Origin of the sequence: Providencia sp. wls1916 (genome assembly GCF_009706585.1) — a bacterium.
In the GTDB taxonomy this organism is placed as follows: Bacteria; Pseudomonadota; Gammaproteobacteria; order Enterobacterales; family Enterobacteriaceae; genus Providencia; species Providencia lanzhouensis.
Genome location: NZ_WLUL01000014.1, coordinates 1 through 57671 on the forward strand (window position 1 = coordinate 1; position 57671 = coordinate 57671).

The 57671-nt window shown below is 44.5% G+C and carries 56 protein-coding genes and 1 pseudogene (1 of these 57 running past the window's edge); 26 read left to right on the top strand and 31 right to left on the bottom strand.

What is annotated here, in order from left to right:
• The 9 genes and pseudogenes from GKR61_RS09300 to aspA form a co-directional block, all read right to left on the bottom strand.
• The coding region (locus GKR61_RS09300) for a fimbrial biogenesis chaperone (RefSeq protein WP_230083140.1) at nt 1–644 on the bottom strand (644 nt) is incomplete at its 3' end.
• A gap of 13 nt (nt 645–657) precedes the next feature.
• The gene (locus GKR61_RS17955; protein WP_108479723.1) at nt 658–1236 is read right to left on the bottom strand and encodes a fimbrial protein; all 579 of its coding nucleotides are present in this window, start codon (nt 1234–1236) and stop codon (nt 658–660) included.
• 21 nt (nt 1237–1257) lie between these two features.
• Complete coding sequence (locus GKR61_RS17960; protein WP_154599752.1) at nt 1258–1836, bottom strand: fimbrial protein; 579 nt, start codon at nt 1834–1836, stop codon at nt 1258–1260.
• A 22-nt stretch (nt 1837–1858) separates the two neighbouring features.
• Complete coding sequence (locus GKR61_RS09315; RefSeq protein ID WP_230083141.1) at nt 1859–2350, bottom strand: fimbrial protein; 492 nt, start codon at nt 2348–2350, stop codon at nt 1859–1861.
• Nucleotides 2351–2393: 43 nt separating this feature from the next.
• Nucleotides 2394–3119: a fimbrial biogenesis chaperone gene (locus GKR61_RS09320; protein WP_154639720.1), complete on the bottom strand. Its 726-nt coding sequence runs from the start codon at nt 3117–3119 to the stop codon at nt 2394–2396.
• Nucleotides 3120–3203: 84 nt separating this feature from the next.
• The gene (locus GKR61_RS09325; RefSeq protein WP_036983844.1) at nt 3204–3749 is read right to left on the bottom strand and encodes a fimbrial protein; all 546 of its coding nucleotides are present in this window, start codon (nt 3747–3749) and stop codon (nt 3204–3206) included.
• Between the two features lie 628 nt (nt 3750–4377).
• Nucleotides 4378–4716, bottom strand: a complete 339-nt coding sequence (locus GKR61_RS09330) for a helix-turn-helix domain-containing protein (RefSeq protein WP_036955937.1) — start codon at nt 4714–4716, stop codon at nt 4378–4380.
• Nucleotides 4717–5426: 710 nt separating this feature from the next.
• Nucleotides 5427–6705 (bottom strand): annotated as a pseudogene (locus GKR61_RS09335) (anaerobic C4-dicarboxylate transporter).
• 140 nt (nt 6706–6845) lie between these two features.
• On the bottom strand, nt 6846–8270 hold the full coding sequence (gene aspA / locus GKR61_RS09340; RefSeq protein ID WP_036955941.1) for an aspartate ammonia-lyase: 1425 nt from the start codon (nt 8268–8270) through the stop codon (nt 6846–6848).
• A 402-nt stretch (nt 8271–8672) separates the two neighbouring features.
• Between aspA and GKR61_RS09345 the strand changes: the two genes are divergently transcribed.
• The 4 genes from GKR61_RS09345 (at nt 8673) to GKR61_RS09360 (ending at nt 12103) form a co-directional block, all read left to right on the top strand.
• Nucleotides 8673–9215, top strand: coding sequence for an FxsA family protein (locus tag GKR61_RS09345; protein ID WP_036955943.1), 543 nt, complete (start codon nt 8673–8675; stop codon nt 9213–9215).
• A 159-nt stretch (nt 9216–9374) separates the two neighbouring features.
• On the top strand, nt 9375–9665 hold the full coding sequence (locus GKR61_RS09350) for a co-chaperone GroES (protein ID WP_108478399.1): 291 nt from the start codon (nt 9375–9377) through the stop codon (nt 9663–9665).
• A gap of 53 nt (nt 9666–9718) precedes the next feature.
• Complete coding sequence (gene groL, locus GKR61_RS09355; protein ID WP_036955948.1) at nt 9719–11362, top strand: chaperonin GroEL; 1644 nt, start codon at nt 9719–9721, stop codon at nt 11360–11362.
• Between the two features lie 396 nt (nt 11363–11758).
• Nucleotides 11759–12103, top strand: coding sequence for a DUF4156 domain-containing protein (locus GKR61_RS09360; RefSeq protein ID WP_036955950.1), 345 nt, complete (start codon nt 11759–11761; stop codon nt 12101–12103).
• Between the two features lie 78 nt (nt 12104–12181).
• On the opposite strand, the gene epmB is transcribed toward GKR61_RS09360, so the two are convergent.
• Nucleotides 12182–13210 (bottom strand): EF-P beta-lysylation protein EpmB, encoded by a 1029-nt coding sequence (epmB, locus tag GKR61_RS09365; RefSeq protein WP_036955952.1) that lies wholly within the window; start codon nt 13208–13210, stop codon nt 12182–12184.
• A 42-nt stretch (nt 13211–13252) separates the two neighbouring features.
• Between epmB and efp the strand changes: the two genes are divergently transcribed.
• Nucleotides 13253–13819, top strand: coding sequence for an elongation factor P (gene efp, locus GKR61_RS09370; RefSeq protein ID WP_006658996.1), 567 nt, complete (start codon nt 13253–13255; stop codon nt 13817–13819).
• Nucleotides 13820–13936: 117 nt separating this feature from the next.
• Here the strand turns inward: efp and GKR61_RS09375 are convergent, their stop codons facing one another.
• The 3 genes from GKR61_RS09375 to GKR61_RS09385 form a co-directional block, all read right to left on the bottom strand.
• Nucleotides 13937–14140 (bottom strand): YbdD/YjiX family protein, encoded by a 204-nt coding sequence (locus tag GKR61_RS09375; protein ID WP_154599755.1) that lies wholly within the window; start codon nt 14138–14140, stop codon nt 13937–13939.
• A 265-nt stretch (nt 14141–14405) separates the two neighbouring features.
• Nucleotides 14406–16499 (bottom strand): pyruvate/proton symporter CstA, encoded by a 2094-nt coding sequence (cstA, locus tag GKR61_RS09380; protein WP_036955955.1) that lies wholly within the window; start codon nt 16497–16499, stop codon nt 14406–14408.
• A 348-nt stretch (nt 16500–16847) separates the two neighbouring features.
• Nucleotides 16848–17753, bottom strand: a complete 906-nt coding sequence (locus tag GKR61_RS09385) for an EamA family transporter (RefSeq protein WP_036955957.1) — start codon at nt 17751–17753, stop codon at nt 16848–16850.
• Between the two features lie 268 nt (nt 17754–18021).
• Between GKR61_RS09385 and sugE the strand changes: the two genes are divergently transcribed.
• Entirely contained in the window at nt 18022–18336 is a 315-nt protein-coding gene (gene sugE, locus GKR61_RS09390) for a quaternary ammonium compound efflux SMR transporter SugE (RefSeq protein WP_036955959.1), read from the top strand.
• A gap of 55 nt (nt 18337–18391) precedes the next feature.
• On the opposite strand, the gene GKR61_RS09395 is transcribed toward sugE, so the two are convergent.
• Nucleotides 18392–19609 carry an MFS transporter gene (locus GKR61_RS09395; RefSeq protein ID WP_154599756.1) on the bottom strand — a complete coding sequence of 406 codons (1218 nt, stop codon included), beginning with the start codon at nt 19607–19609 and terminating at the stop codon, nt 18392–18394.
• 131 nt (nt 19610–19740) lie between these two features.
• Between GKR61_RS09395 and GKR61_RS09400 the strand changes: the two genes are divergently transcribed.
• A complete protein-coding gene (locus GKR61_RS09400) occupies nt 19741–20190 on the top strand; it encodes a winged helix-turn-helix transcriptional regulator (RefSeq protein WP_108478401.1) in 450 nt (149 codons plus the stop codon).
• Nucleotides 20191–20224: 34 nt separating this feature from the next.
• On the opposite strand, the gene GKR61_RS09405 is transcribed toward GKR61_RS09400, so the two are convergent.
• The gene (locus GKR61_RS09405) at nt 20225–20809 is read right to left on the bottom strand and encodes a TetR/AcrR family transcriptional regulator (protein ID WP_154639746.1); all 585 of its coding nucleotides are present in this window, start codon (nt 20807–20809) and stop codon (nt 20225–20227) included.
• Nucleotides 20810–20845: 36 nt separating this feature from the next.
• Nucleotides 20846–22057, bottom strand: a complete 1212-nt coding sequence (gene tet, locus GKR61_RS09410) for a Tet(A)/Tet(B)/Tet(C) family tetracycline efflux MFS transporter (RefSeq protein WP_154599757.1) — start codon at nt 22055–22057, stop codon at nt 20846–20848.
• A gap of 83 nt (nt 22058–22140) precedes the next feature.
• On the opposite strand from tet, the gene tetR reads away from it, so the two are divergent.
• Nucleotides 22141–22746 (top strand): tetracycline resistance transcriptional repressor TetR, encoded by a 606-nt coding sequence (gene tetR / locus GKR61_RS09415; protein ID WP_036955966.1) that lies wholly within the window; start codon nt 22141–22143, stop codon nt 22744–22746.
• A gap of 71 nt (nt 22747–22817) precedes the next feature.
• On the opposite strand, the gene frdD is transcribed toward tetR, so the two are convergent.
• Genes frdD through frdA form a run of 4 tightly spaced genes read right to left on the bottom strand, consistent with a single transcriptional unit; the run spans nt 22818 to nt 26120 of the window.
• On the bottom strand, nt 22818–23171 hold the full coding sequence (frdD, locus tag GKR61_RS09420) for a fumarate reductase subunit FrdD (protein ID WP_006659009.1): 354 nt from the start codon (nt 23169–23171) through the stop codon (nt 22818–22820).
• A 15-nt stretch (nt 23172–23186) separates the two neighbouring features.
• Nucleotides 23187–23582 carry a fumarate reductase subunit FrdC gene (gene frdC / locus GKR61_RS09425; protein ID WP_006659010.1) on the bottom strand — a complete coding sequence of 132 codons (396 nt, stop codon included), beginning with the start codon at nt 23580–23582 and terminating at the stop codon, nt 23187–23189.
• A gap of 14 nt (nt 23583–23596) precedes the next feature.
• Nucleotides 23597–24331: a succinate dehydrogenase/fumarate reductase iron-sulfur subunit gene (locus GKR61_RS09430; protein WP_036955969.1), complete on the bottom strand. Its 735-nt coding sequence runs from the start codon at nt 24329–24331 to the stop codon at nt 23597–23599.
• Nucleotides 24324–26120, bottom strand: coding sequence for a fumarate reductase (quinol) flavoprotein subunit (frdA, locus tag GKR61_RS09435; protein WP_336426619.1), 1797 nt, complete (start codon nt 26118–26120; stop codon nt 24324–24326). Before frdA ends, GKR61_RS09430 begins: the two co-directional genes overlap by 8 nt.
• Before the next feature lie 786 nt (nt 26121–26906).
• Here frdA and epmA point away from each other — a divergent pair.
• The gene (epmA, locus tag GKR61_RS09440) at nt 26907–27884 is read left to right on the top strand and encodes an elongation factor P--(R)-beta-lysine ligase (RefSeq protein ID WP_036955971.1); all 978 of its coding nucleotides are present in this window, start codon (nt 26907–26909) and stop codon (nt 27882–27884) included.
• A gap of 73 nt (nt 27885–27957) precedes the next feature.
• Here the strand turns inward: epmA and glpQ are convergent, their stop codons facing one another.
• Together glpQ and glpT are read right to left on the bottom strand one after the other, a co-directional pair.
• The gene (gene glpQ, locus GKR61_RS09445) at nt 27958–29031 is read right to left on the bottom strand and encodes a glycerophosphodiester phosphodiesterase (RefSeq protein ID WP_006659015.1); all 1074 of its coding nucleotides are present in this window, start codon (nt 29029–29031) and stop codon (nt 27958–27960) included.
• 199 nt (nt 29032–29230) lie between these two features.
• Nucleotides 29231–30580 carry a glycerol-3-phosphate transporter gene (glpT, locus tag GKR61_RS09450; protein WP_154599758.1) on the bottom strand — a complete coding sequence of 450 codons (1350 nt, stop codon included), beginning with the start codon at nt 30578–30580 and terminating at the stop codon, nt 29231–29233.
• Between the two features lie 434 nt (nt 30581–31014).
• On the opposite strand from glpT, the gene glpA reads away from it, so the two are divergent.
• The 3 genes from glpA to glpC are packed head-to-tail and all read left to right on the top strand — an operon-like array spanning nt 31015 to nt 35148.
• Nucleotides 31015–32670, top strand: coding sequence for an anaerobic glycerol-3-phosphate dehydrogenase subunit A (gene glpA, locus GKR61_RS09455; protein ID WP_006662871.1), 1656 nt, complete (start codon nt 31015–31017; stop codon nt 32668–32670).
• Nucleotides 32660–33955 (top strand): glycerol-3-phosphate dehydrogenase subunit GlpB, encoded by a 1296-nt coding sequence (gene glpB / locus GKR61_RS09460; RefSeq protein WP_154599759.1) that lies wholly within the window; start codon nt 32660–32662, stop codon nt 33953–33955. The genes glpA and glpB overlap by 11 nt, the downstream gene beginning before the upstream one ends.
• Nucleotides 33952–35148 (top strand): anaerobic glycerol-3-phosphate dehydrogenase subunit GlpC, encoded by a 1197-nt coding sequence (gene glpC, locus GKR61_RS09465; RefSeq protein WP_006659019.1) that lies wholly within the window; start codon nt 33952–33954, stop codon nt 35146–35148. Before glpB ends, glpC begins: the two co-directional genes overlap by 4 nt.
• 93 nt (nt 35149–35241) lie before the next feature.
• Here glpC and GKR61_RS09470 read toward each other — a convergent pair whose 3' ends face one another.
• A complete protein-coding gene (locus tag GKR61_RS09470; RefSeq protein ID WP_036955987.1) occupies nt 35242–35910 on the bottom strand; it encodes a 7-cyano-7-deazaguanine/7-aminomethyl-7-deazaguanine transporter in 669 nt (222 codons plus the stop codon).
• 161 nt (nt 35911–36071) lie between these two features.
• Between GKR61_RS09470 and tusA the strand changes: the two genes are divergently transcribed.
• Nucleotides 36072–36326, top strand: coding sequence for a sulfurtransferase TusA (gene tusA / locus GKR61_RS09475; RefSeq protein ID WP_036955989.1), 255 nt, complete (start codon nt 36072–36074; stop codon nt 36324–36326).
• A gap of 3 nt (nt 36327–36329) precedes the next feature.
• Here tusA and GKR61_RS09480 read toward each other — a convergent pair whose 3' ends face one another.
• The 4 genes from GKR61_RS09480 to GKR61_RS09495 all read right to left on the bottom strand — a co-directional run bounded on the left by GKR61_RS09480 (nt 36330) and on the right by GKR61_RS09495 (nt 40855).
• Nucleotides 36330–36623, bottom strand: a complete 294-nt coding sequence (locus tag GKR61_RS09480; protein WP_036955992.1) for a hypothetical protein — start codon at nt 36621–36623, stop codon at nt 36330–36332.
• 34 nt (nt 36624–36657) lie between these two features.
• Entirely contained in the window at nt 36658–37536 is an 879-nt protein-coding gene (locus GKR61_RS09485; protein WP_036955995.1) for an Rpn family recombination-promoting nuclease/putative transposase, read from the bottom strand.
• Nucleotides 37537–37734: 198 nt separating this feature from the next.
• The gene (locus GKR61_RS09490; protein ID WP_036955998.1) at nt 37735–40077 is read right to left on the bottom strand and encodes a zinc/cadmium/mercury/lead-transporting ATPase; all 2343 of its coding nucleotides are present in this window, start codon (nt 40075–40077) and stop codon (nt 37735–37737) included.
• Between the two features lie 148 nt (nt 40078–40225).
• Nucleotides 40226–40855 (bottom strand): lysoplasmalogenase, encoded by a 630-nt coding sequence (locus tag GKR61_RS09495; RefSeq protein WP_036956000.1) that lies wholly within the window; start codon nt 40853–40855, stop codon nt 40226–40228.
• A 158-nt stretch (nt 40856–41013) separates the two neighbouring features.
• Here GKR61_RS09495 and GKR61_RS09500 point away from each other — a divergent pair, with 158 nt between their 5' ends.
• Nucleotides 41014–41367: a DUF2500 family protein gene (locus tag GKR61_RS09500; protein ID WP_036956001.1), complete on the top strand. Its 354-nt coding sequence runs from the start codon at nt 41014–41016 to the stop codon at nt 41365–41367.
• A gap of 4 nt (nt 41368–41371) precedes the next feature.
• Here GKR61_RS09500 and GKR61_RS09505 read toward each other — a convergent pair whose 3' ends face one another.
• Both GKR61_RS09505 and rsmD read right to left on the bottom strand, forming a co-directional pair.
• The gene (locus tag GKR61_RS09505) at nt 41372–41656 is read right to left on the bottom strand and encodes a DUF1145 family protein (RefSeq protein ID WP_036956002.1); all 285 of its coding nucleotides are present in this window, start codon (nt 41654–41656) and stop codon (nt 41372–41374) included.
• Nucleotides 41646–42263 carry a 16S rRNA (guanine(966)-N(2))-methyltransferase gene (rsmD, locus tag GKR61_RS09510; RefSeq protein WP_036956004.1) on the bottom strand — a complete coding sequence of 206 codons (618 nt, stop codon included), beginning with the start codon at nt 42261–42263 and terminating at the stop codon, nt 41646–41648. Before rsmD ends, GKR61_RS09505 begins: the two co-directional genes overlap by 11 nt.
• A 217-nt stretch (nt 42264–42480) precedes the next feature.
• Between rsmD and ftsY the strand changes: the two genes are divergently transcribed.
• The 4 genes from ftsY to rpoH all read left to right on the top strand — a co-directional run bounded on the left by ftsY (nt 42481) and on the right by rpoH (nt 47195).
• Nucleotides 42481–44475 (top strand): signal recognition particle-docking protein FtsY, encoded by a 1995-nt coding sequence (ftsY, locus tag GKR61_RS09515; protein ID WP_154599760.1) that lies wholly within the window; start codon nt 42481–42483, stop codon nt 44473–44475.
• A gap of 6 nt (nt 44476–44481) precedes the next feature.
• Complete coding sequence (ftsE, locus tag GKR61_RS09520; protein ID WP_036956008.1) at nt 44482–45147, top strand: cell division ATP-binding protein FtsE; 666 nt, start codon at nt 44482–44484, stop codon at nt 45145–45147.
• Nucleotides 45140–46117: a permease-like cell division protein FtsX gene (gene ftsX / locus GKR61_RS09525; protein ID WP_154639747.1), complete on the top strand. Its 978-nt coding sequence runs from the start codon at nt 45140–45142 to the stop codon at nt 46115–46117. Before ftsE ends, ftsX begins: the two co-directional genes overlap by 8 nt.
• A gap of 202 nt (nt 46118–46319) precedes the next feature.
• Nucleotides 46320–47195, top strand: a complete 876-nt coding sequence (rpoH, locus tag GKR61_RS09530; RefSeq protein ID WP_036956011.1) for an RNA polymerase sigma factor RpoH — start codon at nt 46320–46322, stop codon at nt 47193–47195.
• A 100-nt stretch (nt 47196–47295) separates the two neighbouring features.
• On the opposite strand, the gene gloA2 is transcribed toward rpoH, so the two are convergent.
• Together gloA2 and panM are read right to left on the bottom strand one after the other, a co-directional pair.
• Complete coding sequence (gene gloA2 / locus GKR61_RS09535) at nt 47296–47682, bottom strand: SMU1112c/YaeR family gloxylase I-like metalloprotein (RefSeq protein ID WP_154599762.1); 387 nt, start codon at nt 47680–47682, stop codon at nt 47296–47298.
• Nucleotides 47679–48095, bottom strand: a complete 417-nt coding sequence (gene panM, locus GKR61_RS09540) for an aspartate 1-decarboxylase autocleavage activator PanM (RefSeq protein WP_108478508.1) — start codon at nt 48093–48095, stop codon at nt 47679–47681. The genes gloA2 and panM overlap by 4 nt, the downstream gene beginning before the upstream one ends.
• Nucleotides 48096–48485: 390 nt before the next feature.
• On the opposite strand from panM, the gene GKR61_RS09545 reads away from it, so the two are divergent.
• The 8 genes from GKR61_RS09545 to GKR61_RS09580 form a co-directional block, all read left to right on the top strand.
• Nucleotides 48486–49595 carry a branched-chain amino acid ABC transporter substrate-binding protein gene (locus GKR61_RS09545; RefSeq protein WP_036956015.1) on the top strand — a complete coding sequence of 370 codons (1110 nt, stop codon included), beginning with the start codon at nt 48486–48488 and terminating at the stop codon, nt 49593–49595.
• 107 nt (nt 49596–49702) lie between these two features.
• Nucleotides 49703–50629 carry a high-affinity branched-chain amino acid ABC transporter permease LivH gene (gene livH / locus GKR61_RS09550; protein ID WP_036956017.1) on the top strand — a complete coding sequence of 309 codons (927 nt, stop codon included), beginning with the start codon at nt 49703–49705 and terminating at the stop codon, nt 50627–50629.
• On the top strand, nt 50626–51894 hold the full coding sequence (locus GKR61_RS09555; protein ID WP_036956019.1) for a high-affinity branched-chain amino acid ABC transporter permease LivM: 1269 nt from the start codon (nt 50626–50628) through the stop codon (nt 51892–51894). The genes livH and GKR61_RS09555 overlap by 4 nt, the downstream gene beginning before the upstream one ends.
• Nucleotides 51891–52682 (top strand): high-affinity branched-chain amino acid ABC transporter ATP-binding protein LivG, encoded by a 792-nt coding sequence (gene livG / locus GKR61_RS09560; protein WP_036956021.1) that lies wholly within the window; start codon nt 51891–51893, stop codon nt 52680–52682. The genes GKR61_RS09555 and livG overlap by 4 nt, the downstream gene beginning before the upstream one ends.
• Nucleotides 52682–53383 (top strand): high-affinity branched-chain amino acid ABC transporter ATP-binding protein LivF, encoded by a 702-nt coding sequence (livF, locus tag GKR61_RS09565; RefSeq protein ID WP_036956023.1) that lies wholly within the window; start codon nt 52682–52684, stop codon nt 53381–53383. The genes livG and livF overlap by 1 nt, the downstream gene beginning before the upstream one ends.
• Nucleotides 53384–53914: 531 nt before the next feature.
• The gene (gene hutU, locus GKR61_RS09570) at nt 53915–55582 is read left to right on the top strand and encodes a urocanate hydratase (protein WP_154599763.1); all 1668 of its coding nucleotides are present in this window, start codon (nt 53915–53917) and stop codon (nt 55580–55582) included.
• A gap of 57 nt (nt 55583–55639) precedes the next feature.
• On the top strand, nt 55640–56836 hold the full coding sequence (locus GKR61_RS09575) for a CaiB/BaiF CoA transferase family protein (protein WP_036956026.1): 1197 nt from the start codon (nt 55640–55642) through the stop codon (nt 56834–56836).
• Nucleotides 56833–57671, top strand: partial view of an acyl-CoA dehydrogenase family protein gene (locus tag GKR61_RS09580; RefSeq protein WP_154639748.1) — the 5' portion only. 298 nt of this gene lie beyond the right edge of the window; the window shows 839 of its 1137 coding nt (coding positions 1–839); the start codon lies at nt 56833–56835; its stop codon lies off the right edge, out of view. The genes GKR61_RS09575 and GKR61_RS09580 overlap by 4 nt, the downstream gene beginning before the upstream one ends.

Sequence of the window (57671 nt, forward strand, 5' to 3'; positions counted from 1 at the left end):
TGGGTGGAGAAGGGGGCAATCATAGGGTCCAGTTCTCGTACATCAATGGGGTGCTGATCCACACTCAATTGTGCCAAGGTTATGTAATACGGCGTTGGGTTACTGACTTCGAGCTGTTGACCTTGCTGGCGAAAAACCAGTTGGCTTGAGGCGGTTTCGACGCTCATGGGTAACCCTTTCGGGCGATAAAACAGTTTGATAACGTTGCGGATCCCCACCGAAACTTGCGCACTGGTCATCTCACCTTCGGGGGCATTCGCTTTTGTGGTGGAAGGGATCGCTAATAAGCTTAAATAAAACACGGATTCTCGGTCTGTCGGCAGCTCTGCGGTACCATTACGCACAATGAGCAGCGTATTTTGGCTCTCTTTTTCTAAGCGAGACATGGGTGGTGTCACAATAAACGGGGGCGCGGGTTTGTGGGCATTCCCCTCTGGCGTATTGAGGACGTCAGCTTTGATTAAGTAGACCTGCGGGCTGCTGTTTTTAATAGCAATTCTGGCATTTGGGTTTGCCGCATCGAACACGACACGCGTTTGAGCCAAGCGTAAACCGCCTTCAGTAGCGGAAGCCAAGGCTGAAAAAACACCCCATATCAATACAATAATAAGCGTGTGAGAGTAAGAAAAACGATTCGAAAACATACTGATTACCCAATTAGTCATATACGAAGCTAAACGTGACGGTTGCGATAAGTTCACCGTTTTGCAAATTGTCACTGGCCGTGCAGGTGCCGCAGGCAAGCACAGCAGTAAAATCAAGCGAGCTGTTTAATCTTGCGACATCGCTGGTTCCATCCGATGGCCATGTCTTGATGGTGATCACCTCATTGCCGGGTTTCGCAGTATTGTCATTGGCATTAAAAAGCGTATTTCCGGGGGTGGATAGCCTGACGCCATAGCCTTTTGCGGTGCTGGATGCATCGGCATACAGCGATTCATTGTTATCTGCGGTGAACGTGTTCCCTTTGACCGCAATTCTGGGTGTTAAAAAATAGCCCTGGCACCCTGAGAGGGTTAACGTGAATCCGCTACGTTGCGGATTTTTCAGAATTTCATCGTAGGGCAGTGGTGCGCCATTGTTATACGTGACGGTATTTGGCACCGTCACATCGCAGCTACCACCATAAAAAAAGGCGGAAAAGGAGAGGGTGGTTGAGGCACTGCCTGCCTGTAATTCACTGGCTGGTAATAGCAACCCTACAATCACGCTAAAGAAAGACAGTTTTCGTATCATTGTTATTAACGGCCTTCAAAATCAGTGATAGAAAAAATTAAATGTTAATGAGGCGGTTAACTCGCCGCCTTGTAAGTTATTGGCAGTACAGGTTCCACAACTGACGGTTGCCTTCAGTGGGATGGTTCCATTCAATGTGCTGGCAAAGGTTTTATTCCATTCTTTGGTGGTGAGAGCCGTGATTTTTTTATCCGTTGCCAGGTTGTCACTACCTTCGAAGTTAGTATTGCCAGCCGTCGACAATAAAATGCCATAGCCTGTACTGGTGCTGCCGGGACTCACAAACAGCGCTTCACCGGAGGCACTATCGGTGTCCCCTTCGAGGGTTATCGAGGGGGTTAACCCGTAACCTTTACAGCCAAGAATGGTGAGGTCAAAGGTTTCGCTGATATCACTGGTGGTGATCTCTTCAGCAGGAATAAGATCCCCGTTACGAATCGAAACAGTTGAGGGCGCGGTAATTTGGCAGCCACCACCGACAATGCTGGCACTGATTTTAGTGGTGGCCGAGGTTGCCGCTATCGCGGATTGCCCCAGACTTGCCGCATACAATGCAGTGGGGATGAGCAGGGAATAGAGTGACTTTTGAGTCAGTGTCATGATGATTTCCTATTTTTAGGTCTTACTGAAAAATAAGGTTAAACGTCAATGAGGCTGAGAATTCACCAGGAATGGCTTCCCCATCCACGGGCCCCACTAAACCCACGAGAAAAGTCTCTTCAGTTTGGTGATGGTTCTCTTTGGTCAGTGGCGTTAAGGCAATCTGTTCACCGCGTTTAAAGGCTTTGCTTGTGTCATAAAAATCACTCAGGGAGAGCGGCGTGCCATCACTGAGGCGTAACATAAACCCTGTGCTATTTGGGGTTCCATCCAAGAAAATGGTGCTTTCGTTATAGGGGGTATTTCCCTGTAACGTAATCTTGGGGGTGAGATTTCCCGTTTTATCCACACAGATAAATTGCGCTTTCAAGGGCTTAATTTGATGTGTGGTTATCGCGCCTTGAAAATCGGATGTGCGCATCGGGGTAAATTGCAATGAGTTGGGAATGCGAATTTCGCACCCAACATCATCGGTAATGAGCGCTCTAATCTCGGTATTCTCCGCCTGTGCCATGTGCCATCCGTTAAGCAATATGACAAAAGAAGCAATAAGTAATTTATTGAATTTGCGCATGAAACTCGTCCTTTCCGCCATAGTCATTAATGGCTTTCCATTCAACCGAGCCTTGTCGTTGAACATGGGAATAGGTGATGCTGCTAAACGGCGCAATCATGTTATTTCCCTTTTTGGTACTCAGAGAAACGGGCTTATTGGCAATTTTTACGCTGTCTAAGGTGATGTAGTACGGGGACGGATTGGACACTTGAACCCCATTATTTACACTCGAAAATTTCAGCGATTTCATGGCTTGTGGCTGGGTCATGCCTAACTGATTCGGGCGATAAAACAGCTTAATGATGTTTCCCGTCGACACTTGTACGGCACCATCAATATGATTTTGTGGGGCATTCAATCCTTTTTCGCTGGTCGGCATGGCGATGGTACGAAAATAAAAAACAGATTCTTTATCTTGCGGGAGCGCCACACTGTTTTTCATTATACGGACTTGATTGGTCGACCCTTTTTCTAAGCGGAATAAGGAGGGCGTCACCACAAAAGGGGTTTCTCCTTGATCGCCATAGGGGTCACGCAACATTTGTGTTTTGACCAGATAAGGCGTGAGTGACTGGCTTGAACTGGTAATCCCTACGCTTTTTCCGGTGGTGTTATCACTTTCTGAAAAGATAATTCGAGTGGTATCGATAGCGATCCCGGCTATCGATGAACCTGATAGCAATAGCAAGCCACCGCAGATCCCTTGCATTAGTCGGTTATTTCGCATTTGTCTATCCTCATAGTTTTCGTGGCAGAATATAGGTAAGACGGAGCCCGCCTTACCTCAATCGACTGAGTTAATTAAATCGAATTAGTCAACGATATAAGCCACTAAGATGGGTGCGCTGTAGGAATCTGCTTTCGGAGTGGTCGTGGTTGTTGCCATGCCAACTTTGAATGTGTATTGGGCTGCTGTTTCACCTGCGCCAATTTCAACTTTTGTACCACTACCGTTGGTGATGCGCTTGTTGGCTTCATCTTCAATCATAAAACCAACAGTTTGTGAGTCTGTCGCTACAAAGATGTCCTGTTGGTTGTTGCCGACAGAAGTGATCCCTTGAATGATTAAGTTACCTTCCTCACCCTCAGCACAACCCACTAAAGTCACTGGCATATCAACGGTTGTAGAGGACATTGCATTGACAGCGGCAAAGTCTGAATCTGCTTCACCCACAGACGTTTTTAAAACACCTACGTTTAAGACTGATTTACCGCCATTGATGGTGACATCACAGGTTGTGTTGGTCAGGATCCCTTGCAGAGTGACTTCTGCAGAAGGTGCTGCCATTGCGTTCAGGCTTAAAGCTGACAGGCTCATAAATAAAGCAGTAGAAAGTGCCGTTGTTTTAAATGACATAATTAGTATTCCTATTTGTCCAAAGTTAAATAATTAAATTGATTGTATATGCTCGTATTCCATGACTTATTTCGTTATAGATATATATACGTATGATGCCGATATTATCTATTTACCTAGGCTAAATTTAGGTTGAATCAGTTATAAACATTCAATTTAAAGTTTCGCTAATTTCCTTTATTCCATTCCTTAGATATAAAGGGGATACTCTCTTGTTCTAAAAAAGAGAATATTACCTTTATTCTTAGTGCTCGATTTATTATTCACTAACCTATAATAAATAAGCATGAAAAGTAGGGCGCCATATGAATAGAATGGCGCTCCATGGATTTATCAGAGTGTTAATTTTCTATATTTAATAGATTAATTTTTTCACATGTATTTAATGGCTAAGTATAAATAACTGTTTAGGTGGTTAGATTAAGTTCTCAGCTGTGCTGAAATAATTTAAATGTTTAATATATTTATCATTAATACGATAAATAGGACTTTTAAAAATATTTTTATTTATAAAATCATATTGTTATTGGTAAAGCTCCATTGGAGTAGGGGTATTGCTATAATAAAAATAAAAGTTATTCTTTATTGTTAAGATATAATGAATTAAACATGTAGGGAAAATATATGCCTACTTTATAAATGAGCTATTTAACAGTGAGATATCTTTACTGCCAACACTGCTTAGCTTAAATTTCATTATGGAAACTCGAATAACGGTTCTATCCAAAAAGTCCTGAATAGGCATTTTTAGTACATTTAAAACCTGTACTAGCATATCTATTGTAATGTTGCAGATACCTCGTTCATAACGAGAAACTTGCTGTTGAGAGATATTCAATAAATTTGCTAAATCTTTTCCACTGAGCGAACGACGCTTTCGTAATAAATAAATTTCATAACCCACTGCTTTTGTATAAATAGTTATACCCTTCTTGGGTGAAGGGCTATTACCGTCTGTTTCTTTCATTGTATGCATTCCTTCCAAACAGCATCACTTAATAAAAGTCGTATTTAGGTGAATACGAAGGATTGATGAAAACGTTGTGTGAGGAAATTATTTCACTCCGTTTTCTTCTAACTAATTTACGTGACGTTTTTTATAAAATCAAATAATGCAAATATAGTGAAATAGTCGAAAATTTTAAATTAAACACATAAGGTGAGTAATATAAAATAATAAAGCTAGCGTTAGGTGGTGATAAGGGGAGTAGACTCTTTGAGAGCATCTTTATTAAATAGTGATATAATCTTATTTAATTCGTTATCGGTATATAATAAAGAATATAATTCTGGTTTTTACATTTATTAACAACTGGTCACTAAATTGTGACGCATCAATTCTTTCTTGCGCTCAAAATCATCTTTTTTTATCTATTAATTGTTATTTTTCATTATTTTATGTGATTTATTTTTAGCGTTTTATTCAATTTTAAATATGACAAATTGTTTCAGTTTGTTTAAATGAAAAGAATTGTTCTATTTTGAACAGGTATATTTACGTAGTTGTAAATACTTAAATTTAAGCGTGATTAGACCGTTTTTTCTGTAATGGAATACAGCCAGTTTAATTATTATCTATTTTAGATATTCTAAATGGGTGGGAGATTTAGTGCAGACATAAAAAAACCGTGACTAGAAAGCCACGGTTTCTCTGTTCCTAAGTCATTGCATTGATGACTACAGGATCATACCGCCGAACAGGAAGCCGAAGGTAACGGCCAGTGCCACAGCGATGGTACCCGGAATAAAGAATGGGTGGTTAAAGACGAATTTACCGATGCGAGTTGTACCGGTGTCATCCATTTGTACTGCCGCAACCAGAGTTGGGTAAGTAGGCAGGATGAACAGACCAGATACGGCTGAGAATGAAGCGATAGCGGTTAATGGGCTAACGTTCAGTGCCAGAGCCATCGGCATCAGTGCTTTCGCTGTTGCTGCTTGAGAGTACAGAAGCGCAGAACAGAAGAAGAAGATAACCGCTAACATCCATGAGTGTTCGTGGATTAAGTCACCCGCAGTTTCTTTGATCCAATCAATGTTGTGTTGTACGAAAGTATCACCTAACCATGCAACACCTAAGATACAGATACATGCGCTCATACCTGCTTTGAAGGTACTAGAGTTCAGGATTGCATCAGTGTTTACACGGCACAGTACAGTGATTAACGTAGCCACAGTCAGCATGATAATCAGGATAGCGTTAGTGGTGTTCATCAGTGGGGTTGCCACAATGCCTAAACTTGGGCTGTTGATGATTGCGTAGCAAACTACACCAACAACACCGAGTAAGAACAGCAGAACTGACGCTTTAGCTCCTGGTTTGATCTCTTTAACTTGGCTACCGCGCAGTTCAACTAAGCCTTCAGCTAAACGTTTTTGGTAGATTGGGTCATCAGACAGTTTAGAGTTAAATGTCCAAGAGATAATGAAAGACATCAGGATGATAGCTAACGGTGTTACCTGCACCAACCATTGCTGGGTTTTCCATGACAGATGCCATGTAAACAACTGCCGCAGAAATTGGAGATGCTGTGATACCAATCTGAGCTGCAACAACCGCTGTAGACAGTGGGCGACATGGTTTCACGCCTTGTTCTTTCGCCACTTCTGCGATAACTGGCAGAGTTGCTAATGAGATATTACCTGTACCTGCGAACAGAGTCAGGAAATAGGTCACGATAGGGGCAAGGATAGTGATGTATTTTGGATTGCGACGCAGTAGTTTTTCTGTTTGAGCAACCAAGTAATCCAAACCACCCGCAATTTGCATTGCAGAGATGGCGGCAATAACTGCCATGATGATAGAGATTACGTCAAAAGGAATGGTTCCCGGTTTCACGCCAATTGCAGCGAGCACCAGAACACCAAGGCCACCGGCAAAACCGATACCTATCCCTCCAAGACGGGCCCCTAAAAAAATGGCCAGCAGAACAATGACAAATTCTACGGCTAACATAGTGTTTACTCCTCGACAAAAATGAAAATTATGAAACTGTTATGTTAATTATTTGTGTGTGCATTCATGAAAAAAGGCACGCTATCCGGTGGAAAGTCGTGCCCTTATTCTTAAGAATTATTTATGCTAAACATAAATAATTAGTCGTCAAATCTTTTTGCTTTATATGCTGGATGTTTTAGGTTCTCAACAGAGAAGATATCATCCAGTTGCGCTTCGGTCAGCAGTCCGCGTTCTAGGACAACTTCACGTACGCTCTTACCTGTTTCTGCACAGATTTTACCCACGATATCACCGTTGTGGTGACCGATGAATGGGTTCAGGTAAGTTACGATACCGATAGAGTTGAATACAAACGCTTCGCAGATTTCTTTGTTAACAGTGATGCCGTTAACGCATTTTTCTACTAAGTTGCGGCATGCATTGCTCATCAGAGAAATGGATTCGAACATCGCTTGACCGATTGCTGGTTCCATTACGTTTAATTGTAATTGACCTGCTTCAGCAGCCATCGTTACACAGATGTCGTTACCCATAACTTTGAAGCATGCTTGGTTAACAACTTCAGGAATTACTGGGTTAACTTTTGCTGGCATGATAGAAGAACCTGCTTGTAATTCTGGCAGATTAATTTCTTTCAATCCTGCGCGAGGACCAGAGGAAAGTAAACGTAAGTCGTTACAGATTTTAGACAGTTTAACTGCTAAACGTTTCAGGCTAGCGTGAACAGTGATGTAAGCACCACAGTCAGAAGTTGCTTCGATTAGGTCTTCTGATGGTACGCATGCTAAACCTGTTACTTCTGCTAATTTTTTAACAGCCAGTTCTTGGTAACCAGGGGCTGTGTTCAGGCCAGTACCGATAGCAGTTGCACCTAAGTTAACTTCGAGCAGTAAATCGATGCTACGTTTCAGATTTTTTTCTTCTTCTTTAAGAAGAGTTGCGAAAGCATGGAATTCCTGACCAACAGTCATTGGTACTGCGTCTTGTAATTGAGTACGACCCATTTTCAGGATGTCTTTGTACTCTTCTGCTTTACTTTCAAAACCTTTTTTCAGGTAAGTAACAGAATCGATTAATTTCAGAACAGAGTTATAAACCGCGATACGGAAACCGGTAGGGTATGCATCGTTGGTAGATTGGCTTTTGTTCAGATGGTCATTTGGGTTTAAGAATTCATACTCACCTTTTTTATGACCCATCAGTTCAAGACCGATGTTTGCCAGAACTTCGTTGGTATTCATGTTCAGTGATGTGCCCGCACCACCTTGGAATACGTCAACTGGGAACTGATCCATGCATTTGCCTTCATTCAAAACAACGTCACATGCTTTGATGATGGTATCTGCGATATTACGAGGAATAGTGTGCAGTTCTTTGTTAGCTAGTGCGGCTGCTTTTTTTACCATTACCATGCCGCGAATAAATTCTGGGACATCGTTAATGGTGCGGTCGCTGATATAAAAGTTTTCAATCGCACGCAGAGTATGAACACCATAATAGGCATCGGCTGGAACTTCTTTTTTACCTAACAGGTCTTCTTCGATACGAGTATTGTTTGACATGAGAACCTTCTTAATTAGATTACAGTTACTGTCCGTTTATGCGCTTTTAAAAATATATCCTAAAACTAAACTTCTAGGTGATTACCACCTATTACTCCTTTATCAGTATTATGTTCTACTGACTTATGGGGTGATCATATGCCCTTTATCACCCCATACCTTGAACCTAGATCATTTTATGGATTGATTAGTGCAATAGAATTTATATTGTGTGATTTAAATCACAGATAAGCCTTGTTAATGATCTTAGTCCATGAGTTGAAAATCACGATCAGAGACCCAATTATTATGGCTATACTGATGAAAAAAGCGAATATGAATAGTAGTCTCTTAGAGATAGTTCACAAAGGTTTTCATTTAGCCCCGAAAAATGCAGTAGCTTATTGATATTAAGGAGTACTTGTGCGCTGGTTACCACTAATTCTGATATGTATTTTGGTGTATATAGAGTCGGTCATTTTTGTCCGAGTTGCGGCTGAAATTGGTGTATTGATGACATTAATTTTAGTGGTGCTCACATCCTGTTTGGGGGTTTCACTTGTGAAGAACCAAGGGATGAAAAATGTCATGCAAATACAACAAAAATTAATGAGTGGTGAAAGTCCTGCCGCTGAAATGATTAAAAGTGTGGCGTTAGTGTTAGCAGGATTTTTACTTATTGTTCCTGGATTCTTTACGGACTTTATTGGACTACTTTTATTACTACCACCAGTACAAAAATTATTTGTGATGCGTTTAATCCCGCACATCAAGTTTTACCAACCTGGAAATGGTTTTCAGGGTGGTGGCTATCAAAATGGCAATACTTTTGAAGGCGAGTACCAACGCAAGCAAGATGACCCTTCTTATACTATTGATCGCGAAAGAACTATTGATGGTGAAAGCCATCGTGTTCCTGACGATAAATCTTCAGATTCCAACCAAGATAACCCGCCTAAACCTTAATTCCCTTTGAACTGTAGGGAGATAAATAATAAAAAAATTTATCTCCCACCCCTTGAAGTCTTAGTTATTCATCCCAATCTCCTGAAACATGGTACTGGTGAAGATCACCTTGGTATCGACCTTTTACCCGTATGGACTTTATTTGTAGGAGAACTATTAATGAAAATTCGTCCATTGCATGACCGTGTTATCGTTAAACGTAAAGAAATCGAATCTAAATCTGCTGGTGGTATCGTGTTAACTGGCAGTGCTGCGGGCAAATCAACTCGTGGTGAAGTTATCGCTGTGGGCCAAGGCCGCATCCTCGAAAATGGCGACGTTAAAGCGCTGGATGTGAAAGTTGGCGATATCGTAATTTTTAACGACGGTTATGGCGTAAAAGCTGAAAAAATCGACAACGAAGAAGTGTTAATCATGTCCGAAAGCGACATCTTAGCAATCGTTGAATAAGAATTTTCACTTAAAACTTTCATCAAACGAAAAGAATTTAAAGGAAAGAGATAATGGCAGCTAAAGACGTTAGATTTGGTAATGACGCTCGTACAAAAATGCTTCGTGGTGTCAATGTTCTTGCTGATGCAGTTAAAGTAACTTTAGGTCCTAAAGGCCGTAACGTTGTTTTAGACAAATCTTTTGGATCACCAGTTATCACTAAAGATGGTGTTTCTGTTGCTCGTGAAATCGAATTAGAAGATAAATTCGAAAACATGGGTGCACAAATGGTGAAAGAAGTTGCTTCTAAAGCTAACGATGCAGCGGGTGACGGTACAACAACCGCTACCGTTTTAGCTCAAGCAATTATCACCGAAGGTCTGAAAGCAGTTGCTGCGGGTATGAACCCAATGGATCTGAAACGTGGTATCGATAAAGCAGTCGTTGCTGCTGTTGAAGAACTGAAAACTCTGTCAGTTCCATGTTCAGATACTAAATCAATCGCACAGGTTGGTACTATTTCTGCAAACTCCGACGAAACTGTTGGTAAATTAATTGCAGAAGCAATGGAGAAAGTCGGTAAAGAAGGCGTTATCACCGTTGAAGAAGGTACTGGTCTGGAAGACGAATTAGACGTGGTTGAAGGTATGCAGTTTGACCGCGGTTATTTATCTCCTTACTTCATCAACAAACCAGAAACTGGCGTTGTTGAACTGGAAAACCCATTCATCCTGTTAGTCGACAAAAAAGTGTCTAACATTCGTGAATTACTGCCAGTATTAGAAGGCGTTGCTAAAGCGAACAAACCACTGCTGATCATCGCTGAAGATGTTGAAGGTGAAGCACTAGCTACATTAGTCGTGAACACCATGCGTGGTATCGTGAAAGTCGCTGCGGTTAAAGCGCCTGGTTTCGGTGACCGCCGTAAAGCAATGCTGCAAGATATCGCTATCCTGACTAACGGTACTGTTATCTCTGAAGAGATCGGTATGGAGCTGGAAAAAGCAACGTTAGAAGATTTAGGTCAAGCTAAACGTATCGTTATCAACAAAGACACCACTATCATCATCGATGGTATCGGTGACGAAACTGCAATCGCAGGTCGTGTGACTCAAATCCGTCAACAAATCGAAGAGTCTTCTTCTGATTACGACCGTGAAAAACTGCAAGAACGCGTAGCGAAATTAGCTGGCGGTGTTGCGGTAATTAAAGTGGGTGCAGCAACTGAAGTTGAAATGAAAGAAAAACGCGCTCGCGTTGACGATGCTCTGCACGCAACTCGCGCAGCGGTTGAAGAAGGTGTTGTTGCTGGTGGTGGTACTGCGTTAGTTCGCGTCGCGGCTAAACTGGAAGCACTGAAAGGCGATAACGAAGAACAAAACGTAGGTATCCGTGTTGCTCTGCGTGCGATGGAAGCGCCAATGCGTCAAATCGTCACTAACGCAGGTGAAGAAGCTTCTGTTGTTGTTAACAATGTTAAAGCAGCAACTGGCAACGACGGTTACAACGCAGCAACAGATACTTATGGCGACATGATCGAAATGGGTATTCTGGATCCAACTAAAGTTACTCGTTCTGCTCTGCAATTCGCAGCATCAATCGCAGGTCTGATGATTACGACTGAAGCGATGATCACTGATATGCCAGCATCTGACGCTCCTGATTTAGGCGCAGCGGGTATGGGTGGCATGGGCGGAATGGGCGGCATGATGTAAGCCAGTAGGCAAACATTGTGCGCCAGTAGCCACTAACTAGTGGCTACCAGCCAAAATAAGACCGGCACCATGAATTATCGAGTGGTGCCGGTTTTTTTATAGGTAATCAAATTAATGCTTTCGTGCTTTGTATTTGTGAGGTTTATTACTTATTTTTGCGTTAAGGTAACTCATCGGGTTATATTTAACCCAAGGTAAAAAATAGTTTAAATAAGTAAAGAACATCACAAGCGTATTGATTGTTTTGTGATAAACTCTGAGCGATTGACAGTTTTTATCAAGCCTACTTGGATATCTAGTACGCTAATTTACTGTCATAAAACAGAATTTTGAGTGATTGGAGCTATAAAGGTTCAACAACCAGCTGCAAAAACACAATAAAAAATGAGGGAAAACATGCGAATTAAAGTCTTGCTTGGTGCTGCTGCATTACTAACTTTAGCAGGTTGTACATCAACCAATGATCTGACTGCGGCAGGCTCACAAGTTCGTTTTGTTGAAAATCAACCGGGAAGCGAATGTCAACTTCTTGGTCAAGTCACTGGAACTCAAAGCAACTGGTTGAGCGGCGTTAATAACGAATCTAGCTCCATGCGCGGCGCAGCAAATGATTTACGTAACAAAGCTGCAGCAATGGGTGGTAACGTGATTTTTGGTGCTTCAAGCCCAAGCGAAACTGTCCTATCTAGCTTTGTTCCTGTTGATAGCAAAATGGTTGGCCAAGTTTATAAGTGCCAATAATCATGTATCAATAAGACCCGCTTAATCAGTTAAGCGGGTTTTTTTATGCCTATTAGTTTTGATGTTTATTAACTCAGACTAGCTTTGGCGCAAGTTTAAATCGAGTAAGGTTTTGCTTGGTTCCCCGCCAATTTCTCTCGCTAACTTCGGTACTAAATACCCCGAGACCTGACTTAACAATTCACGAATTAATTGTCGAGCTTCAATATCACTCACTAAGAAGTGGGCAGCACCTTGGACTTTATCGAGCACATGCAAGTAATACGGTAAAATTCCTGCATCAAATAGGGCATTGCTCAGGTTTGCCAAAGCAGTGACATTGTCATTAACTTGGCGGAGCAATACGCTTTGGTTGAGCAGTGTGACGCCTGCACGTTTTAATTTCTGCATCGCTTTCGTAAATTCATCATCAATCTCGTTAGCATGGTTAACGTGAGTCACCATAATGACCTGCAAACGTGACTGAGATAAACGCTGGCAAAAGGTATCTGTAATTCTTTCTGGAATTACCACTGGCAAGCGAGAATGAATTCGCAAGCGAGTAATATGTGGAATTTCCTCAAGTTGGCTAATTAACCAGTCAAGTTCGTGGTCTTTTGCCATTAAAGGATCACCGCCAGAGAAGATGATTTCATTGAGTTCACTGTGGTTTTTTATATAATCCACAGCCATCAACCAGTTATTTTTATTTCCTTTGTTATCTTCATAAGGAAAATGCCGACGAAAGCAGTATCGACAGTTCACTGCACAACCCCCTTTAACCAGCATTAATGCGCGGTTACGGTACTTGTGGAGTAAACTCGGGATCGCGTTATCCTGCTCTTCTAGTGGATCAGTAGAAAAACCTGGATGTATATCGAACTCTGCTTTTGCGGTTAATACCTGCAATAACAGAGGGTCTAGTGGATCACCTTTTTTCATTCGCGAAATAAAAGGACGCGGAACACGTAAAGGAAATAACTTACGTGCTTCATGACCTTCTCGCGATGGCTGATGGTCTTCTAAGTTTAGTAATTGCAGCAATTCATCCGGATTAGTGACTGCTTCGGCAAGTTGTTGTATCCAGACTTCTCTGGATGAGGTATTTTGAGTTATAATATCGACCATTTTTTGGCTATGCCATTTTTAGTTTATAAATAGAGGATCTCCATGGCTACTTATAGTACCAATGAATTCCGCTCAGGTCTTAAAATCATGTTAGATGGTGAGCCGTGTGCAATTCTTGAAAGTGAATTCGTTAAACCGGGTAAAGGTCAAGCGTTCGCACGCGTTCGTCTGCGTAAACTGATTTCTAACAAACTGTTGGAAAAAACTTTTAAATCTACTGATTCTGTTGAAGGCGCAGATGTCATGGATATGAACTTAACTTACCTGTACAACGACGGTGAGTTCTGGCACTTCATGAACAACGAAACTTTCGAACAACTGGCAGCAGATGCGAAAGCTATCGGTGACAACGAAAAATGGCTGATCGACCAAGCTGATTGTATCTTAACGCTGTGGAACGGTCGTCCAATCGCGGTAACTCCGCCGAACTTCGTTGAATTAGAAGTTGTCGAAACAGATCCAGGTCTGAAAGGTGACACAGCAGGTACTGGTGGTAAGCCAGCAACGTTAAGCACTGGTGCAGTGGTTAAAGTTCCTCTGTTTGTTCAGATCGGCGAAGTGATCAAAGTTGACACTCGTTCAGGCGAATACGTTTCACGCGTGAAATAATCGTCGACAGATCAAGCCAGCCATTATAGTGAGTGGCGAAGTGAGATCAAGAAGAGCCGAATGCAGTTTCGTACTGTATTCGGCTTTTTTATTTGCGGTGCTCAATAAGAGCAATGATTAACAACATTTAAACCCGCCTTTACCCTTACTACCGTAGCGAGCATCCTGCCGTTCTTTGAAAAACTCTTCATAAGTCATCGGCGTTTGGTCTGGATGGGTACGCTGCATGTGAGCGACGTAGTTGTCGTAGTCGGGGACGCCGACCATCATTTTGGCGGCTTGGCCTAAGTAACGGGCCGCTTTCCCTAAGTTTCCAAACATAAATCCTCGTCATATTTTGCGCTGTAGCTGTGTTGTCTTCGTTAGTTAAACCCAAGTCACATACTTATGTATGCTCCTCGGGTTTATCAAACTCGTCGCCTTGCTACAACACAAACTATTTAGAGGATTGCATCGTAGCTAGCGATTTTGGAGAAAGAGAGTGAGTTTTGAAAAACATCTAAATCAAAAATCTAAAATACAAAACTGAAGTAAAAAGGTTAATAGATTCTCAATTCTCAATTCTCAGCTCTCAATCTCCGGTGTATTAATGATGGCGGGTGTTTGCCACAATCTCTTCGTAGTTGGCTGGCATTGGCTCATAAGGAACTTCGTTGGCGGTCGGTTCCTTAGATTTCAATGCTTTTAACGCGGTACGGATAGAGAACAGGGCGAGAACTACAACCACAATCATAAAGAAAATCGTTAAACCAGCATCTAAACGGTTATTGAAAACCAACTGAGTTAACTGAGATTCTGTATATTGCGGCGGCAAGTTGCCGCTATCTAACATCGCTTGGAACTTATTCGCGACTGCTAAGAAACCAACGCGGGCATCTTCACTGAAGGTTTTTTCCCAGCCTGCGGTCATTGTACAAACCAATAACCACGCTGTTGGTAATAGCGCGACCCATGCGTAGGCTTGTCGCTTCATTTTGAACAGAACGACCGCACATAACATCAGCGCCATACCTGCCAGCATCTGGTTAGCGATACCGAACAGCGGCCATAAGGTGTTAATACCACCGAGTGGGTCAACGACGCCTTGATGCAAGAAATAACCCCAAGCCAGCACACACAATGCAGTGGCTATCAGGTTAGCGGGTAGGGAATCCGTTCTTTTCAATGATGGTGAAACCACACCCAGTAAATCTTGCAGCATAAAGCGCGCCGCTCGGGTTCCGGCATCCACTGCCGTCAGGATAAACAGTGCTTCAAACAGAATAGCGAAGTGGTACCAGAATGCCACATTCATCAACCCGCCTAATGCGCCATGAAGAATATACGCCATACCGACTGCCAGTGTTGGAGCGCCCCCTGCACGGGAAATAATGCTGGTTTCACCGACTTCGTTGGCAATTTGCGTTAATTGTTCAGGGGTAATTTGGAAGCCCCAACCGCTGACAACTTGCGCCGCGGAAGCCACAACATCCGTCGTTCCTGCTGGCGCTAACATCGCCATTGGGCTGTTCATCGCGAAATAAACGCCTGGGTCAATCACACAAGCTGCGACTAACGCCATGATAGCCACGAATGACTCCATCAACATCCCGCCATAACCGATAAAACAAGCTTGGTTTTCATTGGCGAGCATTTTCGGCGTGGTACCGGAAGAGATTAAGGCGTGGAAGCCAGAAACGGCACCGCAAGCGATAGTAATAAATAAGAATGGGAATAAATCCCCAGCCCACACAGGACCAGTTCCATCAATATATTTAGTTAATGACGGCATTTGTAGATTGGGATTTAAAATCAAAATACCAATCGCCAGACCAATAATTGTCCCGATTTTCAAGAAAGTAGAGAGATAATCACGAGGGGCTAATAACAGCCAAACAGGTAAAACCGCAGCCACAAAGCCATAGCCGACCAGCATCCACGTTAACTGCACGCCAGTGTAGTCAAAGTAAGGCGCCCATGTTTCACTCTCTGCGACCCAGCCGCCTGAAATAATCGCAAAAACTAAGAAAATAAGACCAATAACTGAAACTTCACCAATACGACCTGGGCGAATATAACGGGTATAAATCCCCATGAAAATAGCCAGTGGGATGGTGAAGGCAACGGTATAAGTTCCCCATGGGCTGTGTGTTAACGCTTTCACGACAATCATCGCGAGCACAGCAAGGATGATCACCATGATCATAAAGCAAGCAATCAACGCAATAACGCCCGCAGTATTACCCATTTCCTCTTTAACGAGTTCACCCAAAGAGCGACCATCGCGGCGAGTGGAAACGAACAGTACCATAAAATCTTGTACAGCCCCTGCCAATACCACCCCTGCGAGCAACCACAGCATACCCGGTAAATACCCCATTTGTGCCGCAAGTACAGGACCGACTAATGGGCCTGCGCCAGCAATGGCGGCGAAGTGGTGACCAAATAACACTTTTTTGTCGGTTGGTACATAATCCAGACCATCGTTATGACGAATGGCTGGCGTCATACGTGTGGAGTCCACTTGCAGGACTTTTTTAGCAATAAACAGTCCATAGTAACGATATGCGATCAAATAAATACAGACCGCGGCGACCACGATCCACAGGGCGTTGATCTGTTCACCTCGATTTAATGCAATATAACCGAGCGAAAACGCGCCGAGCAGAGCGAGAACAATCCAAATCAATTGTTTACCCATAGCCTTTCCCCATCCATTTCGTTAACGAGCTTTATTAGTTATTTATGTAAGTAAAAACTCAAACAGATATAGCGAGAGTTGGGGGAAAGAAAAGGTAGCTAAATCGAGACACTTAATTGAAATTGTAGATAAATTCCAATATTGGAATTCGCATCACTAAAATTGAAGTTAATATTGGATTTTATCTTGTTTTGGTCTAGCGTTAATTCAATGATTGGTTTTATATTCTAATTAATATTTTAATTTTAGATTATAAATTCGCTTGGGTGTATGGGGTTTTTACTGAAAATAATCAAACAGACAAAAAAATACCGGAAGAAAATTTCCGGTATTTGAATGCGTTGGCGGTTACTTTCGAATCACCTGAATAATTTTTTTACCAAACAATGTCGTGATTAGCCCTAACATAATCAAAATTAATCCAGCAATTTGTATGCCGTTTATGTGCTCACCAAGGAATAAAGCACTGCTACTTAATCCAAAGACGGGTACCAATAAAGAGAATGGTGCGACGCGCCATGCCTCATAGCGTCCGAGCAGCACGCCCCACAACCCATAACCTACAAAAGTGGAAAGGTAGGCAAGATACAAAATCACACCGAGTACAGACCAATCAAACCCCGCTAAGCCTTGTACAATGGCATCTTCGCCTTCGAAAATCCAAGAGCTTAATAAGAAAGGTATAATTGGAATTAGGGCGCTCCAACTGACCAAGGAAAGGGCGCTGCATTTTTCTTCGCCTTGATGCTGCATAATGATGCGGTTGGTGATATTACCGAATGCCCAAGAAAGCCCCGCGACCAAAATAAAGATCAAGCCCAACAGTGGGATATCATCGATTCCGCCAGAGGTTGCGCCATTGGCTAAAATCCCGAGACCCGCTATGGCGATAAACATACCGATAAAGTGGGTTGGCTGTAGGGATTCTTTAAGGATCACGGCACCGAGCAAGATAGTGAAGAAAGCTTGTGACTGTAAAATCACCGAGGCAATGCCTGCTGGCATGCCCACACGCAAGGCGCAAAATAGAAACGCAAACTGTCCAAAGCTAATGGTTAGCCCATAAATCAGTAAGAGCTTCAGCGGAATTTTGGGACGCTTGAATAGGAAAATGGCAGGGAAGGCCACAAACACAAAACGTAAGGCACCGAGGAGTAGTGGGGGTAAGGCGGTTACGCCAAGTTTGATGATCACAAAATTGACGCCCCAAATAATCACGACACACAGGGCAAGTAATATATCTTTGATACGCATGGTGTTTTCTCGGTACAAAATTGGCGGAGGATCTCTACTTTACCTGTGCTTTTGGATTTGTGCGACGATATTGCATGTCAGGGCTCAAATTCAGCATGAATAGGATAAATATGGGTGTTAATTTAGTGTTAATTATTATTTTAAGTGACTTGAGTCTCTGAAATTGAACGTTTATAATACGGTTTCATTTCGCGTGTTCAGGACGACCTGAAATCATCACGTTTAAGTAATGGGGACGACCCCGAGAAGTTGACGGAGTACATCCACCATGGCTTGGATCATCTTATTATTCGCAGGTTTATTAGAAGTTGTTTGGGCAGTGGGTTTAAAGTATACCCATGGTTTTACGCGCCTAACCCCTAGCATTATCACTATCACCGCCATTATCGCCAGTATGGGCTTACTCGCTTATGCGATGCGTGATTTGCCTGCCGGAACCGCTTACGCGATTTGGACAGGCATTGGCGCAGTCGGTACCGCAATTTTCGGGATTATTTTCCTTGGAGAATCTGCCAATATGTTCCGCTTATTGAGCCTTGGCTTGATTGTGATGGGGCTAATTGGGTTAAAACTTTCCAGTTAAGTTTCTGAGAATAAGAACGGGTGAGCGATGGCTTACCCGTTTTATTTTAAATGGCCTATCTAATATGGCGAGTCAGCCACCAGAAAATAAGTGCAAAAGCACTCACACCGACCCCTAATAGACAAACACCATTCCAGCCCGCATGGGCATAAATCCACGTTGAACTGACTGCACCGAGGCCACTCCCGACCGCATAAAACATCATATACAGTCCCACTAGGCGGCTATGGGCCTCAGGCTCTGAGCAATAAATCATACTTTGATTCGTCACATGTAACGATTGCCCGCCCACATCGAGCAAAATAATCCCAATGATCAACGCCCATAGTGAGCTATCCATAAACGCAATGGGTAACCAAGATAATGTTAATAATAGCAGAGCAATAAAACTGACTATTTGCCCGTATCCATAATCCGCTAAACGCCCAGTTCTTGAAGCAATCAACGCACCGACTACACCGACAAGACCAAGCGCACCAATCTGAGTGTGAGAAAAATAATGGGGTGCATCACTTAAAGGAATGACCAAGGCACTCCAGAAAATATTAAATGCGGCAAACATCAGTAATGCTAAGAAGCCTCGTACCTGTAAGACTTTTTGGCGTTTAAATAATGTTGCCATTGAGCGCAACAATGTTGAGTAATTCATGGCATTCTTTGGCGGATCAATCTGCGGTAGATATCGCCAAAGGGGGTAGGCAATAGCGAGCATCAGCAGTGCAGAAGAGAGATAAACACCACGCCAGCTGGTTAGGTCACTTATTGCACCAGAAAAGACTCTTGCAAGTAAAAGCCCAATAAACACACCACCTTGTGCGGTGCCAATTACGTGCCCTTGCTCATGAGTTCCCGCTGAGCTCGCTGCATAGGAAATCAATCCTTGTGTCATGGCGGTTCCTAGCATGCCAACTGCGAGCATTCCTATAAGTAGCATGGCGGGTGTTTTTGCTATAGCAACAATGAGCAAAGACAGAACAAGTGCGCTGAGCTGCCATCCAATCAAGTGGCGACGTTTCATTTTATCGCCCAGAGGGACTAACAATAACAGCGCGAAAATACTGCCAACTTGAGTGGCGGTGATAACGCCACCAATAGCGGCATCACTAATATGAAAGTCACGAGAAAGTGAATTTAGCAATGGTTGCGCATAGTAAACATTAGCGACACTTAATCCACTGGCAACTGCGAAGAGATAAACTAACCCTTTCGGTAATGAATTTTGAAGGCTATTTTGCTCAATAGCCGAATGGAGTAATGAAAGGGAATTTTTCATTTTGCATACTCATCTAGTTTTAATTTGAAATTGGTTTTGATTTGAAACTAGTTGAATGCTAGGTCACTTGGTTTTAAAATGCAACTAGATTTTTTGGTATTAATTATTTGATATTAAATATAGGGGGAGTCATGTCGTCGAATACAGTAATGGAAGGATCCCCATGCCCTGTGGCTCGAAGCGTAAATTTAATTGGGGATCGCTGGTCGTTATTAATTGTGCGTGATGCTTTTGATGGCGTACGACGTTTCGGTGATTTTCAACGAAGTTTAGGGGTAGCGCGTAATATTCTGTCAGACAGATTACGTAAATTAGTCGATGCAAATATTCTCGAACTGAAGGATGCATCAGATGGCACTGCTTACCAAGAATATGTGTTAACCGAGGCGGGGGAAAGCCTTTTTCCTATCGTGGTTGCATTAAGACAATGGGGGGAAGTGAATCTATTTCGAGAGGGAGAACCACACTCTATTTTGATAGATAAACAGACTCAAAGCCCCATTCCGGCGATGTACCCGCTTTCACACGATGGAAAAACGTTATCGCCAAATGAGACTGAAGTGATCAAAATTAAGTCGTGAATCCCCACTGAGTCGTGGGGCACTCTACTGCAATTTATTGCGCCAAAAGACGTACAAAACGCCCATACAGCAATTCACCCAAATTGCTTTGGTTGTATTCATGGGTTGTGGCGAGGTTATCTACTGCCGCATGCATTGAATGATAGATCATCGTGGCGATAAGCTCTGGTGGTGCGGCATGCCAAGCTTGCTGCTGTTCACCAAGGGATAAAATCTGTTTAATTTGTTCAACGGCACGTTGTTCATGGCTGTTAGTGTGACCATGGTATTCGTCGTGAAAGAGCATGTCGTGCAGTGTCTGCTTTTCAACATAGTATTTAACGCTGTTTTCGCACCATGATTTTAACTGTGAAGACGCCGATTGATGCGGTGAAAGCGCATCTGCAATATGCCCTAAATACCAATCCATATAGCGGGTACGTAGGGCATCCATAATTTCGTTTTTTGATTGAAAATAATGATAAAACATCCCTTTTGCCACATCCGCCACAGCCACAATTTCACTCACCGTCGTGGCAAGAAATCCTTTGGAAAGAAAGAGATTTTCCGCGGCATTCATCAGGTCGTTCAAACGTTCTTCTGCTGGCTTGGTTCTTGGTTTTTTCGGTGGCGTTAACATAAATAGGGCTCTTATCGCGTTATTTTCATTGAAGACTTAATAACATTTTACGTCCGAAATACCGGAATGTCCTTTCAATATATGTTGAGGGCGATAAAACAGTAAAAAGCAGCTAATCAGAGCGAGATAAAGTAGTGTACCAATCATCCAGACCCAGCCATCCCAAATACCGAGTGTTTGACCGAAAATAATGCTGAACATCAGTGGACCAATAACCCCCGTGGCATTAGTTAAGCTGACTAGCATTCCTTGCAGCTTACCTTGATTTTCTTGGCTAACTTGGGAAGACATTAACCCCTGTAATGCGGGAAGGGCGATGCTGCCGCCAGCCAGTAAAATTAATGTCGGGTAAATCATCCATCCTTGGGTGATAAATGCTAGCACCATAAATGCGCAGCCATCCGCAATAAAGCCCACAATGATGGTGACTTTTTCACTGAATCGTTTGGCGATGGTTCCTGCAATAAATGCCTGAAAAATGGCGTGCATCAAGCCCAGCCCAGCAAGAGATATACCAACTTCAACACTACTCCACTGGAAGCGGCTTTCGGTAAACAATACCCACGTCGTTGCAGGGATCTGCCCAATCAACTGTGCAGTGAAGAAGACTGTAAGTAGCAGCAAAATAGGCTTAGCAACCTGCATAAATGAGAGACTGTTTTGTGGCGCATCTACATGATTTTCGGATTCTACGTTTTTCTTTGGCTCTTTAAACAGGGTGAATACCATGATGAAGGTAAATGCATTTAAGATCGCTGCAATAATAAACGGCAAATGTGCAGAATAATTCCCCGCAAATCCACCAATTACAGGGCCTGCGATTAAACCAATACCAAACGCGCCACCTAAGCGACCAAACCACGCCGTGCGCTCTTCAGGTTTTGTGGAATCGGCGATAACCGAAGCGGCCACGGCTCCCGTTGCCCCAGTGATCCCTGAAATCAAGCGTCCTAAATAGAGCATCCAAAGTGTGCTTGAAAGCGCGAGCAAGGTGTAGTCCATCGCGGCGCCGGCAAGGGATAGTAGCAAAATCGGGCGGCGTCCCCATTTATCCGACCATTTTCCTAACAGTGGCGCAAAGAAGACCTGCATCACGGCATACAGCGCCAGCAATACACCGTAGTGGTTAGCGAGCTGCTCCAGCGTGACATATTCCCGTAACAGTGTGGGTAAGACAGGCATGATCAGCCCAATTCCCATCGCGTCGAGGGCGGTGATGACTAAAGCAATAACAGCGGTTTTGTTCATAATATATTTTCTCTATCATCGATAGAGTTGGAATATATCCCTATCAGTGATAGAGTGTCAACAGAAATGATGAGGAGAACTTAATGGCTCGATTAGACAGAGACACCATTATTAGCGCCGCCCTGGATTTGTTGAATGAAGTGGGCATGGAAGGGCTGACCACGCGTAAGCTCGCGCAAAAGTTGGGGGTTGAACAACCAACGTTATATTGGCATGTGAAAAATAAACGTGCGTTATTGGATGCGCTGGCGGTGGAAATGCTCGTTCGTCATCATGATCATGGATTACCGCGAGAAGGGGAAACATGGCAGCAGTTTCTACGCAATAACGCGCTGAGTTTTCGCCGAGCGCTATTAAGCCATCGAGATGGTGCCAAAGTACATCTAGGAACTCGCCCAACACAAAGCCAATACACCACGATTGAAACCCAATTACAGTTTATGTTGGACAATGGTTTTTCGCTAAAAGCAGGATTGTATGCTTTGAGTGCTGTAGGGCATTTTACGCTAGGGGCGGTGCTGGAACAGCAAGAGCATGTAGCCGCTCAGCGGGACGTCGAGCCTAGTACCGATGAAAATGTGCCACCACTATTGAAAGAAGCATTAGACATTATGGATGGTGATGAGGGGGAATCGGCATTTTTATACGGTTTAACCGCGCTGATTTCAGGGTTGGAAAGCCATAAGTAATGCAAAAAAATACCCCATCATGCAGTGCATTGACGGGGTACTTGCTATCAATTTACTTAGTTAATCAACAATTACAGTGTGAATACACCGATGATTGCGATAACGCTAATGATTGCTGAGCTGCCGTAGAACACCCATTTTGTAGCTGGAACATGCACTTTAAAATCGTGCAGGGTGTGGTGAATACGGTGCATACCGCACCATACAGGCAGAATAATCATCAGTAATAAGAAAATGCGTCCAATAAAGCTTTGGCTAAATGCCATGATGCGCTCATAGCTCAGCATTTCTGGTGCGACACCTAATGGGATTAAAATACCCAGTAAGAGAATGATTGCAGGGCCAATAACGGCGCTCCACATACCACCTGCACCAAATAATCCCCAGAAAATCGGCTCATCGGAACGTTTAGGCGTTAGATTCATCAGATTCTCCTTCGATTAAAATAATAATGCGATTGCTAAAATAGCCGCAGTCACGACTATAGTGAGTGCCCAGAAGCCTTTTACAATTGGCTCATCTGGCAGTTTCTTATCTTTAACAATGATAGCGACAGCTTTTGGCGCCAGTTTGAACCACGTTGTGGTATGCAGCAGCGTCGCAGCCAGTGTCACAATGTTAATGATCAGAATGATTGGGTTACTTAAGAACCCAACAAAGCCCGCCCATGATTCAGGTCCATTTTTCAGAGCAAATACGCCGTACAGGACTAAAATACTGAACCAAACCTGAAGCACGGAAGTACTTTCACGCATGATGTAAAAGCGGTAGAAACCGAGCTTTTGCCACCAGTCGCCTTTCATTTCCCTGACATAGGGTTTACGTTTAGTTGTCATGACTTCAATTCTCCTTATCGTGGCTTCAGCATGGCGATAACAAAGTCTTGCGCACTCGCAACTTTACCTTGTTGGATAGCCGCCGCCGGGTCGACATGCTTAGGACAGACTTCAGAGCAGTAACCTACAAACGTACAGCTCCATACACCGTTGTCACCATTTAATAATGGCATACGCTCTTTCGCGCCGTGGTCACGGTTATCGAGGTTGTAGCGCTCTGCTAAGGTGATTGCCGCAGGGCCTAAGAACTCAGGGTTCAGACCAAACTGTGGACACGCTGCATAGCACAGACCGCAGTTAATACAGCCAGAGAACTGATGATATTTCTCCATTTGAGCTGGAGTTTGCTTGTTCGGACCGTCAGAAGGTTTGCGATCATTACCAATAATGTAAGGTTTGATAGCTTCTAAACGCTCGATAAAGCTTGTCATATCAACAACAAGGTCACGCTCGATAGGGAAGTTACCCAGTGGCTCGACTTTAATTCCTTGCGGATAGTCACGCAGGAATGTTTTACAAGCCAGTTTAGGAACGTTGTCCACCATCATGCCGCAAGAGCCGCAGATAGCCATACGGCAAGACCAACGGTAAGACAGGTCTGGCGCGAGGTTATCTTTGATGTAGCCCAAAGCATCTAACAAAGAGGTTTGCTCGTCATAAGGGACATCATAAGTCACTAAATGGGGTTCATTGTCCGTTTCTGGGTTGAAACGCATGATCTCCATTTTTAAGTGTTTCATATCATCCATTAGCTTGCTCCTTATTCGCCTTATCTTGAGCTGCCCCTTCAGCACCATACACACGTTTCGCTGGTTGTGATTTAGTGATTTTCACATCAGAGTACTCAAGGCGTGGTGCACCTTCTGGGTTATAGAATGCCAGAGTATGTTTCAGGAAGTTGACGTCATCACGCTCAGTGCAACCTTCGTCAAGACGTTGGTGCGCACCGCGAGACTCTTTACGGTTAATCGCAGAGTGAGCCATACATTCCGCCACGTCTAAGCCAAAGCCTAATTCGATGGTGTACAGTAAGTCAGTGTTGAAGACGCTGCTATGGTCAGTGATTTCAACATGCTTGAAGCGCTCTTTCAGCTCTGCCAGTTTATCAACAGTTTTCTGTATTAATTCAGGTGTACGGTAGATACCGCAACCTTCTTCCATCGAAATACCCATTTCATCACGGATTTTCGACCAGCTTTCTTTACCTTTTTGGTTCAGAAGTTTTTGCAGGTCATTTTCAATGTCACGAGTACGTGCTTCGATAGCGCTTGCATTTGCAGGGGTAGCTTCAGCAGCATGACGTGCCGCTTCTTCACCCGCTAAGCGACCAAATACCACTAATTCTGCCAGTGAGTTAGAACCTAAACGGTTTGCGCCGTGTAAGCCAACAGATGAACATTCACCCACCGCGAACAGACCTTTAATACGAGTTTCGGTGCGTTGGTCAGTTTCAATACCACCCATGGTGTAGTGAGCTGTTGGACGAACAGGAATTGGTTCGTTTACAGGGTCAACACCCACGTAAGCTTTTGCCAGCTCACAGATAAATGGTAGACGTTCATGCAGTTTTTCAGCACCTAAGTGACGTAGATCCAGATACACAACATCACCACGGTGAGTACTGATGGTGCGACCTGCACGCCATTCGTGCCAGAATGCTTGTGAAACTTTGTCACGAGGACCCAGTTCCATATATTTGTTTTCTGGTTTACCCAGTGGCGTTTCAGGGCCCATGCCGTAGTCTTGCAGATAGCGATAGCCATCTTTGTTGACTAAGATACCGCCTTCACCACGACAACCTTCAGTCATCAGGATACCGGAACCTGGCAGGCCTGTTGGGTGATATTGAACGAATTCCATATCACGTAATGGCACACCATGACGCAGTGCCATACCCATACCGTCACCGGTTACGATACCGCCGTTGGTGTTATAGCGGTAAACACGACCCGCACCACCTGTTGCCATAACAATAGCATTGGCACGAATTTGAACTTTCGTACCTTCCATCATGTTCAGAGCAACCAGACCACGCGCCTGACCTTCGTCCACAATGATGTCGAGAACAAAGTGCTCGTCGAAACGTTGGATTTGAGGATATTTTAATGAAGTTTGGAACAGGGTATGCAGCATGTGGAAGCCAGTCTTATCGGCTGCGAACCAAGTACGTTCAATTTTCATCCCACCGAAACGGCGAACGTTAACTGAACCATCTGGTTTACGGCTCCAAGGGCATCCCCATTGTTCCAGCTGGGTCATTTCTGTTGGGCAGTGTTCGACGAAATAATCGACGACATCTTGCTCACACAGCCAGTCACCACCAGAAACGGTATCATTAAAATGATAGTCATAGGAATCATGGGCTTGAGTAACTGCTGCTGATCCCCCCTCTGCGGCCACGGTGTGACTACGCATTGGGTAAACTTTTGAGACCAGAGCAATCTTGATATTGGGATTTGCTTCAGCAGCAGCAATTGCTGCACGTAAGCCTGCGCCCCCGGCCCCGATAATCGCTAAATCGGCATTGAAGGTTTGCACTGCGCTTCTCCATTGTTCAAGTGTAAAGTGTTAAATTAATAAATTCTTTTAAATACTTTTAGTGCTTAGCTATTTCAGTTTCGGTTTGCCTTTAGGCAAATCTGCAAAGAATCTTTTTTTAATCGTAAATATATAATAGCTAATAACGACTTATTATGTTGGGAATTATAACGAATAGTGGCGGGGATAAATTTGATATAGAAAGGTGTTTTGGGTGATATTACCCCTAAAGTGTGATCTGCGTCTTCTTTTTGTAAATTGTTTTTGGGTGTCAAGAAATTGCAGAGAAACCGAAAATAATAAAAAGGAATTTCAAATAATTATCATTAAATTTAACGGAATTTCTAGCATTTAAAACCAACTAAAATCGTCAGGTTTTTCTTTCTAACAGTGGATAATCTGGTGTTCCTCGAGGAAATTCTAGAATCATATCGAAGATAAAATTGCGAAAGAGTTCACTGTTTAGAAAGTCGCTTAATTTTTAATGCTAAAAAACAGATTTAAATTGTATCAATAAGGTGAGTAGTGAAGTTTGGTTTTAACATTTGCATCACAAGCGATAAGAAAAAATCATGTTTTTGTTTTTTTTTAACCAAATGTTAAAAGTTAATAATAAAGCTTTTTTGCCTAATCGTATAAAGCAGGAGATAATCACATCATCTTTTCTCGCCTTGAATCATATCCCCTATCGATACTCAGATAGCGCATAATATCCACAATATTCCATTGTGTGTTAAGGGGGAGGTGAGTACACTGCACGACTAAGTTTATTTTGGAGTTATTTTAATGAGTGAAGTAGCGAATTGGCTGCCTACAGCCCCCATCGCTAACCTGTTACAGCGCGCAAAAATTGTTGCGGAAATCAGACGTTTTTTCGCTGATCGCTGTGTACTTGAGGTAGATACACCCGCAATGAGTCAGGCCACGGTGACTGACATTCATCTTGTTCCATTTGAAACTCGCTTTGTGGGACCTGGCGCGGCTCAGGGCATCAATTTATATTTGATGACTAGCCCTGAATACCATATGAAGCGCTTACTGGCAGCGGGAAGTGGGCCTATCTATCAAATGTGCCGCAGTTTCCGTAATGAAGAAGCGGGAAGACACCATAACCCTGAATTTACGATGCTGGAATGGTACCGCCCACACTTTGACATGTATCGCTTAATCAATGAAGTGGATGACCTTCTGCAACAAGTGCTGGAATGCGAAAGTGCCGAGCTACTCTCTTATCAGCAAGCATTTTTACGCCATCTAGATATTGACCCGCTCTCTGCGGAAAAAAGCGAGCTACGCGAAGTGGCTGCCCGCTTAGATTTAAGCAATGTGGCGGACAATGAAGAAGACCGCGACACCTTATTGCAACTACTGTTTACCATGGGCGTGGAGCCACACATTGGTAAAGAGAAGCCTGCGGTGGTTTACCACTTCCCTGCAACGCAAGCGTCATTAGCGGTAATTAGCACAGAAGATCACCGTGTAGCCGAACGTTTTGAAGTCTATTTTAAGGGCATGGAGCTGGCGAATGGCTTCCATGAACTGACCGATGTGGGCGAACAGCGCCAACGTTTTGAGCAAGATAACCGCAAGCGTGCTGCAATGGGTTTACCCGTTCAACCGATTGATGAAAACTTGCTTGCAGCGCTTGAGCACGGTTTACCGGCATGTTCCGGTGTGGCTGTTGGTGTTGATCGCTTAATCATGCTGGCACTGAATGCCGAACGAATCAGTGATGTGATTGCATTCCCTGTGACGATTGCTTAGTTCTGCGATAGTGCATATTAAAAGAGAAAATCCCAGCAAGACTGGGATTTTTTATATCATTCAAATTTCTATGTTACTTCTGCTTTTGCTGCTCTAAGAACTTAACTCCTAAATCTGGGAAGTCGGTAAAGGCACCATCAACGTCCGCTTGGTTATAAATAATGTCATATAACTGCTGACCATCTTTCGCGTACTTAGGCAGTTTATCCACACGGATAGTAAATGGATGCACCGCCATATGGTTCGCGTGAGCTTCCTTCACCATACCGTTCACTTTGATATTGGTTGGCGTAGAATCTTCGCTAATGAGCATATGATAGTCAGGGCCAATACCATCTGCGTAGGTTGCAATTTCTTTCATCGCACCCGGCTTCATCATCCAATCATAGTTATAGTTCACCCAAGTACCGTCTGGCTTCTGCTCTTGCGTCTCTTCCCAATCGGTGTAAGCGATTAATTGGATCAGTTTTAAATCCATTCCCATTTCTGGCATCAGTTTTGTTTTGATGCGTTTTAGGTCAATCGGGTCGAAAGATTGCAGATAAACGTTAGAATCTTTGTTGGTATAGCCATACTCTTTCAGGACTTCTAAGGTTTTCTTGGTGATGTCCTTGCCTTCTTGTTGATGGAACCAAGGGGCTTTAATTTCAGGGTAGATACCGATATTTTTACCCGTTGATTTGTTCAAACCTTGAATAAATTCAATCTCTTCTTGGAAGGTGTGGACACGGAAATCAGATTTACCCATAGGGAAACGGTTTGGATAGCTTTGGACTTTTTTGCCATCAACAATGTCGAAACCTTCCGTGAATTTCAGAGACTTAATTTCTGGTAGGGTAAAGTCAATGGCATAGTAGCGACCATCTTTACGTGCGCGATTTGGAAACTTATCCGCTACGTCAGTGACGCGATCCAGATAGTGGTCATGAAGAACAACCAGTTCATTATCTTTGGTCATCACTAAATCTTGTTCTAAGAAATCCGCGCCTTGCGCATACGCCATCGCTTTCGCTGGGAGGGTATGTTCAGGTAAATAACCACTTGCACCACGATGGGCAATCACCACTTTACCTGCCGTTTCGGCAGCCGCAGACACTGACATCACTAAGACCATACTTGCGACTAATGTTTTTAATTGAAAATTCATCAGTAAATCTCCTTGGTAATCATTCTTTGTAAGTAAAGAACTTGTAGGTAAACAGTTTTATAGGTAGATAAATTTATAGATAAATACTTTTGCAAATATAAAATGGTGCCGATAACAAATTTTGGGTAAAAAAATGGGTTATATCCTTTTCTTGATATAACCCATCAATCTAGCTAATCAACTCAACATAAGCGGTCGCTTATTGGTTTTTAGCGAGTTCGCGTTTATGTTTACTTTCGCTCAGCATAACGATGAACAGTAAAACAACGGCCAGTACAGAACCACCGATCATCACAGCAAAACCGCCGTTCCAACCGAAGTAGTCAACGGTATAACCGACGATAGCACTTGCGGCAACAGAACCACCAAGATAACCGAATAAACCAGTGAAGCCTGCGGCGGTACCCGCTGCTTTCTTAGGTGCAAGTTCAAGAGCGTGCAGACCAATCAGCATGACAGGGCCATAGATTAAGAAACCGATAATCAACATACATGCCATATCAACGCCTGGGTTACCCGCTGGGTTCATCCAGAAGACGATAGTTGCAATAGTCACTAAGGTCATGAAGAACACGCCTGTCGCACCACGGTTACCACGGAAGACTTTATCCGACATCCAACCGCACAGCAGCGTTCCTGGAATACCCGCATATTCATACAGGAAGTAAGCCCATGAGGATTTATCCATTGTGAAGTGTTTAACTTCGCGCAGGTAAGTTGGTGACCAGTCTAGAACACCGTAACGCAGTAAGTATACGAACACGTTAGCGATAGCAATCATCCACAGAAGTTTGTTAGGGAATACATACTTCATGAAGATAGCTTTAGCGGTTAATTCTTCTTCATCAGAGGCTTTATAGTCTGTTGGATAGTCGTTTTTGTACTCTTCAATCGGTGGCAGACCACAAGATTGCGGAGTATCACGCATTAATGCGAAGGCAATCATTGCCACTAAAATAGCCGCGAATGCTGGCATATACAGCGCAGCTTTCCAGTCGTTAAACCATGCCATACCTAACAGGAACAGTAATGGAGGCAGACCACCGCCGACGTTATGCGCACAGTTCCAAACAGAGACGATTCCGCCACGTTCTTTTTGTGACCACCAGTGAACCATGGTACGTCCGCAAGGAGGCCAACCCATACCTTGGAACCAACCACATAAGAATAACAACACGAACATAATCATGATGCTAGACGTTGCCCATGGTACGAAGCCCATGAATATCATGACAAGTGAAGCGAGGATCAAACCTGCCGGTAAGAAGTACCGAGGGTTAGCACGGTCAGAAAATGAGCCCATGATAAATTTGGAGAAACCATAGGCGATTGAAATCCCAGATAATGCGAAACCAAGGTCACCTTTAGAGAAACCTTGTTCAACGAGATAAGGCATTGCGAGGGCGAAGTTCTTTCTAACTAAGTAGTATGCTGCGTAACCGAAGAAAATCCCCAGGAAAATCTGCCAACGTAATTTACGATAGACGGGGTCTATTTTATCCGCTGGCAGCCTCTCGATATGAGCGGCGGGTTTAAACATGCGTAACATAAAGCCTCCGATGGCATGTCAGTAGTTATATGCTCTTCATTTCACATATGTTGTGAAGTTGTTGAGCGTTTATTATGGGAGAAGTAACAAAAACGAAAACAATCGAGTTTCTTTAAGCGCTTTTATTTTCTAATTGCGCTAAATCTTAATCGTTAAAAAACATTTTATCTGTAATCTAACGCACAATTATTGATTTTGTTTATCTGGCTGCATAGTTAATGCGATTTGTGAATAGAATGGAACTAAAATTGTGAATTATTTTGTGAGGGTTATCACGCTTCCGCGCTTTGATGTACCTAATTTGTACTTTTGACTTTCGTTTTTGTTCCTTATCAAACATTGAGCGCTTTTTTGAGCTTATATTAACTATAGACTATAAAAATAGAAACTATACTTATCGAATAGTGAAGATTGATTAACGTGAGGAATGCGACATGAATGGCTCATCTGTGACTGAAACGGATGTCATCATTATCGGTGGTGGCGCAACAGGTGCAGGTGTCGCTCGTGACTGCGCTCGCCGTGGATTAAAAGCAGTTTTGCTAGAACGGCATGATATTGCGACAGGTGCAACAGGGCGTAACCATGGCTTGCTACACAGTGGTGCTCGTTATGCCGTGACAGATAGTGAATCGGCAAGAGAGTGTATAGAAGAAAACAAAATTCTTAAGCGTATTGCCCATCATTGTATTGAAAAAACCGATGGACTCTTTATTACCCTACCTGAAGATAGTCTCGAATATCAGCAGCAATTTATCACCGCTTGCCAATCCGCTGGCATCGATGCTCAAGCGATTGATCCCGCGGAAGCTATTCGCTTAGAGCCTTCAGTTAACCCGCGTTTAATTGGTGCGGTTCGCGTGCCTGATGGTACTGTCGACCCATTCCGTCTAACCGCTGCGAATATGCTCGATGCGCGCGAACATGGCGCTAAAGTGCTGACTTACCATGAAGTGATTGGCTTGATCCGCCAAGGGGATAAAGTCCGCGGCGTGACGGTTTATGACCATCAAGCTAAGCGCCAATATGATATTCATGCACAAATCGTGGTGAATGCTGGCGGAATTTGGGGACAGAAAATTGCCGAATACGCCGATCTGAAAATCAAAATGTTCCCAGCGAAAGGGGCATTACTTATTTTAGGTCACCGTCTTAACAATATGGTGATCAACCGCTGTCGTAAACCGGCAGATGCGGACATTCTGGTTCCGGGGGATACCATTTCTCTGATTGGTACTACGTCAACGCACATCGAATATGACCAAATCGATAATATGTATGTGACACCAGAAGAAGTGGATATTTTGATCCGCGAAGGTTCTATGTTGTCACCAGCATTAGCGACAACGCGCATTTTACGCGCGTATGCGGGTGTTCGCCCATTAGTGGCGAGTGATGATGACCCTTCTGGGCGTAACGTAAGCCGCGGTATCGTGTTACTCGACCACGCAAAACGCGATGGTTTAGATGGTTTCATTACCATTACGGGCGGTAAGTTAATGACTTATCGCTTAATGGCAGAATGGGCGACCAATAAAGTCTGTGAAAAATTGGGTGTCACAACCCCATGCACGACGGCGGAAGCACCACTGCCGGGCTCTCAACACAGTGCAGAAGAAGCGCTGCGTAATGTGGTCTCTATCCCTGCACCTATTCGCGGTTCTGCGGTTTATCGTCATGGTGATAGGGCGTCTGCGATCCTCAGCGCTAATCGTTTAGATAAAAGCTTAGTGTGTGAGTGCGAAGCGGTGACGGCGGGTGAGGTTCGTTATGCGGTGGAATCTTTAACCGTCAACAACTTGCTTGATTTACGTCGTCGTACCCGTGTGGGTATGGGGACGTGCCAAGGTGAACTTTGTGCTTGCCGCGCGGCGGGATTACTCAATCGTTTTAACGTTACTACACCACATGAAACCGAGCAGCAGCTGGGGCACTTCTTAAATGAGCGTTGGAAAGGGGTGAGACCAATTGCTTGGGGGGATGCTTTGCGTGAAAGCGAGTTTACCAGTTGGGTGTATCACGGATTATGTGGCATGAATGAAAGTACATTGAGCCAGCCTGCTCAGAAGGAGGCAGAGAATGAAATATGATGCAGTAGTGATGGGCGGAGGCCTTGCCGGTCTTATCTGTGGAATTCGTCTGACTCAATCAGGACTTTCTTGTGCCATCGTGAGTGCAGGGCAGAACGCACTGCATTTCTCGTCGGGTTCATTGGATTTATTAACGCATCTTCCTGATGGTACTCAAGTCGAGCAACCGCTGTCCATGTTGGAAGCGCTAAAACAACAAGCACCGAGTCATCCGTACAGTTTGATTGGGGCAGAAAAAGTCGCTGAGCTGGCTCAATTGGCACAGACTACACTACAGCAAGCAGGGCTACATCTAAAAGGTTCTTGCGAAGAAAATCATTACCGTATTACGCCGTTAGGTCATAAGCGAATGACATGGCTCAGTCCTGAATCGGTGCCAACAACTGCACTTCATCAACCGATGGAATTAGGCAAAATTGCCGTTGTGGGTATTGAAGGTTTTCTCGATTTTCAACCGCAAATGGTGGCGGATGAGTTGGATCGCCAAGGATTAGAAGCTGAGGCGTGCTATGTCCACTTGCCACTGCTTGATCGTTTAAGAGAAAACCCAAGCGAGTTCCGAGCGATTAACGTAGCGCGCTGGTTAGATAGACCTGAAAATATGGCGCAAATCGTGGAAGAAATTGCACCATTAGTCGCCAACGCGGATGCGGTGTTTATGCCTGCGTGTATTGGTCTTGACAGTGAAGAACCAATGTTAGAGTTGCAGAAACGCTTAGGTAAGCCGCTATTTTTACTGCCAACATTACCGCCATCTTTATTAGGTATCCGCCTTCATGAAATGCTATTACGCCAGTTCCGCCGTCAAGGTGGGATCATGATGCCGGGTGATAAAGTCACTTCCGTCAATTTCGTGGGATCACGCATTGAATCAGTGCAAACCCGCAATCACGGCAATATTTCATTGAAAGCTAAACATTTTGTGTTGGCGACGGGAAGTTTCTTTAATAACGGTTTGGTGGCGAAATTTGACCAAGTGTATGAACCCTTGATGCATTTGGATTTAGGCGAAATCGGCGACCGCGCCAAATGGACAAATAAAGAGTTCTTCGCATCTCAGCCATACATGGCATTTGGTGTACAAACCGACGGAAATTTACGCGGTAAAAAACACGGTGAAACCATCGAAAACCTGTATGTTGCGGGTGCAGTATTAAGCGGGTTTGATCCGCTGACTCAAGGTTGTGGCGCCGGGGTTTCACTGGTCAGTGGCTTATATGCCGCGAATGAAATCGTGAATGAATTTGCTAAAGATAAAGCCATGCAGGCGGAGGTGGCGCAATGAGTATTCAAGATGCAAGCTTTGAAAGCTGTATAAAGTGCACCGTTTGTACCACCTATTGCCCAGTGGCAAAAGCGAACCCACTGTATCCGGGACCAAAACAAGCGGGTCCTGATGGTGAGCGTTTACGCTTAAAAGATCCGATGATGTACGATGATGCATTGAAATTCTGTACCAACTGTAAGCGTTGTGAAGTAGCCTGCCCGTCTGATGTGAAGATAGGCGACATTATCGCGCGCGCTCGTAATACCTATAGCCAGCAGAAACCGAAACTGCGTGATGCGATTTTAAGCCATACAGACATCATGGGCTCTTTATCGACCCCATTTGCCCCTGTAGTCAACACCATTACAGGCTTAAAACCCGTTCGCCAAATTCTGGATAAAGCCCTTAAAATTGACCATCGCCGTGAGCTACCGAAATACTCATTCGGGACTTTCCGTCGTTGGTACGGTAAACAAGCCGCAGAGCAGGCGAAATTTGAGGAACAGGTGGCATTCTTCCACGGCTGTTACGTGAACTATAACCATCCACAATTGGGTAAAGATTTAATCAAAGTTTTCAACGGGATGAATATCGGTGTTCAGCTGTTAAAACGTGAAAAATGTTGTGGTGTGGCACTGATCGCAAACGGATTTATGAAGCAAGCGAAACGCCAAGCGAATGTGAATTTGGAATCACTCCAAGAGACGATTCTGGAGAAACATATTCCCGTCGTGGCGACCTCATCGACCTGCACATTTACCATTCGTGATGAATATACCCATGTGCTGGATGTCGATACCTCTGAGATGCGCGATAACATTGAGCTAGCGACCCGCTATATTTATCGTCTGCTGGAAGAAGGGCGTGAACTGAAACTGAAACACACACCATTAAAAGTGGCTTATCACACACCATGCCATATGGAAAAAATGGGTTGGACGTCCTACACCCTTGAGCTGATTAAGCGTGTACCGGGTGTTGAGCTGATTGTTTTAGATTCACAATGTTGTGGTATTGCAGGAACTTACGGGTTCAAAAAAGAGAACTACGAAGTTTCCCAAGGTATTGGGGCTGGGCTGTTCCGTCAAATTGAAGAGAGCGGTGCGGATATGGTGATCACTGACTGTGAAACCTGTAAATGGCAAATTGAAATGTCCACCAGTAAGAAATGTGAACACCCAATTTCACTACTGGCTCGCGCGCTCGAATAATCAATTGTTGTGTTGAGTAATGTGAAAAGTAGTTAGGTATTAATCAAGTTAACCCCTTGGGAGATAAGTGATGGCTTATCTCCCTTTTTTATCTCAGTGCTGCGGGGATAATTGTTTCTTACTGGCGGTAGCGAAGAAAGTCTTCAAAATAAAGTTCAGTAATAAACCATAAGCTGGCAAGAAGAACAGCATACAAATTAATAACTTGAAGACGTAATCAACGAGAGCGATTTCCATCCAGTTTGCTGCCATAAACGGGTCGCTGCTTTGATAAAACGCGATAAAGAAGAACGCGATAGTATCAATCAAGTTACCAAAAAACATGGCGCAGGCGGGTGCTACAAACCAGCGTTTGTTTTGGCGCAGGCGGTTAAATACGCTGACATCCAAGATTTGGCCGAGGACATATGCCATAAAACTTGCTGCCGCGATACGCGCAACAAACAGGTTAAATGTCATGATAGCCGCGAAACCTTGCCATTCTCCTTGGAAAAACAGAGCAGAAATCACATACGAAATTAATAATGCTGGTAACATGACCGCAGTGATAATTCGACGAGCTAATGGCGCACCATAGATGCGAACCGTTAAGTCCGTAGCAAGGAATATAAAGGGAAAGGTAAACGCACCCCAAGTGGTATGAAACCCAAAAATATTAATGGGTAACTGAACCAAGTAGTTGCTGGATGTAATAATTAAAATATGAAATAACGATAGCCAAATTAACGCAGTGGCTTTTTGCTGCGGAGTAAACGTAAACATATTGTACCTTTTTAGTGGCAATGGGGTGAGGGAACCCATGAATAACATCCCTAAATTGGGAAGAGCGCATCATACTCTCGTTGCGCAACAAAATCAAAACTGTTCATCCACTGCGCGTGGCTTTACAATAAGCGCATTGATGACCAAGAGAATGTGGTGTTATGTCTGACTTATTTTCTAATCCAACGAAAACCCTTGATACGCTAGGGCTACGCTGCCCTGAACCTGTGATGCTGGTGCGTAAAACCGTACGCAATATGGCGGACGGAGATACGCTGTTAATCATTGCAGATGACCCCGCAACCACCCGCGATATTCCCGGTTTTTGCCGTTTTATGGAACACGAACTGCTGGCGGTTGAAGCGGAGAATGCACCGTATCGTTATTTATTGCGCAAAAAAGCCAGCGGCCTGTAATACCTAGTCAGCGGCATTGATGAGAGATAGCCTTTTTGCTTCGCAGGAGGCTATTGTTGATGGGCGATCCATAAGAGCTTGAATTTCACTGAGTGATAATTCAGTGATTTTACTGATAGTTTCTATGTTTAAGCCAAGTTGTAGTGCATTTAAGGTTATCTCTTGTTGGCAGATGGCTTTACCTACTTTGAGCGCTGTTTGTAGTCCCACAGTGAATTCTTCCTCAAATCCTTCTACAAATCCTTGTGCAAATCCTTTCTTATATCCTTCATATCTTAAACGTGTGGCAATATTCATAATTATTTATCCCGATACTTACATAATTTGTTGTTTAATTAAGGGCTTGAATTTCACTGTCTGATAACCCAGTGAGTTTGCGGATAACGTCAATGCTTAAACCAAGTTGTAAGCTCTTTAATACAACCTGTTGTAAGGTTTCTTCTTTTCCTTCGTTTTTTAACCGCTGTGCAATATTCATAATAGTTTCTCGATGATTTTCGGCTTGGTCGATTAATGTTTCGACAATGTATGTGTAGTAGGGTGAATCCATGATGATAAATAAGTAATTCAAGATAGTGATCACATCATCTTTGTCATTATAGTGGCTGTTTAATATTTGAACGAAGTGCTCAGTGACTCTCTGGTGGTCATTTCGTAGTTTTTTATGTTTCATTGCGAGTTCCATCACAGCGATTTTGCGGTGACTAACTATTTCGGTATCCTCAACTACGGTGATGTCCACCAACGGGAAAGGGCTGCTATACAGATCATGAGCTATTTCAGCGTGGGGCAAGCATTGTGTCCATGTACCTTCATAAGGATAGGGGGATGTTTCCCCATGATAAAACAGAATGGGGACAACGAGCGGTAAGGTTTTATGCCCTTGCTGTAGATGTTGATTCATTGCCATAAACGCGTAGTGCATTAAACGCCAGCCCATCAACTTGTCAGGTGTCGACTGATGTTCGACTAACAGATAGATATAACTACCCCTCGTTTTTGTTTGAACAGAATAGAGAACATCGGAAAACCGGGTTCTCAATTTGCTATCAATAAAAGCTGAATTAATGAGGGTAAGCGTATCGAAATCGCACAAGCGTTCAATGTGTTCAGGTAAATGAAGCTCAAAGAAATCTCGGGCATTACTCTGCTTTGTCATAAAGCCTTTAAAGGCGGCATCATGGGGTATTGAACTTGCATTATTAGTCATATCCACGCTCAGCAAATGTTGTCAATGACCGAGATATTACCCAATATTTCTGTGTGCGGGAGAAAAGTTAGTCTTAAATTCAGTTGGTGAATGGTTTGTGTAACTCTTTGCTATAACTGATTATTTTAGATTTCTTTCGCATAAAAAAACGCCGTAATGATGACCATTACGGCGTTGAGATATCAAACTAAAGAAAGGCTATTTTTTGATTTCGGGCAACTTAACGCGCAGTAAGCGAACCGCGTTGGCTGTGACTAATGCCGTGGCGCCAGAATCCGCTAACACAGCAACCCATAACCCAGTGATACCTAACAAGCTCGTTACCAAGAAAACGGCTTTTAAGCCTAAGGCGATAGTGATGTTCTCGCGGATGATCTTCCGTGTGGCTCTGGATAATGCGACGATTTCAGGTAATCCAGTCAAACGGTTATGGGTTAAAGCGGCATCCGCAGTTTCTAAAGCAACGTCAGTACCGCCACCCATTGCAACACCAATGCTTGACGCTTTCATGGCTGGAGCATCGTTGATACCGTCACCTACCATCATGGTGTTGTGATCGCGATTAAGCTCCATCACCGCGGTGACTTTATCTTCTGGTAATAATCCTGCACGGAACTCCATGCCTAGCTGATTTGCGATGGCGCTGGCGGCACGTGGGTTATCACCTGTTAGCATCACGGCATTAACATTCAGTGATTTCAACATAGCCATTGCATCAGCAGCATCGCCACGTAAGGTATCCTGCAGGGCGGTTAAGCCGATAACTTGGTCATCTTCTAACGTGACGACAACCGTTTTACCTTGCGCCTCTAACGCTTCTACTTTCGCTTGCCATTGGCTGCTTAATGGAGGCTCAACCCTTGATGGTGCGCTGACTAACACTTGTTTACCATTAAAAGAGCCTTCAACCCCTTTACCTGCTAGTGCTTTACGCTCTAACGCTTCTTCAACAGTGATAGATAACTCTTCAGCTTTGTTGACGATAGCTTTAGCCAGTGGGTGATGAGAGCCGACTTCAACTGATGCAGTGATACGAATTAACTCGCTTTCACTCAGACCTTCAACGGGAACGATATCGGTGACGTGTGGTTTGCCTTCCGTTAGTGTGCCCGTTTTATCCAGTGCGATTGTAGTGACAGTTCCCAATTGTTCTAATGCAGCACCACCTTTAATTAAAGCTCCACGGCGAGTGGCGGTTGCCAGTGCTGAGGTGATTGCTGCAGGGGTTGAGATAACCAATGCGCAAGGGCAACCAATTAACAACAGAGTCAAACCACGGTAAATCCAAGTATCCCATGCTGCACCGAAGAACATTGGCGGGATCACTATCACTAAGGCCGAAATCAGCATGATAATTGGAGTATAGATGCGGCTGAAGCGGTCAATAAATCGCTCAATTGGCGCACGACGCTCTTCTGCTTCTTCAATCAGTTGCAAGATGCGGTCGATAGCATTTTGACCTTGCTCTGATACCACTTCCATTTGTACGGCTTTATCGACAGACAAACAGCCCGCAGCCACTTTTTCCCCAGCACTGCGTTCTACAGGGACGGATTCACCCGTTAATGCGCTTTCATCAAAACTCGCAAATCCTGCAACCAGCACCGCATCGGTTGGTAATCGACCACCTGGTGCAATTTCAATGATGTCACCAGGGCGTAACTGTGCCACAGGAACTGACGTTTTTTGTCCATCCTTGATAAGCACGGCATCTTCAGGGACTAAAGCCATGAGTGCGCTAACACCTCGGCGAGCGCGTCCCGCAGAGTAGGACTCAAGCATTTCACCCAGCATAAACAGCAAGATAACCATGGCGGCTTCTTCAGTTGCTTGGATGAAAATCGCCCCTACAGCGGCAACGGTCATCAAGGTTTCAATTGCAAATGGTGTACCAGTACGAATCAAACGTAACGATTTACGCGCGATAGGGTATAACCCAAATAACGTGGTTAGGATAAACGCCACGTTACCTAGCTGTGGATTAACAAACTCAAGTCCCCAGCTGATTGCCATCAGGATAGCTAAAATGATGACGGGCTTCGCTTCACTCAATAAGCTGGGTGGCGGTGCTGATGTTGCACTCGCGCTACCCACATCATGTAGTTCGTAACCTGCGGCTTCAACAGTTGAACGAACGACGGCAGTGACGTCTTTGTCAGCGTCCACGACGAGTTTTTCAGTGGCAAAGAGGACTTTGGCTTGAGCGACTTCGCGAATTTGGGAAATCGCGTTTTCGATTTTAGCCGCGCAGCTTGGGCAGTCCATCCCGCGTACAATCCAGCTAAAACGCTGTTTAGCGGTTTGGGTAGGCTCTACGTCATCATTTGCAGCGGATGTTGAGCTGCAGCAGCTACCATGTTGATGGGATTTTTCATCGTCATCATCATGAGCATGATTTTTGTCATCGCCATGATGATGTTCATGGGATGATGCGTCATGGCTCACAGCTTTGCTATTCTCTACGGCTGCGGATGTGCAAGTGTTTCCTGAGCAGCAAGACGTGCTGTGTGCATGGGTATCTTTATGAGAGTGTGAGTGCATAAGCGCCCCCTTTTTCTAGATGCGTTTTTAACCATGTTCTCTAATTAAGGTTAAGTCTACACTTTGGAGTAGACTCTAGAGTCAAATGAAAAAGGGGAAGCCAATTGATAAAATTCTCAAATAGCACGTTTTATCAATTGGCGGGGAATTATAAATAAATGGCGCGAACAATAAAGAACTGACCGAGGAAGTAGAATGCGGCTACAACTGCTTTAGAGGCTTTGAATGGAAAACGGAAATGGGCAATTAGCCAGATGCAGTGAGATAAAAACAGCATAGAAGCGCCCACCATAATCGAGAAATTAAATTCTCGACCTAAGCCAAAGTATTGGTCTCCTGCCACCCACATCATAATCATGCTCATAATAATAGAGGCGAAAACTACAGGCTGTTGGCTTTCCAGTTTTCCCCAAATCAGCACCAAGGTGACGGCTGCGATAGCGATAGGGACGATAAGCCAAGGCAGATACAGACCAAAGTTGAATTGCATTCCAAAGCTAATGGTGTAGACCAAATAGCTTAAGAACATGAGCCCCAAAGAAGTAAGCAAGTGCTCACTAGAAAACATTCTCGAAAGGTCGGCAACTAAGGAAAGCGCCAAACCGCCTAAAATCAGATAGGTTTGCGCATTTAAGTCGTCAGAACTCCATCCCCAGAATAGTAGAAGAAGTAAAGTGATAGGGCGGAATAACCAACGTTGCCACTCAGGACCACGATAGGCTGCATCAACGTACAGCCAGCCAGAAAATAAAACAGCGAGGAATGGCCAACTAATCATACACATATCCTTAAAAGTTTCTGGAAAAGAGAAATCACCAAGAGCGATTAAATATAAATGAACTATACCGTGTCTCGCATAAATTGTATGGCGTTTATCTGCAATTTGAGCGATAGAGGGTATATACTTATGATAATTCTAAGCTAAATATATAAATTATGAATAAGCCAATTCTCTTAATTATTGTTCTTGCGATTATCGCCGTGTTAGCCACTAAGCGTTTTTTTGACCAAAAGAAACAAAATGAAATTAACGATAATTCATTACCTGTCAGTCAGTTAGTGCTCGTGAAAGAGAAAAAAGATTACCCTTATCCAAATATGCGTTCTCGGGAGCGCGATGTGGTATCCCCTGAAACTTTTCGCTATGAACTTTATTTTCAGACTCAAGCTTCAGGAGAAACGATTAAGGTGATCGTCAGCGAAGAGCAGTACCAAGGTGTTGAATTGGGTGCTAAAGGTAAGCTAACCCTACAAGGTACGCGATTTATTCGCTTCGAACCCTCTGAATAATCGGTTATTTCTTTTTAGCGGCTTCAATGGCCGCTTTTGTTTTCTTATGCATGGCGAGCATTTCAAATACGCCAAAAAAGAAAATTTTTGTCTGCTGGAGCCCTGTTAGCTTTTGATCTTTCGGTAAGCTAGCTTTCAGGAAAATAGTCTGCAATGCATGCATGAAAATCATAAATACCATTGCGACATCCATAAAATATTTCAATGGCTTAGGGAATGGATGCACAATATTAAAGATCATAAAGCCCCAAACACAAATCATAAGCAGACGTCCGATATTAATCAGCATCTTTTTCTCCCTGCATACTTGATGAATGAACAGATTGACGAATAAACAGACGATACGCAACTTGGCCAGCGACCTTTTCACGGTGTAGCTGCCAGTTTGCGGGAATGTCAGTAAGTGGTAACTCCGCTTCTGACTCTACATAAATCCAGCTTTCATCAGCTAACCACTGATTTTTTTCTAGGAGCGTGATGGTTTCTCCAAGTAGCCCTTTACGAAAAGGAGGGTCGATAAATACCACATCACAAGGCGTTCCTATTTGGCTGAGAACGCTGAGACTGCTGTTATTAATAACGCTCGCATTATCAGCTTCTAAGCGAACTTTGTTCTCACTAAGAAGCTTGGCATTTTGTTTATCAAGTTCAATAAACGTGACGTGCTCGGCAAAGCGAGATAAGGCTTCAAAACCTAAAGCACCGCTACCTGCGAAGCAATCAAGACAGCGAGCATCACGGATCACTGGCATTAGCCAATTAAAGAGCGTTTCTTTGATGCGATCTGTGGTGGGACGTAAGCCCTCACTATCGCGTACAGGTAGTTTTCGCCCACGCCACTTACCACCAATGATACGAATTTGCCCCAAGGAGGCTGTTTGTGGTTTTTTTGCCATAATATGTATAGTTGCTTAGTTCATTGAGGAATGTATAAATTATTGGGGACTATTGTAGCGCTTCGGTTTCACGGTTTTAACAGAAAAATAAGAATAAATTGTCAGGATTTTTCTTTCAGATATGTGTTGCTGCGCGATGAAATGATAGACTGCATGTAATTTTATTGCGATTTAATTTTTAAACGCCATGTTTTTACCGCGAGGAGTGTAGTGGCTGATGGCTAAAGATAAGAAAAAAGGCTTTTTCTCATGGTTGGGATTTGGTCGTAAGAATGAAGAAGAAACCCAGCAACCTGATGTCGAACTGAAAAATGATGTTGTTCATGATACTGAGCAACAGGATGCCGCCACAGTAGAAGTTGAGCGCCAACATCAGGCAGAGCTTGATGCAATTAAAGCGGCGGAAGATGAAGCAGAGCGCCAATATCAAGCTGAACAAGATGCGATTACGGCTGCTGCTGAAGAAGCAGAACGCCAGCATAAAGCGCAATTAGAGGCGATGCGCATTGCGGCAGAAAATGCAGAGCAAGAGCGTCAAGCAGCAGAAGAAAAGCGTATAGCAGAAGAAAAAGCGGCTAGAGAAGCGTTAGAAGCCCAGGCTTTACGCCAAGCAGAAGAAGCCGCGGAACGCCAACGTCAAATCGAGCAGGCTGCGATTAAAGCTGCCGAAGAAGAAGTTGAACGTCAGCATCAAGCTGAGTTAGCCGTTATCAAAGCCGCAGAAGAAAAAGCGGAACGTGAATACCAAGCAGCGGAGGCCGCTCGTTTAGCGCAAGAGCAAGCTGATCGCGAACGACAAGAGGCGGAAATCACCCGTCTGGCTGAAGAAGAGGCAGAGCGCCAACGCCAAGCTGAACTCGCTGCTATCAAAGAAGCGGAAGAGAAAGCGGAACGTGAACGCCAAGAGGCGGAAGCGGCTCGTTTAGCGGAAGAAGAAGCTGAGCGTCAGCGTCAAGCTGAACTCGCTGCTATCAAAGAAGCGGAAGAGAAAGCGGAACGTGAACGCCAAGAGGCGGAAGCGGCTCGCTTAGCGGAAGAAGAAGCTGAGCGCCAACGCCAAGCTGAACTCGCTGCTATCAAAGAAGCGGAAGAGAAAGCGGAACGTGAACGCCAAGAGGCGGAAGCGGCTCGCTTAGCGGAAGAAAAAGCGGAACGTGAACGCCAAGAAGCGGAAGCAGCTCGCTTAGCGGAAGAAGAAGCTGCTCGTATAGCAGAAGAAGAGGCCGAGGCGGCACGTTTAGCAGAGGAAGAAGCAGCTAAAGCTCAGCCAGTTGAGCAAGAGAAACCGAAAAAAGAAGGTTTTTTCAGCCGTCTAAAGAAAGGCTTATTAAAAACACGTCAAAATCTAGGTTCGGGTTTCCTTGGTCTATTCAAGGGCAAAAAAATCGATGACGATCTTTTTGAAGAGCTAGAAGAGCAGTTATTAATTGCGGATGTCGGTGTTGAAACTACCCGTAAAATCATTGATAACTTGACTCAGCACGCTTCCCGTAAAGAGTTAAAAGATGCCGAAGCGTTGTACGGTAAGCTGCGTGAAGAAATGTCTGATATTTTAGCCACGGTAGACAAACCATTAGAGATCGAAGGTAAAAAACCTTATGTTATTCTGATGGTTGGTGTTAACGGTGTGGGTAAAACAACAACAATTGGTAAATTAGCACGTCAGTATCAATCAGAAGGTAAGTCCGTCATGTTGGCAGCGGGTGATACATTCCGTGCCGCGGCGGTTGAACAACTGCAAGTGTGGGGCGATCGTAACAATATTTCAGTTGTTGCTCAGCATACTGGTGCTGATCCTGCTTCCGTGATTTTTGATGCGATTCAATCCGCTCAAGCAAAAGGTGTCGATGTGTTGATCGCCGATACTGCAGGGCGCTTACAAAATAAAGCGCACTTAATGGAAGAATTGAAAAAAATCGTCCGCGTGATGAAAAAGCTTGATGAGTCAGCCCCTCATGAAATTATGCTGACCCTCGATGCGAGCACGGGACAAAATGCGGTTAGTCAGGCTAAAATTTTCAATGACGCCGTAGGTTTAACCGGTATTACACTGACAAAACTCGATGGTACAGCAAAAGGTGGCGTAATCTTCTCAATCGCTGATCAATTCGGTATTCCAATCCGTTATATCGGGATTGGTGAAGGTATTGAAGATTTACGCCCATTTAAAGCCGATGACTTTATCGAGGCTCTATTTGCCCGAGAGGAATAATTTTCGATGATCCGCTTTGAACATGTGAGTAAAGCTTATCGCGGTGGCCGCCAAGCGCTCCAAGGGGTAGATTTCCATCTACGCCCTGGGGAAATGGCATTTTTAACGGGTCACTCAGGCGCAGGTAAAAGTACATTACTTAAACTGATTTGTGGTATTGAGCGCCCAAGCGCGGGTCATATCCTGTTTAATGGTCATGATATCAGCCGACTAAAAGACAGAGAGATCCCTTTTCTGCGCAGACAGATCGGCATGATTTTCCAAGATCACCATCTGTTATTTGACCGCACAGTTTATGACAACGTGGCGATGCCGCTGATTATTTCTGGTGCAAGTAGCGAAGATATTCGCCGACGTGTGAGCGCTGCATTGGATAAAGTCGGTTTGTTGGATAAAGCGAGAAATTTCCCAATCCAACTGTCTGGTGGTGAACAGCAGCGTGTGGGAATTGCGCGTGCAGTGGTGAATAAGCCAACGATGCTTCTCGCGGATGAACCGACAGGTAACCTTGATAACGAGTTATCTGAAGGCATTATGCGTTTATTTGAAGAGTTTAACCGCGTGGGTGTGACCGTATTAATGGCAACCCACGATATTGCGTTGATTGAACGCCGTAATTTGCGTGTATTGACCTTAAGCGAAGGTCGGATGCTTGGAGGTCAACATGGCTAAGAATGTCCGCAAAGCGAAGCCAGAACGTGCCATGCAATCAAAAAGCAAAGCACTCAAAGGCGGCTGGCGTGAGCAGTGGCGCTACTCTTGGCTAAATGCACTGGCTGACATGCTACGTCAACCGCTGGCAACCTTTTTAACTGTGATGGTCATTGCCATTTCATTAGCGTTGCCAAGCCTGTGTTATATCGTTTGGAAGAACGTTTCCCAAGCAGCTGAACAGTGGTACCCGACGCCTCAGTTGACGGTCTATCTGGATAAGTCTCTCGATGAGCAAGGTGGACAAAATGTGGTGACTCAGCTTGAAGCCCTTGATGGTGTTGCTCATGTGAATTACTTATCTCGCGACCAAGCGATATCTGAATTCCGTAGCTGGTCTGGCTTTAGCACCGCATTAGATATGCTAGAAGAGAATCCACTGCCAGCGGTGGCAATTATCACCCCGAAACTGGATTTTGAAGGTTCGAATGCTCTAGCAACACTGCGCGACCGTGTCAGTCAAGTTAACGGCATTGAAGAAGTTCGAATGGATGATAGCTGGTTCTCACGCCTAGCGGCATTAACACGGTTGGTAGGGCAAGTTGCATCAGTGATTGGCATTTTGATGATTGTTTCATTGTTCTTAGTGATTGGTAATAGTGTGCGGTTAAATATCTTTGCCCGTCGCGATACCATCAATGCGATGAAGCTGATTGGTGCTACTGATGGCTTTATCATGCGGCCATTCTTGAATGGCGGGGTTGTGTTAGGCGCATTGGGTGCGGTGATCGCCCTCATTATGACATTCTTACTTGTGTGGCAGTTGTCTGATTTAGTGGCGCAAGTAGCAAGTGTATTTGGTACGCAATTCCACATTGAAGAGCTGTTGTGGGAAGAGGCTCTGTTGATTATTCTAATGTCTGCAATTGTGGGCTGGGTAGCAGCATGGCTGGCAACATTACAACACTTACGCCATTTCAGACCTGAATAATTTAATTGTTCCCATCGGTGCTAACTTATTGGTCCCGATGGGAAAAATAAATTTCTACGAACTTCTTTTCTAATTATGTGTCAGATATTGACCTGCGGTTAACTATTCTTGTATATAATTTATTTAACGCGGCTAAGCTGATAGACTACGGTTTGTCTGTATCGAATCTCTCCCATTTCAGTACAATTCATAGAGGATCTTAATGACCAAAGACATGCAATCATTAGCGCTTGTTCCACAAGGAAGTATTGAAGCTTACATGCGAGCTGCCAATGCTTACCCGATGCTGACCGCAGAGGAAGAAAAGGAACTGGCAGAAAGGCTGCATTACGATGGTGACCTCGAAGCTGCTAAGCAACTGATTTTATCCCATTTGCGCTTTGTTATTCACATCGCGCGTAGCTATGCAGGCTATGGTTTACCACAAGCTGACTTAATTCAGGAGGGCAATATCGGCCTGATGAAGGCTGTGCGTCGTTTTAATCCTGAAGTGGGTGTGCGTCTGGTGTCTTTCGCCGTGCATTGGATCAAAGCGGAAATTCATGAATACGTTTTACGTAACTGGCGTATCGTTAAAGTCGCAACAACAAAATCCCAGCGTAAGTTATTCTTTAACTTAAGAAAGAATAAAAAACGCCTTGGTTGGTTTAACCAAGAAGAGGTGGATATGGTTGCGCAAGAGCTAGGCGTGAGCACCAAAGATGTACTGGAAATGGAATCCCGAATGGCGGCGCAAGACATGGCATTTGATATGTCTGATGACGATGATAGCAGTGATTTCGGTGGACCTGTTGCACCCGTGCTTTTTCTTCAAGATAAGTCTTCTGATTTTGCCAATACCATTGAAGATGATAACTGGGAAAGTCACGCAACTGACCGTTTAGCTGATGCGTTAGCCTCATTAGATGAGCGCAGCCAAGATATCATTCGTGCTCGTTGGCTGGATGATGACAACAAAACGACGCTGCAAGAGCTTGCCGACAAATACGGCGTTTCTGCTGAGCGTGTTCGTCAGCTTGAAAAGAACGCCATGAAAAAGCTGCGTCTTGCTATGGAAGATGAAGACGACGAGATGTAATCTCTCGTGTTTATCAACGTTATCTGCATTTATTTCCGCTTTATTAGCCCGGAATTTAAATGCAGATAACTGATTCATTAACTGTTTTTGATAATTTTCGTTAGCGAGAATAGAGCTCTAAAGGTAGCCCATCTGGATCTGCTAAGAAGGTAAAACGCTTCTGAGTATACGGATCGATTCTTACCCCCTCACACACCACCTGATGTTGTGCCAAATAGGCAATCCATTCCTCGATATTATCCACTTCAAACGCTAAATGACGTAATCCAGTTGCTTCAGGATAACTGAGTCTTTTGGGCGGATTAGCGAAACTAAACAGCTCAATCTGATAATGCTCTCCAAAAGCTAAATCTGCTTTCCATGAGTCATTCTCTGGACGGTAATATTCTGAGAGAAGCTGCAATCCAAGGATCTGACAGTAAAAATGCTTACTCTTAGCAAAATCGGAGCAAATAATAGCAACGTGATGAATTTTATTAAGTTTCATACTAATGGCTCAATATTTAGCTGCCAATGATGAGTTTCTTCGGCGGGTTGAAAACCACAAGCAACAAGAAATTTCTCCAAAGCGATTTTGTTTTGCGGTTCCACGCCCTGCAAGTCAAAGATCCAATGGCGGATTTCAGGTTGTTGACGGAAAATTTCCTGTAAAAGATATAACCCAACTCCGCGACGGCGAGTGATTTCACGGACATTAAAATCACAGATCGTACCTTGTTGTTGATAAATAACCACTTTAGCCGCTGCTAATAATCGCTCATTAAAACGCGCTCCATAAAAACGTACACCAGACTCAAGATTTTGTTCGAGTTGAGTTCGACTCTGGTCTAGCCAGATTTTCGATAAGTCGATGTATTGTTGCTCAGTAGGATTGACCAGAGGGATGATGGTAAGTCTCATGTTGTTTTGATCCATTTCATGGTGCATGTTGCACGCTATTCTAACAGCAGAGTGATCTGTAACCGATTTTTTAATTTCAAAGAGAAAAATTTGGTATTGATGAATTTTCCGAGTTTCCCTCGGATTAAGCCAAATTTAACCGGAATATAACACTAGCATTTACAAAAAATACACGTTTTATCATTAGCTTTTTATTCTGCAATTGATGTAAATAGCTGCCTCATTCATTTGCTATTTAGCATAATTCTCTTGTTTAATAGTCTGAAATATATAGCCTTATTGGCTATGTTTTGAAATATCAGGCATTGAACCTGTCACCTATAATAATTGATTATAAATCAATCACAAACACTCACAATCATACACAATATTGATGGCGGGGACGCACGAATGAAGAATATTAATAAAGCATTATTAGCGGGTTGTATCGCAATGGCATTAAGCCCAGCAGGATGGGCGAAAGAGATTAAAATTGCAGTCGTCGGCGCTATGTCAGGTCCCGTTGCTCAGTATGGAGATATGGAATTTACGGGAGCTCGCCAAGCTATTGCGGATATTAATGCGAAGGGTGGAATTAACGGCGATACATTGGTTGCCGTTGAATACGACGATGCTTGCGATCCAAAACAAGCGGTTGCGGTCGCCAACAAAGTAATTAACGATGGCATTAAACATGTTATTGGTCACCTATGCTCCTCCTCCACTCAGCCGGCTTCAGATATTTATGAAGACGAAGGCGTGCTGATGATTACCCCTGCGGCGACCAATGCGGATTTAACCACACGTGGCTACCAGTTGATCATGCGTACAACAGGTTTGGATTCTGACCAAGGTCCAACCGCAGCAAAATATATCATGGAAAAAATCAAACCTAAGCGTATTGCAGTGGTACATGATAAACAGCAATACGGTGAAGGTTTGGCTCGCTCAGTACGTGAAAGCTTGAACAAAGCGGGCGTGAAAGAAGTGATGTTTGAAGGGGTCACTGCGGGTGATAAAGATTTCTCTGCACTGGTCGCTAAGCTGAAAAAAGAGAACGTCGATTTTGTCTATTTCGGCGGCTACTATCCAGAAATGGGGCAAATTTTACGCCAAGCGAAACAATCGGGTCTGAACATTCGCTTTATGGGACCTGAAGGTGTGGGTAACTCCTCGTTGTCGAATATTGCAGGCGACGCCTCTGAAGGCATGCTGGTGACATTACCGAAACGTTATGACCAACTTCCAGCTAACCAATCCATCGTCGATGCGATTAAAAAGAAAAAAGAAGATCCAACAGGACCATTTGTATGGACAACTTATGCCGCAATCCAAGGCTTAACCACGGCGATGCAGCGTACAGGCAGCACGGAACCCGATGTGCTGGCGAAAGATCTGAAAGCTAATCCAGTGGATACCGTCATGGGGCAATTAAGCTGGAAGCCAAATGGTGACCTGAAAGGTTTCGAATTCGGTGTGTTTGAATGGCACAAAGACGGAACCTCTACTGCACAAGAGTAGCTCTCATCTGTATTGAGAAATGATATTCAGTGATGAGCTGGGAGCTTGGTAACGGGCTTCCAGCTTCTGCTCTCCATAGAGGGACAGTAGTTTGAAAGGATAATCTTATGTCAGACCAAATTCTGTATTTTATTCAGCAATTCCTCAATGGCCTAACGTTAGGAAGCACTTACGCGCTGATCGCTATCGGCTATACCATGGTGTACGGCATCATCGGGATGATCAACTTCGCCCACGGTGAAGTGTACATGATTGGTAGCTACGTTTCGTTCATTGTCATTGCGGGCTTAATGATGCTCGGTATCGATGTGGGGTGGATCCTCATTGCAGCGGCATTTGTGGCGGCAATTGTGGTATCAAGCTCCTATGGTTGGAGTATCGAGCGGGTTGCTTACCGTCCCGTTCGTCACTCTAAGCGCCTAATTGCGCTGATCTCAGCTATCGGGATGTCCATCTTCTTACAAAACTACGTCAGTTTATCTCAAGGATCCCGCGATCTAGCGTTGCCAAGCCTGATTACTGGGCAGTGGGTATTAGGTGAAAGTGATGGCTTCTCTGCCATTGTCACCAAAATGCAGCTGACTATCTGGATTGTGACCTTCCTTGCGATGCTGGCATTAACGCTGTTTATCCGCTATTCCCGTATGGGACGCGCTTGCCGTGCGTGTGCGGAAGATTTAAAAATGGCAAGTCTGCTGGGTATCAACACTGACCGCGTGATCTCTTTGACATTCGTGATCGGCGCAACGATGGCGGCGGTTGCAGGTGTATTACTAGGGCAATTCTACGGCGTAATTAACCCGTATATTGGCTTTATGGCGGGAATGAAAGCTTTCACCGCAGCCGTATTAGGTGGAATCGGCAGTATTCCTGGCGCGATGCTGGGCGGCTTGATCCTTGGTGTAGCGGAAGCCATGACCTCGGCGTATTTAAGTACGGAATATAAAGATGTCGTCTCATTTGGTTTATTGATTGGTGTTCTGTTGATCATGCCAACTGGCATTCTGGGTCGCCCGGAGGTCGAAAAAGTATGAGAAAAGAAAATTGGATCAGTGCCATTATTGCCTCCGTCACCTTCTTTATTTTAGCCGTATTTATGATGGGGCTAAAATTAGGACTCGATGGGACTAAGCTGATAGTGGAATCAGGGGGAGACGTTCGTTGGAATTGGATCTTTGTCGGCATCGCCATTATCTTTGTGTATCAATTAATTCGCCCTGCATTAAGCAAAGTGTGGCAAGGCGTACCCAAAAAATCGTGGGCGTTACCGGATTTTGACGGTGGCTCGCTTAGACAAAAAATTATTGGGATCGCTATCATTATTGGGGCGATCATCTGGCCATTTTTGGTGTCTCGCGGCAGCGTCGATATTGCCACATTAACCCTGATCTACGTGATGTTGGGGCTAGGCTTAAACGTCGTAGTTGGATTGTCAGGATTATTGGTACTCGGCTATGCGGGCTTCTACGCTATCGGCGCTTACACCTTTGGCTTACTCAATCACTATTATGATTTTGGTTTCTGGGAAAGCTTACCGATTGCCGGCTTAACGGCAGCATTAGCTGGGTTCTTATTAGGTTTCCCTGTGCTGAGGTTACGGGGTGACTATTTGGCGATCGTCACCCTTGGGTTTGGGGAGATCGTACGTATTTTATTATTAAATAATACGGAGATCACCGGTGGCCCTAACGGGATCAGCCAACTGCCAAAACCAACTTTCTTTGGCTTAGAATTTAGCCGTACCGCTAAAGATGGTTGGGACACATTCCATAACTTCTTTGGGTTAGATTACAACCCTGGTGACCGGATCATTTTCCTCTATTTTGTGGCGCTGTTGCTGGTGGTGATCACCTTGATCGTGATCAGCCGCTTGTTACGGATGCCATTAGGACGTGCGTGGGAAGCGCTACGTGAAGATGAAATTGCGTGTCGATCATTAGGCTTAAGCCCGACGCGCATTAAATTAACCGCCTTTACGATCAGTGCAACATTTGCAGGGTTTGCCGGAGCATTATTTGCTGCACGACAAGGGTTTATCAGCCCTGAATCCTTCACTTTTGCTGAATCAGCCTTTGTACTGGCGATCGTGGTGCTGGGTGGGATGGGATCGCAAATGTCGGTGATTTTAGCCGCGATCATCTTGGTAGTATCAAGGGAGATGATGCGCGATCTGAATGAATACAGCATGTTGCTGCTGGGGGCATTGATGGTGCTGATGATGATCTGGCGCCCACAAGGCTTATTGCCGATGCAGCGCCGTCAAATGAAGCTGAAAAATGTGCAGGGAGGCGGATCATGACGACGCCTATTCAGCCTTCGGCTGTACCGTTATTGCAAGTCAGTGGCTTAACCATGCGCTTTGGTGGTTTGCTTGCGGTCAACAACGTGGAGTTGACGTTAAACCAAGGGGAAATTGTTTCACTGATTGGTCCCAATGGTGCAGGAAAAACCACCATATTTAACTGTTTAACTGGATTTTATAAGCCAACGAGCGGGGCGATCCTCTATCGAGACAAGCATCTTGAAGGGCTTCCGGGTCAAGCTATTGCTCGCCTTGGGGTGATCCGTACATTCCAGCATGTTCGCTTATTCAAAGAGATGACGGTGATTGAAAACTTATTAGTGGCTCAGCACCAACATCTGAAAAGCGGTATTTTCTCAGGCTTACTGAAAACGCCAGCATTTCGCCGAGCAGAAGCCGAAGCGGTGGATAATGCGGTGAAATGGCTAGAGCGGGTCAATCTTTCTGAGTTTGCTAACCGCCAAGCGGGGAATCTGGCGTATGGTCAACAGCGTCGCCTAGAAATTGCCCGTTGCATGGTGACGCGACCTGAAATTTTGATGTTGGATGAGCCAGCGGCAGGGTTAAACCCGAAGGAAACTAACGATCTGGATGAGCTAATTGCGGAGCTGAGAACCCATCATAATGTCTCTATCTTATTGATAGAGCATGATATGAAATTGGTGATGGGCATTTCTGATCGAATTTATGTGGTGAACCAAGGAACACCTCTGGCGAATGGAACACCAAACGAAATTCGCCAGCATCCTGATGTGATCAAAGCCTACTTGGGAGAAGCTTACTGATGTTGGAATTTAAACAAGTTTCCACCCATTATGGGAAAATACAGGCGCTGCATGATGTCAGCTTAAATATTCAAAAAGGTGAGATTGTCACGCTGATTGGTGCCAATGGTGCAGGAAAAACCACGTTACTCAGTACGTTATGTGGCGACCCTCGCGCCTCCTCAGGTCAGGTGCTTTATCGCGGAGCGGATATTACTCAGTTACCGACACCACAAATTATGCGCAAAGACATTGCGCTAGTGCCGGAAGGTCGGCGGGTATTTTCTCGTATGACCGTTGAGGAAAACCTAGCGATGGGTGGTTTTTTTGCGGATCGCCACCAATATCTCGAGCGTATTGAACGGGTTTATTCGTTATTTCCACGGTTGCATGAACGTCGTAGCCAGCGCTCAGGAACCATGTCCGGTGGAGAGCAGCAGATGCTTGCCATTGGGCGGGCGCTGATGAGTCAGCCTGAATTACTGTTATTGGATGAACCTTCATTGGGGCTGGCGCCAATTATCATTATGCAAATATTTGACACCATTTTGCAGCTACGGGAAGAGGGGATGACCATCTTTTTGGTGGAGCAAAATGCCAACCAAGCACTGAAACTCGCTGACCGTGGGTATGTGCTAGAAAATGGGCATATTGTTTTGGAAGATACCGGAAAAGCCTTACTGGCGAATGAAGCGGTACGCAGCGCTTATTTAGGCGGATAGTTTAACCGTATCGTCAGTTAACAATCATCAAGCAAAAACACCCCATAAAATATATCGGATATTTATGGGGTGTTTTATTTGGTGGCGATGAATGCGGAAGGTTAAGTATGAAACGCGTGTATCGCCTGTAACGGCTATCAGCTTAATGTGAGGCTTCTCCCATTTTTGTTATTTGCTTGTTTCTGCATAGAAAATCAAATGTATATACAAGTTTTTGTGTAGAAACAGCATCCTAGTTATTGTTGTCTAACTTTTCTCCACATCCCTTCTCCACTGTTGCGACAAAAATTCAAATTTCAATGTATATACTTTGTGAATTAAATGTATATATATTTAATTATCAACTAAGCAAACAGGGCAAAAAGATCATTTTTAATCGTTCTTTGTTTTTATTTAATGAATTGATTTAAATGTTAAATTCAAAGATTCCCACGGTGTGGGAATGATCTGTTAGCCACTAACTCAACAATGATAAATAACCTAAATTGTTAATTTTGCGTTAAACAAAGTGGATGGATAGGGGATAAAAGAATGTTAAACCGTACAGATTCAACGCGCGTGATCCGTGCCCCGCACGGTAGCCAAAAGAGCTGCAAAAGCTGGCTGACTGAAGCCGTTTACCGCATGATCCAAAATAACTTAGACCCAGATGTTGCTGAGCATCCGCAAAGCTTGGTGGTGTATGGTGGCATTGGACGTGCAGCCCGTGACTGGGAATGTTACGACAAAATTTTAGATGTCTTAAAAACCCTCGAAGACGATCAAACACTGCTGGTGCAATCCGGTAAACCAGTCGGAGTGTTCCCCACTCATGTAGACGCGCCACGCGTTTTAATTGCTAACTCAAACATTGTTCCTCACTGGGCAAATTGGGATCATTTCAACGAATTAGATCGCAAAGGCTTGATGATGTACGGGCAAATGACTGCCGGCTCATGGATCTACATCGGTTCACAAGGGATTGTACAGGGAACCTATGAAACCTTCGTTTCTCTGGCAAAACAGCATTTTAACGGCAACCCAGCAGGGCGTTGGATCCTAACTGGCGGCTTAGGCGGTATGGGGGGAGCGCAGCCTTTAGCGGCCACCATGGCTGGCTTTAGCATGATTGCGGTTGAGTGCGATGAAAGCCGTATCGATTTCCGTTTAAGAACCCGTTACGTAGACAAAAAAGCGACTTCGCTAGATGAAGCGTTGGGCTATATCGAAGAAGCCAAAGCGAGCGGTAAGCCAGTCTCCGTGGGTTTATTAGGCAATGCGGCGGATGTATATAGCGAGTTAGTCAAACGCAATATCACGCCGGATTCAGTCACCGACCAAACTAGCGCCCATGACCCTGTACACGGTTATTTGCCACAAGGTTGGACATTAGCCCAGTGGCGTGACAAGCAACAAACTGCGCCAGCTGAAGTGACGAAAGCCGCGAAGAAAAGCATGGCAGTGCAGGTGGATGCCATGCTGCAAATGCAAAAACGTGGCTCGGCAGCGTTTGACTACGGCAACAATATTCGCCAGATGGCCAAAGATGAAGGCGTGAATAATGCCTTTGATTTCCCAGGATTTGTGCCTGCATATATTCGTCCGCTGTTCTGCGAAGGGATTGGTCCATTCCGTTGGGTGGCACTGTCGGGTGACCCAGAAGATATCTACAAAACCGACCAAAAAGTCAAAGAGCTGATCCCTGATGATAAACACCTTCATAACTGGCTGGATATGGCGCGCGAGCGTATTGCATTCCAAGGTTTACCGGCGCGTATTTGCTGGGTAGGACTGAAAGACAGGGAAAGATTGGGGCGCGCGTTTAACGAGATGGTGAAAAATGGGGAGCTAAAAGGCCCTATCGTGATTGGGCGTGACCATCTTGATTCTGGCTCAGTTGCCAGCCCGCATCGTGAAACAGAATCCATGAAAGATGGTTCTGATGCCGTCTCTGACTGGCCATTACTTAATGCGCTGTTGAACACCGCAGGCGGGGCGACGTGGGTGAGCTTGCATCACGGCGGCGGCGTTGGAATGGGCTTCTCGCAACACGCTGGCGTGGTGATTGTGTGTGATGGTACCGATGCCGCAGACAAACGTCTTGCTCGTGTGCTGCACAACGACCCTGCAACTGGCGTCATGCGCCATGCGGATGCCGGTTATGACATCGCCATTAACTGTGCGAAGCAGCAAGGTCTTAACTTGCCAATGGTCAAGTAATGTCGAATGCCGGCTCTATGGAGTCGGCACCTTTTAGCCTCACATAAGGAATTCACGATGAATGCGGCAATGACTCAAAAACCACACGGACCGCTAGCTGGGATCAAAGTGATTGATTTAAGCCGTGTGCTCGCAGGGCCTTACTGCACGGGCATGATGGCAGACTTGGGCGCAGAAGTGATCAAAATCGAAGTGCCTGATCATGGTGATGATAGCCGTCATCTTGGTCCTTTTATTGACGGTGAAAGTGTTTATTACGGGCTGATCAATCGCGGAAAACGCAGCATTGAGTTAGATCTTAAAGACGATGGCGATCGTCAGATTTTATTTCAATTGATCAAAGAGAGTGATGTGGTGGTGGAAAACTTCCGCCCCGGCGTCACCAAGCGTCTTGGGATCGATTTCGACAGCGTTAAACAGCTTAATCCCAACATTATCTACGCCAGCATTTCAGGATTTGGGCAAAACAGCCCCCTTGCGAGCTACCCAGCTTATGACATTGTGGCACAGGCTATGTCTGGGTTGATGAGCGTGACAGGTTCCCCTGAGTCGGGTCCTACGCGCAGCGGTGAATCCATCGGGGATGTCTGTGCGGGCGTATTTGCCTCATGGGCGATTAGCAGCGCACTGTTTGCTCGCGAACGTCATGGTGAAGGTGCGCAATATTTGGATGTTGCCATGGTGGATGTGCTGCTCAGTATGCAGCTTACTGGACTATCTAATTTATTTGCCAATGGCAAGGCGCCAAGTTTAGTGGGTAATCGCCATCCTGTTTCAACGCCATTTGATACTTACCAAGCAAAAGATGGTTTGGTGGTGATTGCGATTGCCAGTGAAAAACTGTTCCAACGTTTCTGTGAATGTATGGGGAAACCGGAGTTATCCCAAGATGCGCGTTACTTGAGCGATCCAGTTCGTACGATCAATCAAGCGGCGCTACGTCAAGAAATTGAAAGCTGGACAGGAACAAAGCGTGTCGAGGAAGTGTGTGACTTATTGCTGAATGCCGGGGTTCCAGCCTCACCGATTCACAATTTACAGCAAGCAACGCAAAGCGAGCATGCCGAAGTTCGTCAGGTATTAACCCACTTAAATGATGGCGGTACCCCTCTGATTTCTCAGCCGGTTTTCTTTAATGGTGTGAAACCGAAAGTCACCCAAAGAGCCCCTGCTCTTGGGGAAGGCAATGAACGCTATAAATCGGCAGCTACTACCATAACCACAACAATAAAAAGCGCGGAGACGATGCAATGAGTTTTGATATTAATGAAACCGAATACGCCATTGTAGAGGCCGTTGAGAAAGTGTGTCGCGATATTCTGCAAGCGAACGCTCAACGTTATGACGAAGAAGAAATTTTCTGTGCGGAAAGCTTAACCGCACTGGGTGAAATGGGCTGCTGGGGAATCAACTTACCAGAGCAATACGGTGGTTTTGGCATTGGCAGTATTGCCATGAGCATGATTGTTGAAGCTGTGGCGGCTGCCTGCGCCTCGACATCATCCGCATTGACCGCCCATTTCTTAGCGACTGATTCTATCCTGATTGGCGGAACCGAAGAGCAAAAAAATTATTGGTTACCAAAAGCCGCAAGCGGTGAATTACTGGGTGCGTTTGGATTAACAGAGCCCGCCGCAGGTTCAAACCCCGCGGATATGCGCACGACAGCAACCCGTGAAAATGGCGGTTGGCGCATTCGCGGTAACAAACACTATATTACCAATGCCAAAGAAGCGGATTTTATTGTGCTGTACGCCAAAACAGATGTTGAAGCAGGTGCTCGTGGCATTAGCGCGTTTATGATCCCGAAAGGAACAGAAGGCGTGGCATTTTCTCACCCAGAAAAAACCATGGGGGTGCGTGGTAGCACTATCTATGAATTAGCACTCAACTGCTGGTTACCTGAATCGGCATTGCTGGGAGAAGAGGGCAAAGGGTTCCATACGGCGATGGAAGTACTGGATAAAGGTCGTGTGGAAGTGGCGGCAACGTCATTGGGGATCGCTCGTGCAGCCATGGAAAGCACATTAGGCTGGGTGAAAGAGCGTCAAATTGGTAAGAAGCCGCTGGCGGCCTATCAAGGGACTCA

Bases quoted from the DNA above. Each gene is read 5' to 3' on its own strand.
- GKR61_RS17955 (WP_108479723.1), bottom strand. From the start codon at position 1,236: ATGATACGAAAACTGTCTTTCTTTAGCGTGATTGTAGGGTTGCTATTA.
- GKR61_RS17960 (WP_154599752.1), bottom strand. From the start codon at position 1,836: ATGACACTGACTCAAAAGTCACTCTATTCCCTGCTCATCCCCACTGCA.
- GKR61_RS09315 (WP_230083141.1), bottom strand. From the start codon at position 2,350: ATGGCACAGGCGGAGAATACCGAGATTAGAGCGCTCATTACCGATGAT.
- GKR61_RS09320 (WP_154639720.1), bottom strand. From the start codon at position 3,119: ATGCGAAATAACCGACTAATGCAAGGGATCTGCGGTGGCTTGCTATTG.
- GKR61_RS09325 (WP_036983844.1), bottom strand. From the start codon at position 3,749: ATGTCATTTAAAACAACGGCACTTTCTACTGCTTTATTTATGAGCCTG.
- GKR61_RS09330 (WP_036955937.1), bottom strand. From the start codon at position 4,716: ATGAAAGAAACAGACGGTAATAGCCCTTCACCCAAGAAGGGTATAACT.
- aspA (WP_036955941.1), bottom strand. From the start codon at position 8,270: ATGTCAAACAATACTCGTATCGAAGAAGACCTGTTAGGTAAAAAAGAA.
- GKR61_RS09350 (WP_108478399.1), top strand. From the start codon at position 9,375: ATGAAAATTCGTCCATTGCATGACCGTGTTATCGTTAAACGTAAAGAA.
- groL (WP_036955948.1), top strand. From the start codon at position 9,719: ATGGCAGCTAAAGACGTTAGATTTGGTAATGACGCTCGTACAAAAATG.
- GKR61_RS09360 (WP_036955950.1), top strand. From the start codon at position 11,759: ATGCGAATTAAAGTCTTGCTTGGTGCTGCTGCATTACTAACTTTAGCA.
- epmB (WP_036955952.1), bottom strand. From the start codon at position 13,210: ATGGTCGATATTATAACTCAAAATACCTCATCCAGAGAAGTCTGGATA.
- efp (WP_006658996.1), top strand. From the start codon at position 13,253: ATGGCTACTTATAGTACCAATGAATTCCGCTCAGGTCTTAAAATCATG.
- GKR61_RS09375 (WP_154599755.1), bottom strand. From the start codon at position 14,140: ATGTTTGGAAACTTAGGGAAAGCGGCCCGTTACTTAGGCCAAGCCGCC.
- cstA (WP_036955955.1), bottom strand. From the start codon at position 16,499: ATGGGTAAACAATTGATTTGGATTGTTCTCGCTCTGCTCGGCGCGTTT.
- GKR61_RS09385 (WP_036955957.1), bottom strand. From the start codon at position 17,753: ATGCGTATCAAAGATATATTACTTGCCCTGTGTGTCGTGATTATTTGG.
- sugE (WP_036955959.1), top strand. From the start codon at position 18,022: ATGGCTTGGATCATCTTATTATTCGCAGGTTTATTAGAAGTTGTTTGG.
- GKR61_RS09395 (WP_154599756.1), bottom strand. From the start codon at position 19,609: ATGAAAAATTCCCTTTCATTACTCCATTCGGCTATTGAGCAAAATAGC.
- GKR61_RS09400 (WP_108478401.1), top strand. From the start codon at position 19,741: ATGTCGTCGAATACAGTAATGGAAGGATCCCCATGCCCTGTGGCTCGA.
- GKR61_RS09405 (WP_154639746.1), bottom strand. From the start codon at position 20,809: ATGTTAACGCCACCGAAAAAACCAAGAACCAAGCCAGCAGAAGAACGT.
- tet (WP_154599757.1), bottom strand. From the start codon at position 22,057: ATGAACAAAACCGCTGTTATTGCTTTAGTCATCACCGCCCTCGACGCG.
- tetR (WP_036955966.1), top strand. From the start codon at position 22,141: ATGGCTCGATTAGACAGAGACACCATTATTAGCGCCGCCCTGGATTTG.
- frdD (WP_006659009.1), bottom strand. From the start codon at position 23,171: ATGAATCTAACGCCTAAACGTTCCGATGAGCCGATTTTCTGGGGATTA.
- frdC (WP_006659010.1), bottom strand. From the start codon at position 23,582: ATGACAACTAAACGTAAACCCTATGTCAGGGAAATGAAAGGCGACTGG.
- GKR61_RS09430 (WP_036955969.1), bottom strand. From the start codon at position 24,331: ATGGATGATATGAAACACTTAAAAATGGAGATCATGCGTTTCAACCCA.
- epmA (WP_036955971.1), top strand. From the start codon at position 26,907: ATGAGTGAAGTAGCGAATTGGCTGCCTACAGCCCCCATCGCTAACCTG.
- glpQ (WP_006659015.1), bottom strand. From the start codon at position 29,031: ATGAATTTTCAATTAAAAACATTAGTCGCAAGTATGGTCTTAGTGATG.
- glpT (WP_154599758.1), bottom strand. From the start codon at position 30,580: ATGTTACGCATGTTTAAACCCGCCGCTCATATCGAGAGGCTGCCAGCG.
- glpA (WP_006662871.1), top strand. From the start codon at position 31,015: ATGAATGGCTCATCTGTGACTGAAACGGATGTCATCATTATCGGTGGT.
- glpB (WP_154599759.1), top strand. From the start codon at position 32,660: ATGAAATATGATGCAGTAGTGATGGGCGGAGGCCTTGCCGGTCTTATC.
- glpC (WP_006659019.1), top strand. From the start codon at position 33,952: ATGAGTATTCAAGATGCAAGCTTTGAAAGCTGTATAAAGTGCACCGTT.
- GKR61_RS09470 (WP_036955987.1), bottom strand. From the start codon at position 35,910: ATGTTTACGTTTACTCCGCAGCAAAAAGCCACTGCGTTAATTTGGCTA.
- tusA (WP_036955989.1), top strand. From the start codon at position 36,072: ATGTCTGACTTATTTTCTAATCCAACGAAAACCCTTGATACGCTAGGG.
- GKR61_RS09480 (WP_036955992.1), bottom strand. From the start codon at position 36,623: ATGAATATTGCCACACGTTTAAGATATGAAGGATATAAGAAAGGATTT.
- GKR61_RS09485 (WP_036955995.1), bottom strand. From the start codon at position 37,536: ATGACTAATAATGCAAGTTCAATACCCCATGATGCCGCCTTTAAAGGC.
- GKR61_RS09490 (WP_036955998.1), bottom strand. From the start codon at position 40,077: ATGCACTCACACTCTCATAAAGATACCCATGCACACAGCACGTCTTGC.
- GKR61_RS09495 (WP_036956000.1), bottom strand. From the start codon at position 40,855: ATGATTAGTTGGCCATTCCTCGCTGTTTTATTTTCTGGCTGGCTGTAC.
- GKR61_RS09500 (WP_036956001.1), top strand. From the start codon at position 41,014: ATGAATAAGCCAATTCTCTTAATTATTGTTCTTGCGATTATCGCCGTG.
- GKR61_RS09505 (WP_036956002.1), bottom strand. From the start codon at position 41,656: ATGCTGATTAATATCGGACGTCTGCTTATGATTTGTGTTTGGGGCTTT.
- rsmD (WP_036956004.1), bottom strand. From the start codon at position 42,263: ATGGCAAAAAAACCACAAACAGCCTCCTTGGGGCAAATTCGTATCATT.
- ftsY (WP_154599760.1), top strand. From the start codon at position 42,481: ATGGCTAAAGATAAGAAAAAAGGCTTTTTCTCATGGTTGGGATTTGGT.
- ftsE (WP_036956008.1), top strand. From the start codon at position 44,482: ATGATCCGCTTTGAACATGTGAGTAAAGCTTATCGCGGTGGCCGCCAA.
- ftsX (WP_154639747.1), top strand. From the start codon at position 45,140: ATGGCTAAGAATGTCCGCAAAGCGAAGCCAGAACGTGCCATGCAATCA.
- rpoH (WP_036956011.1), top strand. From the start codon at position 46,320: ATGACCAAAGACATGCAATCATTAGCGCTTGTTCCACAAGGAAGTATT.
- gloA2 (WP_154599762.1), bottom strand. From the start codon at position 47,682: ATGAAACTTAATAAAATTCATCACGTTGCTATTATTTGCTCCGATTTT.
- panM (WP_108478508.1), bottom strand. From the start codon at position 48,095: ATGAGACTTACCATCATCCCTCTGGTCAATCCTACTGAGCAACAATAC.
- GKR61_RS09545 (WP_036956015.1), top strand. From the start codon at position 48,486: ATGAAGAATATTAATAAAGCATTATTAGCGGGTTGTATCGCAATGGCA.
- livH (WP_036956017.1), top strand. From the start codon at position 49,703: ATGTCAGACCAAATTCTGTATTTTATTCAGCAATTCCTCAATGGCCTA.
- GKR61_RS09555 (WP_036956019.1), top strand. From the start codon at position 50,626: ATGAGAAAAGAAAATTGGATCAGTGCCATTATTGCCTCCGTCACCTTC.
- livG (WP_036956021.1), top strand. From the start codon at position 51,891: ATGACGACGCCTATTCAGCCTTCGGCTGTACCGTTATTGCAAGTCAGT.
- livF (WP_036956023.1), top strand. From the start codon at position 52,682: ATGTTGGAATTTAAACAAGTTTCCACCCATTATGGGAAAATACAGGCG.
- hutU (WP_154599763.1), top strand. From the start codon at position 53,915: ATGTTAAACCGTACAGATTCAACGCGCGTGATCCGTGCCCCGCACGGT.
- GKR61_RS09575 (WP_036956026.1), top strand. From the start codon at position 55,640: ATGAATGCGGCAATGACTCAAAAACCACACGGACCGCTAGCTGGGATC.